This is a genomic window from Microbulbifer marinus, from assembly GCF_900107725.1.
Taxonomy (GTDB): domain Bacteria; phylum Pseudomonadota; class Gammaproteobacteria; order Pseudomonadales; family Cellvibrionaceae; genus Microbulbifer; species Microbulbifer marinus.
Window position 1 is genome coordinate 1,711,636 of record NZ_FNQO01000001.1, and the last position, 57,671, is coordinate 1,769,306.

The following is a 57,671-nucleotide window of genomic DNA, read 5'->3' on the forward strand; positions in this document are numbered from 1 at the left end:
TCGGCGGCAACACCAGCGGCAGCGTGATCAGTACTTCGACACCGTGGCGCCAGCGGCTCTGCCAGTGGCTCAGTTTCCACGCCAGCGGCACGCCGATAACAAGCAGCAACAGCGTCGTCACGGCGGCGAGACGCAGTGTCAGCCACAGGGCCTCGAGGTCGGCCGCGCCGATATTCACGCTTCCTCCCCGGCCGCGCGGCCGTAACCGAGTTTCACCAGCCGTGCGCGCACGGTGGCGGACAGCAGATAATCAGCCAATGCCTGTGCCTTGTCCGGGTCGCTGCTCCGCCGCAGTACCACCAGTTGGTGCTCGATCGGTTGATAGAGATCCTGCGGCAGCAACCAGTAATTGTTCCGTCCGGCCGCCACCATCTGGCTCGCGGCGACAAAGCCGAGCTGCCCGTGGCCGGCGTCCAGCATCAGGTAGGCCTGGCCGGCGTTGTGCGCGCGCGCCAATTGCGCCCGCTTGCCATCCCACAGCCTCATGTTCTGCAGCACCTGCCGGGCGGCGACACCAAACGGCGCCACTTTCGGATCGGCGATCACAATGGTGTCCGGCCAGCGCCGCAAAATCTCTTCGGGTTTGCCAGTGGCCTCGGGCAGCCACAACGCCAGCAGCCCGAGCGCGTAGGTGCGGCGGCTGTCCGGCACTATCTTGTTTTGGCGTTCCAGCAGTTCCGGCCGCTCGCGATCGGCCGACAAAAACAGGTCAAACGGCGCGCCGTGCAGTGCCTGCTGGTACAGCACGCCGGAACTGCCGCTGGTGACCTGCACCTCACAACCGGCCGCAGCCTCGAACTCCGGCAGCAGCGCCTCCAGTGCGGGGCGGAAGCTCGCCGCCGCCGCGACACGCAACTGGCAGTCGGCGGCCTGTGCCCAAGGTACAAACGCGAGGCAGGCCAGCAGCAGAGCGCGGGTCAGGCCCACTTTTCCAGCTCCCGCCGGTCGCTGTCCCTGGCGGCCACCCAGCTATCGCCGGCCTCGCCGGATTCCAGTTTCCAGAAGGGCGCCTCCGTCTTGAGGCGATCCATGATGTACTGGCAGGCTGCGAACGCCGCCTGGCGGTGGGGGCTGGTCACCCCCACGAACACGATATCTTCCTCGACCGCCATGGCGCCGACGCGGTGCAGCAGGCGCACCCGGCCCAGCTCCCAGCGCGCGCGCGCATCATCGACAATGCGCTGCAGGCTTTTTTCGGTCATGCCCGGATAGTGTTCCAGCGCCAGGCCGCTGACGCCGGCGCCGGCATTGAAGTCGCGCACCGAGCCGACAAACATGGCGCTGGCACCGTCGCTACGGTTGCCCGCGCGCAGTGCCGCAAACTCATCGGCCACCGCAAAGGGTGCCGTGCGCACTTCAATAAAATCCATCGCTCCTCAACCTCCGGTGACCGGCGGAAAGAAGGCGACTTCATCGCCATCGCCAATCTGGGTGGTTGCCGCGGCCATCTCCTGGTTGACCGCCGCCTGAATATCCGCGGCCTGCAGCGCCGGCTGCCAGTCGGGAAACAGCTCACCGAGACGGTGGCGCAGCTCGGCCACGCTGCCGGAGAAACCTTCCAGCCGGTGCTCGGCCGTGCCCAGGCGGGCGCGCAGGCTGGCAAAAAACAGAACCTTAACCATGAGTCACCTCTTCGGGGCGCCAGTGCCCCCGCTTGCCACCGGATTTTTCCAGCAATCGGGTGGGGCCGATTACCATTGCCGGATCCACCGCCTTGCACATGTCATAAATGGTCAGCGCGGCCACCGCCGCGGCAGTCAGCGCCTCCATTTCCACGCCGGTGCGTCCGGCCAGGCGACAGTAACTGCTTACCTGCACCGTGTTGTCTTCGGCCAGCAGCTCAAATTCCACTTCCACTTTGGTCAGCGCCAGCGGGTGGCACAGCGGAATCAGGTCGGAAGTTTTCTTCGCCGCCTGGATTCCGGCGATACGCGCCACCGCCAGCGCATCGCCCTTCTTGTTGCTGCCGGCCACCAGCAGCTCGAAAGCTTCGGCGCTCATGCGCACGGCGCTTTCGGCGCGGGCACTGCGTTCGCTCACGGATTTGTCCGTGACGTCCACCATGTTCGCTTCGCCGCGCTCGTTGAGATGGGTCAACCGGCTCATCACATCACCCCCGGGATTCGCACGCCGGCTGCGCCGGACGGATATGCGGTATGAAATTGCAGGGGCGGTGGCGCGCATCCAGCTGCTCCAGCAGGATGCCTTCCCAGGCGGTGCGACAGGCGCCGGTGGAACCGGGCATGCAGCAGATCAGGGTGTGATTGGCCAGCCCGGCGAGCGCGCGCGACTGCACGGTAGAGCTGCCGATATCGTTGAAGGAAATCTGCCGGAACAGTTCGCCGAACCCCTCCACGGTTTTGTCGAACAGCGGCTGCAGCGCCTCCGGGGTGGAGTCGCGATCGGTAAATCCGGTACCGCCGGTTACCAGCACAGCCTGGATACTTTCGTCGGCGATCCACTGCGACACCGCCGCCCGCATCAGGTAGATGTCATCAGGCACGATGCGCTTGTCGGCCAGCTTGTGCCCGGCGGACTGCAGCGCTTCGGCCAGGTACTGGCCGGACGTGTCGTTCTTTTCGGTACGGGTGTCGGATACCGTCAACACCGCGATATTGAGAGGCTCGAAAGTTTTTGCTGCGTGTCCAGCCATATTGCGTTCGTCCGTTCAGTCTGATTCAGGAAAAAGTTGTTGCGGGTAGTTCGCCGCGTATTCGGCGGGGGTATTGATATTGCTGAAGCTCTGCGCGCGAGCGGGCATCGCCAGCTGGCACGCGCCGGCATGGCGCAGCAGTGCGCCGATGGAATTGGCGCCACGCCCTTCCACCGCGGCGCGCAGGAATTTGCGCACGGCGTTTGTCAGTGGCAGCCACAGCGGGAAATAGAAATCGCCGAAATAACAGGCGCGACCGCTGCGCTCACCCTCTGCCAGCAGCAGCGCCAGCAGCTCGCCGCGCAGCAGCGGCATGTCCACCGGCATCACCAGCAGCGCGTCGGCCTCGACCGCGCGCGCCACACCGAACAGGCCGCCGAGAGGCCCCATGTCGGGAATCGGATCGGGGATACCGCCGGGGCGGTTGCCGCTCACCACCACTTGCGCCAGCGGCAGCTCGCGCATCAGACCAATGGCGTGTTCGAGAAACCGCTCGCCGCCGGGCAGCGGCAGCTGCGCCTTGTCGCGGCCCATGCGGCTGGAGCGGCCACCCGCCAGCACGACACCACAGCTTTGCAACTGCCGGGACACCGTTCAGCCCCCCAACATCGCCAGGTTGCGGGTGGCGCCGGTGAAGCCACTGGCCAGCTGATGACTGGCATTCTTGCCGCACACCGCCGCGCGGATCTGCTCCGCCAGCGCCTCGTGATCGCCGCCGGCGATGGCGTCGCGCAGGTCGATGCCCTGCTCCGCAAACAGGCACAGATGCAGCGCGCCCTGGGCAGACATGCGCAGGCGGTTACAGCTGGCACAGAAATCCTTGCTGTAGGGCATGATCAGGCCGATGCGACCGGCGTAGTCCGGGTGGGCGTATTCTTTCGCCGGCCCCGCATCTCGGGAACGCACTACCTGCTCCCAGCCGCTGCGCAACAGCAGATTCTCGATATCGCTGCCGGCCACATGGTTGCTGGCAAAGAAGTCGCGATTGTCACCGGTGCGCATCAGCTCGATAAAGCGCAGGCTCACCGGCGTGACCTTGATCCAGTCGAGGAAATGATTGAACTCGGCGAGGTTGTGCTCACGCAGCAGCACCGCGTTGACCTTGGTGGGAATATCCAGTTCCAGCGCGCGGTCGATACCGCGCAGGATTTTCTCCAGCTTGTCGTGGCCGGTGATCGCCTGGAATTGCTGCGGATCGAGGCTGTCGATGCTGACATTGAGTTGATCGAGCCCGGCACGATGCCAGGCGTCGATTTCGCTGGGAAGTTTGTAACCGTTGGTAGTGATGGCAACACGGCGGATGCCGTCGGCCTGCTTGGCGGCCTCGATCAGCTGCACCAAATCCTTGCGCAGCGAGGGCTCACCACCGGTAAGACGCACCTTTTCGGTGCCAAGGGAAGCGAAGGCGCGTACGACCGTATCCACCTCGGCAACGCTGAGCGGATTCTCCCGCGCAATCGACTCGCCGCACTGATAGCCGTCCGGCAGGCAGTAATTGCAGCGGAAGTTGCAGATGTCGGTAACGGACAGGCGCAGGTAATAGAACCTGCGCCCAAAACTGTCTTGTAACATTAAACGCCTTTCCAAAGTCGGGAGGCCGGCCGATTTCTCGGGCGACCCTGGTGGCGGGAAAACCTATTCCGGCCACGGTTCCCGCGCCATACGCAGCGCGCTTAGGCTTGGGAACTCGGTGTTTAAACTCTCAGCAGTGTAACAGTGGGGGAGAATTTTGCTTGGGGCAAAGGTGGTACTCCCCCGGGTTAAGTGCGCGGATCCGCCACTACTCAGAATTTGGCGGTCAGCTGCAGCCATACCTTGTCAGTATCGACGCCGTGCTCGTCGGCGCTGTAGGCAGCGTATTTCACCAGCGCGGACACAGTGTCGGTGATCGGGCGGCCGTAGCTGAGATCCCACTCGTCACCCCAGTTGGCAGAGCCCTCCGCGGCGGCAAACTTGTGATAGGTCACCCCCAGGTTGCCACCGAGCACCTTGGCAGAGGCTCCCAGATAGGCGTCCTCGACACCCTCGGCCGGAGTCGCCAGGAACTGGTCGGCGAACCCCTGGAACTTGTGCAGGGTGGCCAGCGGAGTGGCGAAACCGACACCGTTGTCGCTGCCCAGCACTTCATAACCCAGCTTGGTGTTGACCGGGCCCAGCGCTCCGGACACCTCGGCCAGGTAGTAGGGCGCGCTGTAATTCAGCGTGCTGTCGCCGCTCTCGCCCTGCTGGGCGTAGCTCAGGCGCGCCTTGACCGGGCCAAAGTTGCCGGTATAAGCGAGTCCGAGGGTACGGCTGGAGGCATCTACCGCCTGCACCAGATCAAGGTCAAGCAAGAACAGGGCCAGATCGTGCCCCTTGGCCAGCGGATAGCTCGCATTGAACAACTGGATATCGCCCCTCAGGTCGCCCTTGGCGCTGTCCTCACCGAAGATGCGATTGACGTTGTAGACGTAGCTGTAATCGAGGCGCAGGGATTCGGCACCGCCGTACTGGAAGCGATAGCCGTCGTAGGTCTGCTCGTTCTGGCGCCAGCCGACGCCGCCAACGAAACGCTGGTCATCCAGATTGATACGCTGGCGCCCGGCGGTGGCGGTGTAATCGCCGGCAGAGTATTTCAGGTAAGCCTGATTGACTTCGGTACCCACCGGATCGGCGACCACAGGGTAGGCGCCGTTGCCATTGACGGTGGAGTTGTAATCGTCGTCGCCGATGGCGGTGACGTTGTCCATTTCGATCCCGGCGGTGAAGCCGCGATAAGTGCCGCTGTCCCAAGTCAGGCGGCTCTTCAGCGTGGAAGCATTGGCATCTTCATCAAGATTCGCCTGATCGACGTTTTCCAGCCGGTAACGCAGGCTGACCCCGGCCTTGCCGTTCTGCAGTGCATCGATCAACGTCGGCGCACTGTTGTCATCGGCGGCCTGTGCCTGCAGCGCCACTGCGCTGACAGCCCCCAGCAGTGTCGCACCAACAAGATTGGGAAGTTTACGGGTGTTCATTCGCTTTTCCTCGGCGACTGTTATGAAGTTGTTGTGCGCAACTTACACCGCTTCCCCGTTCACAAAAATTACCCAAATGGCGTACTGCACTGGTACCACTACCACCCGCCGTCGCGCCGCAATAATCCCATATTGGTAGCGCGGGCCGGCCCTAGTCGTCGAGCAAAAAGTTGTGCTGCCGGGCAAACATCACTCTCTGCTGGACTCGCTCGCGCTGTACGGTCAGGTACATCACCAGCATGCACGCCGCCAGCACGCCATACAGCAACATGAAGGCCGCACTGTGGATACCCACAATGTCCTGGGCCATACCGAACAAGACGGGCAAACTGAAGCCGCCGAGCGCGCCGATCGTGGCGACGGCGCCGCCGACGCTGCCCATATGCTGCGGGTATTTGTCGTAAACGATCTTGTACACCGAAGCGCGGCCGAAGCCCTGGGCGATACCGATGACCAGGATCAGCAGCGTGAACAGCTCTATGCCCACCTCGATATTGAGATGCACATCCCTGTCCACGCCGTGGATGGTCATGCTGGTGGGCGGGTAACTGAGGAAGAACAGGCACACCAGGCAGGTCCAGAAGACACTCCAGTTGACCGCGCGGGCGCCGTAACGGTCTGCAAACCAGCCACCCAGCGCGCGCACGCTGCTGGATACCGCCACGAACAGCAGTGTCAGGGCCATCGCCTTCTGGGTGGAAACGCCGTAGACATCGAGGTAGTACTGCGGCAGCCACAACAGCAGCGCGAGGAAACTACCGAACACGAAATAGTAATAGAGCCCGAAGCGCCACACGCGCAGCTCGGCCAGCGGGCGCAGGTGAAAGTCGAGTTCCGTGCGGCGCCGGCTGCGCATGTAGCGCGTTTCCTCCGGTGCCCACAGGGCAAACAGTATCGCCATCGCAAACAGGCCGGCGCCGTAGAGCGGGCCTATCATGTCCTGCCCGAGCCAGCTTTCAATCGCCGGCGCCAGCGCCAGCGTAATCGCCGCACCGGCGTTGCCGGCACCGAAGATGCCCATCGCCGTGCCCTGCTGGCGCCCCTCGAACCAGGGGCTGATATAGCGGATGCCGGCCACGAACGAAGTACCGGAAATACCCAACCACAACCCCGCCAGCAAATAGCCGCTGTAACTGCGGATGTGCGGCAGCAACACCAGTATCGGCACCACCAGTAACATCTGCAGCACAATCAGTTTTTTCGCGGAAAATCTTTCTACCAGCAATCCCAACGGGAATCGCAGCAGGGCGCCACTCAGCATCGGTGCCGCCAGCAGCACGCCGAACTCGGTGGCCGAAAGCCGCAGCTGGTCACCGATGGAAACCCCCAGTACCGCGTACAGGGTCCAGACGGAGAAGTTGGCCGCGAACATCGCAGTTGCGGCCATCAACGCGCGGCTGGCGAGTTTATCAGTGTATTGCATCATGTATTCCTGTTTGCCCGACCCTCTATTGTACGCAGCCGCCGCTGCTGCCGGCGATGCACCGCATTGCCTACCCCCAATAAATTCACTGCGTGAGTTGCCAAACACGCTCTACCACCTCCGAGGTAGAACGTGCTCGCGCACCCCAACAAATACGTGATTTCACCATTCGCAGACGGCTAACCAGACGGAGTAGATACGCGGTAGAGGCAACAATTTTTGACCGCGACTACCACTATTGTCCGCTTTTCTATCAGTAGGGCCCTTTTAACATGTGCTGCAACCAACATTGTTACGCAACCACTCAGTTCAGAGGATTTGCCATGAGCACACAAAGCGGCCTCAATCTTTTCAATTGGGGTGATCCGAAAATAAAAACGCTGCACGTCACCTGGTTCGCCTTCTTCCTGACTTTCGTGGTCTGGTTCAGCCACGCACCACTGATGGTATTTATCAAGGAAGCCTTCGATCTCAGCAGCCAGCAGGTCAAGGCGCTGCTGATTCTCAACGTGGCACTGACGATACCGGCCCGGATCATCATCGGCATGATGGTGGACAAGTTCGGACCGCGCTCGGTGTACAGTGCGTTATTGATCATCTCCTCGGGGATCTGTATCGGCTTCGCCACCGCCGACAGCTATGAATCGCTGGCACTGTTCCGCTTCCTGCTCGGCTTCGTCGGCGCCGGCTTCGTGATCGGCATCCGCATGGTCGGCGAGTGGTTCCCGGCCAAGCAGGTCGGTCTCGCCGAGGGCATCTACGGTGGCTGGGGCAACTTCGGCTCCGCAGCCGGCGCCATGACCCTGCCCACCATCGCACTGATGTTCGGCGGCGAGGACGGCTGGCGTTACGCGCTGGGCATCACTGGTGTCATCGCCGGCCTCTACGGTCTGTTCTACTACCGTGTCGCGCGCAACACTCCGAAAGGCTCCACCTACTTCAAGCCGAAGAAGACCGGCGGCCTGGAAGTCACCAGCAAGAAGGATCTGTACTTCTACCTGCTGATGAATATTCCGATGTACCTGGCACTGGCGGCACTGGCTTACAAACTGTCTCCGGCCGGCGTGCAGCTGCTGACCTGGGACACCACCTACCTGATGTGGGGACTGCTGGTGCTGCTGTTCGCGGTGCAGACCCGCCAGATCTGGCACGTCAACAAGGAACACCTTGAACAGGGCGTACCGGAGCTGGAGAAATACAACTTCAAGCAGGTGGCCATCCTCGACCTGGCCTACTTCGTCACCTTCGGTTCCGAGCTGGCGGTGGTCTCCATGCTGCCACTGTTCTTCCTCGAGACCTTCGATGGACTGAGCGCGGTACAGGCTGGCCTGCTGGCTTCCGGCTTCGCCTTCATGAACCTGGTTTCACGCCCCACCGGCGGCCACTTCAGCGACAAGATGGGACGCCGCCGCAGCCTGATGTTCCTGATCGGCGGCCTGGCAGTCGGTTACCTGGTGCTGAGCCAGATCACCAGTGGCTGGTGGATCTCCGCGGCGGTTCTCGCCACCATGGCCTGCTCCTTCTTCGTGCAGGCGGGTGAAGGCGCGGTGTTCGCAGTGGTACCGCTGGTCAAGCGCCGCATGACCGGCCAGATCGCCGGTATGGCCGGAGCCTACGGCAACGTGGGTGCGGTGACCTACCTGACTGCGCTGTCCTTTGTCGACTACAGCACCTTCTTCCTGATCATCGCCGGTTCCGCCGCAGTGGTATTCTTCGCCTGCGCCTTCCTCGATGAACCCAAGGGCCAGATCGCGGAAGTGCTGCCCGACGGTACTGTGCAGCTGATCAGCGTGGAATAGCGCCCAAGAATGCACAGGGCAGAAAAACAACGAGCACATCAAATCTGGCGGCCCTCACGGGCCGCCTCAGTTTGTTAATAAACCACACTTTACGCTTCTGGCGAGGTCAGTGGCGGCAAAGCACCAGGACGGGTATTTCGAAACGCTGTAAATACGTCCCTGTACACTCCGTCGACGACGGTCCGGCCGCTGCAAGCATTCGCGGCGCCTTCGGCCCTTTCGCCGACGGTTCGAAACACCCGCCCTGGCACCTTGCCTTCAACTCTGGCTGTTCCCAGCTGCACACAAAAGCGGATACCCTTGGAAACTGATTCAACACCGGTGGCCGACACCATGCACAGTGAGACTGCGACAGCCACAGACCGCTCCCAGCAGCTCGAACTGCGGGCGGGTAGCTGCAGCCGCGCGGGAATCAAGCCACAGAACGAGGACGCGGCCGTTTTCCACTGGCCCGCAGATCCGCACCTGCAGGAATATCTCGGCGCGGTCGCCGCGGTTGCCGACGGGGTCAGCTCGGCGGAAGCCGGCGCGCTCGCCAGCAGCACGGCCACCGAGCAGTTTGTCAGCGACTACTACCGCGCGCCGGACACCTGGTCCGCCGCACGCGCCGGGCAGAAGGTGCTGGCGTCGATCAACAGTAAGCTGTACCGCAAGAGCCACGAATTTGCGCAGGAAGAAAAAGGCTACCTGTGTACCTTTTCCGCGCTGGTGTTCAAATCCCGCACCGGACATTTTTTCCATGTCGGCGACAGCCGCATTCAGCTGCTGCGCGACGACAAACTGGAATGCCTGACCCGCGATCACACCGTCACCCTCGGCCACCGCCGGCGCATACTGGCCCGCGCACTGGGGATGGATACCGGGCTGCAGGTGGATTACGGCCGTGTGGACCTGGAGCTGGGCGACCAGTTCCTGCTGACCAGCGACGGCGTGCACGATTTCGTGCCGAAGGTGACCACGATGGAAGTGCTGCGGCGCGACGACCTCGACGCACAGCAAAAGGCCGAGACGCTGGTGCGCTACGCCGAGGAAAACGGCAGCGACGACAACCTGACCGCGGTCGTGGTGGAAGTGGCCGCACTGCCCGCCACCACCCTCGATGAATACAGCCACCAGCTCACGCGCCTGCCGTTCCCGCCGCCGCTGGAGCCGGGCATGGTGCTGGACGGCTACGCGGTGGAGCGCGAGCTGTTTTCGTCCCAGCGCAGCCAGCTGTACCTGGTACGCGATACCGAGACCGGCGAAACGCTGGTGATGAAAACCCCCTCCGTCAATTACGAAGACGATATTCACTACATCGACCGCTTCGTGCAGGAGGAGTGGATCGGCCTGCGTATCCAGAGCGATCGCGTGGTGCGCATTTGCCGGCAGAACCGCCAGCGCACGGCTCTTTACTACCTGATGGAATACGTCGAGGGCTGCACGCTGGAATCCTGGATCGCGCGCAACCGCTTTCCGAAACCCGCCGAAGCGTTCCGTATCGTGCGCGAGATCGCCGACGGACTGACGGCGTTTCACGAACAGGAAACCATTCACCAGGACCTGAAGCCGGCCAACATCATGCTCGATAGTGCCGGCCATGTGAAAATCATCGACTTCGGCTCTGTCTATGTCGCCGGCTCGGCCGAAGTATTCCGGCCACTGCAGCACCCGGGGGCACTGGGCACGGCCTCCTACTCGGATCCCCACTATATCCTCGGCCACAACACCGGCATCCAGGGCGATATCTATGCGCTGGCCACCATCGCCTACGAAATCTTTACCGGCGAACTGCCCTACGGTGAAGAGATCAATGAATGCCGGTCGCGCGCCGACTACGAACAGCTGAGCTACCGCGCCGCCAGCCAGTTCAACCCGGTGATCCCGATCTGGTTTGACCGCACCCTGGAAAGGGGCTGCGCGATCGACCTCGGCAGGCGCTACCACACCATTGCCGAATTCATCACCGACCTCGGCAACCCCAACCCCGAATACCTGCGCGATGACCCGTCGGAGTACAAGAGCCAGAACGCCTCGCTGTTCTGGAAAATCCTCTCCGGCCTGTGGATCGTCACGCTGCTGGCGGTTATTGCGCTGTTCTCCGCCGGAAGCTGATCTGGATCAATACCGCGCAACAGGTTAGGGTTAGGCTAAAGAAAAAACGGCTGTGTAAAAGGACGACCGCGTGAAAAACATTCTCGTAATTCTCGACAAGCCCAAGCACGAACAGATCGCGCTGCAGCGCGCAGTGGAGCTGGCCAAGGCAGCAAGCGGGCGCCTGCACCTGGTCAGTTTCGCCTACGATCCGCGGGCCACCCTGCCCGGCGTACACGAGACACCGGAAGAGGTGGTGAAGGCGATGGTCAGCGCGCGCGAACCCTGGCTCGAGGAGCTGTGCAAGCAGCACCAGCTTCCCGCGGACACAGTGACCGAGGCCGTGTGGCACTACAGCATCGCCAACTGGACGATCGAGACGCTGGCAAAGGATTCCTTCGATCTGGTGATCAAGACGGCGCAGAAACAGTTCGGCCACGGCGGCTACGGCTCCATCGACTGGCAGCTGATCGAGCGCTCGCCGGTGCCGCTGTGGCTGGCCGTTGCCACGCCGTGGGTCAAGCGCGAGCGCCTCGTGGCGGCACTGGATCCGACCGCGGACAGCCTGCTGCACAAAGAACTCAACCAGCGGGTGCTCGCCGTCGGCAATCGGCTGGCGCAGTTGCTGAACGCCCGGCTGGAAGCCGTTGCCTGCCTGCCCGGCGCCGGCGTACTGGAGGAGCTGGGGCTGACGCCCAGGCACGACAACACAGAGGAACAGCAGCGCGCGCTGCGCGAATACCTGGACAGCGCGATTCGTGACAGCGATGCCAACTGCAGTGAAGTGCACCTGGTTTCCGGCAAGCCGGCACGCGAAGTCAATCGGGTCGTCGACCGCAACAAGGCACGGCTGATGCTGGTCGGGCGCGGCGTGCGCAAGGGCGCCACCGGTCTGCTACTCGGCAACACCGCCGAGCGGATTCTATCCAAGTCCAATTCCGATGTGCTGATCGTGCCCTGAGCGGCTTTCCCTCCACTTCCCTATAGCTCCGGGCGGCGCCACCGCGCCCGGAGCTCCAAAGCTTCCGAAGCTATAGCACCGCCGTATTCCCTCCCGAGATCCCGCGCCGAAAAACTCCCCACCCTGCCCTTCGACACTGGCAATCCCGCGATTAAAAACACTGGCCGGTAGCGATGGTGGCTATCGCATAAACAGCCGCGCAAATTGCCGCACGCGGCAGGCAGCGCAGAGGTGGTAGTCGGCCCCTCGGGCTCGCCAGCCACTCCGTAACCAGCCTGTCGTCACAATACTCATGCCGACGAATTAAACGTCAGGTCAATGCCTATTCGGGGGTAAAGGCGGCGACTCTTTGTGGGTAGAGACCGCGCTGCGGCCGCCGTCCATCAGGGTTGCTCGAGCACCGCCACAACTATATGTTGTGCCGAGAATTACAAATCGCACCATATATAGTTATTCAGATGGATTTCGCCGGCAGCCGCTAGCGTCGCGCCGGCAGATGCATCAGCCAGGAGGCCCCATGTCCGATTCTTCCCCGACCGACGCCCTGACCGACGCCCCAAGCGCTTCCCCTGCCGCCCCCGGCCAGTCCCAGGTTCCGGTGAGCGCCGTCACCGATCTGCTGGTACGCAAACGCGACGGCCGCACAGTGGCTTTCGACCGCAACCGCATCCACAGCGCCATCCTGCGTGCGGGACGCGCCACCGAAGCTTTCGGTGAACAGGAGGCGGAGCTGCTCACCGCCCAGGTGAGCAAGGTCATCGATCACCGCTACGACGGCAGTGTGCCGCTGGATATCGAAGAGATTCAGAACATCGTCGAGCAGGTACTGATCAGCAATAACCACCTGGACACGGCGCGCGGCTATATCGCCTACCGCAGCCGTCACCAGCAGTTGCGCCAGGACCGCCACACGCTGGTGGATGTCACCGCGTCCATCGACGAGTACCTGCAGCGCGAAGACTGGCGCGTGGCCGCCAACGCCAACCAGGGCTACTCGCTCGGCGGACTGATCCTGAACAGTGCCGGCAAGATGATCGCCAACTACTGGCTCAACCACGTCTACTCCCCGGAAATCGGTGCCGCCCACCGCGAAGGCGACCTGCATATTCACGACCTCGACATGCTGTCCGGCTACTGCGCCGGCTGGTCGCTGCGCACGCTGCTGCAGGAGGGCCTGAACGGCATACCGGGCAAGGTCGAGTCGGCGCCGCCCGCGCACCTGTCCAGCGCCATCGGCCAGATCGTGAATTTCCTAGGCACGCTGCAGAACGAGTGGGCCGGTGCGCAGGCCTTCAGCTCCTTCGATACCTACATGGCACCGTTCATCCGCAAGGACGGGCTCGGCTACCGCGAGGTGCGCCAGTGTATCCAGGAGCTGATCTTCAACCTCAATGTGCCGTCGCGCTGGGGCACGCAGACGCCGTTTACCAACCTCACCTTTGACTGGGTGTGCCCGGAGGATCTGCGCGAACAGGTACCGGTGATCGCCGGCGAGGAAATGCCATTTACCTACGGCGAACTGCAGCAGGAAATGGACCTGATCAACCGCGCCTATATCGAGGTGATGACCGAAGGGGATGCGCGCGGCCGCGTGTTTACCTTCCCGATCCCCACCTACAACATCACCACGGACTTCCCCTGGCACAGCGAGAATGCGGAACGCCTGTTCGCGATGACCGCCCGCTACGGCCTGCCCTATTTCCAGAACTTCATCAATTCGGACATGAGCCCCAACATGGTCCGCTCCATGTGCTGCCGCCTGCAGCTGGACCTGCGCGAACTGCTCAAGCGCGGCAATGGCCTGTTCGGTTCCGCCGAACAGACCGGCTCCCTGGGTGTGGTGACCGTGAACTGTGCGCGCCTCGGCTACCTGCACCGCGGCGACGAAGCCGCGCTGATGGCGAGCCTCGACCGCCTGCTGGAACTCGCGCGCGACTCCCTCGAGGTGAAGCGCAAGGTCATCCAGCGGCACATGGATACCGGGCTCTTCCCGTATACCAAACGCTACCTGGGCACGCTGCGCAATCACTTCTCGACGATCGGCGTCAACGGCATCAACGAGATGATCCGCAACTTTACCGACGGCCGGGAAGATATCACCAGCGAAAGCGGCCACCAGATGGCCGAGCGGCTGCTGCAGCACATCCGCGCGCGCATGACCGAGTTCCAGGAAGAGACCGGCCACCTGTATAACCTCGAAGCCACACCGGCCGAAGGCACCACCTACCGCTTCGCCCGCGAGGACCGCAAGCGCTTCCCGGACATCCTGCAGGCCGGCAGCGACGAAGCGCCCTACTACACCAACTCCTCGCAGCTGCCGGTCGGCTTTACCGACGACCCGTTCGAGGCGCTGTCGCGGCAGGAATCGCTGCAATCCCTGTATACCGGCGGCACGGTGCTGCACCTGTACCTGGGCGAACAGCTGCCCGACGCGGATTCCTGCCGCCAGCTGGTGCACCGCGCGCTGGAAAACTTCCGCCTGCCGTACATCACCGTTACCCCGACCTTTTCCATCTGCCCGACGCACGGCTACCTGAGCGGGGAACACCAATTCTGCCCGCGTTGTGACGAGGAATTGATCGCGCGCAAGCGCGCTTGCGGGGAAAAGAACACAATGGAAAACCACCAACAGGAGAACTGCCATGCAAACTGAAACCGCAGTATTGAAGGACGAGGAACGCACCCCCTGCGAAGTCTGGAGCCGCGTGATGGGCTACCACCGCCCGGTGACCTTCTGGAACCCCGGCAAGCAATCGGAGCACCGCGATCGACGCTTCTTTGTCGCCGAGGAATCCGCCGCAAACCAGCGCTAACCCGGCTGCGGCGCCGCCCACCCGCGGCGGCGCCGCCACAACCCGTGCAACACCCGATAAACCATGGATAAAACACTGCGCGTAGGCGGCTTCACCCCTTTTACCGCCATCGACTTTCCCGGCGCCCTGTCGGCGGTCGTGTTCTGCCAGGGCTGCCCCTGGCGCTGTCGCTACTGCCACAACGGCGGGCTGCTGCCGGCACAGGCCGACTCAAAATACGACTGGCAGCAGCTGCTGCAGCACCTGCAGACACGCCGCGGGCTGCTGGACGCGGTGGTGTTCTCCGGCGGCGAGCCCACCGCGCAGGGTGCGCTGGAAGGCGCAGTCCAAGATGTGAAGGCAATGGGCTTCAAAGTCGGCCTGCACACCGCCGGCATGTATCCGCGGCGGCTCGCCCGGCTGCTGCCGAAGCTGGATTGGGTCGGGCTGGATATCAAGGCACTGCCGGAAAACTACGATGCCATCACCCGCGTACCCGGCAGCGGCACCGCACCCTGGCAGAGCGCCGCAATACTGGCCGAGGCCGGCATACCCCTGCAGGTACGCCTCACCCGCCATCCGCAGCTCACCAGCGACGGCGAGCTGGCCGAGATACGCGAGAGACTGACCGCGCTCGGTATCCCCGAACTCACGGTGCAGCGGTGCAATACGCAAAATGCACTGGACCCCGGGCTGCTGTAACCCCCCCCCCCCCCCCCCCCCCCCCCCCCCCCCCCCCCCCCCCCCCCCCCCCCCCCCCCCCCCCCCCCCCCCCCCCCCCCCCCCCCCCCCCCGCCGCACCCTCCGATTGCCCACGTGTATGTCCATCCCGGGCCTGCCATAGGCTATACAGCATTGTGTTATAAAGACGCATCTTTTGAATAGACTGTTAAGTTTCCGCAAGAGTTTGAGAATGGAAGACGACACATATATCGAATGGAGAAATCTGATTGGGGCATTTATGGTTCGCTTTGCTGAGGTCGAGTTTGAAATAGCTAGAGCCCTTATTGATTTCAGCCCCCAAAATTACGACGATCTTAAATATTTAGAATTTAGTAAAAGAGTCAATAAACTACGCAATTACATTTCCAGCACTAAACTTTCCAATTCAGAAAAAAGCGAACTACGCAAAATTCTGGATGATCTGATAGAACTTGCTGATGTTAGAAATACAATAGCCCACAACCCAATAAGAATTTCGTTAGAATCTATTTTTTCAAGTACTTCATGGGATGAAATACGCTCCCTTAGAAATCAGGAAAGCGTGGTTACGCTAGACGTTCTTTCGAACAAGCTATCAAAGCTAACAGCAACAGAGGAAAGGCTTCACGAATTAATTGGCAATGCCACATTTTCGCTATAAAAACTTAACAAAGCCATTAACTTCGCGCCTTACGGCGCCGGACAGGCTACGCTGCACTCTGGCTGCCGGTTATGGAAAATTTATGTGGCAAAAGGAGATCACCGTTGAAAGTCATACTCCTACCTGGCATGGATGGTACGGGACTACTGTTTGAGCCCCTCATCAAACACTTCCCTCAAAATATTGAGTTTGAAGTTGTATCTCTCAATGAAACTCCGGGGACTGATCCTCGGGAACAGGCAATTGAGATTTCAAAGAAGATTGTTGACCCCAGAGTAATCCTGGTAGCCGAGTCTTATTCAGGGCGTATTGCGCATGAGCTTTTTAATATTCTTGGCAAAAAAATTGCAAAAATAATTTTTCTCGCTAGCTTTATTTCTCGACCAAGCAAAATTTCTAAGCTAACAGGTTTACTGCCGGAATTCTTATTAAACCCTAGCGTAGTGCCAGATTGGGCTCTGAATACAATCTGTTTCGCGGGGCACGGACGTCGTGAGCAAATTAGTTTAGTGCGTAGAGCAATTGGGCTAGTAGATCCTACTGTTTTGAAGGCACGTCTGCATCAACTTTCCAATCTGGAAGTTCCACAAAACACCCAGAATGTCCAAGCAGTTTACATTCGGCCAACAAATGACCATTTAGTGAGCTCCGAAGCTGTAAAAATATTGGCAAAAACGTATGATCAATTACAAATAGAGACGGTGGCCGGCGGCCATTTTATAGCGCAAGCCAAACCTGATGAATGCGCGAGAGTCATACTAAGTGCCATCACCACATAACAATCACAGGTAGTTTACGCTGCGTGCGCTATGCTGGGGGACATATTTATGAGTAAAAAAGAAGAAGTTAAAGTTCTTGAAGCTGTATTAAAGAAGTTTACAAATACTCAAAAACCCATGATCCAAAAATGGTGGTTTCAAATTGCATTGTGGATTATTTTTTCGTCTTTTATCGCCATGGGTATCGCGCTTCACAAAAACAATTCTATACCTGACTTTGTGTATATGATTTGGATCATGATATTGGGGGCAGCTGTAGGCATCGCTGCAATGCTCAAGGTGTCAGCTAGACAGTGGCCAATGTTGCTTCCACATATTTCAAAAAAGAGTATAGAGTCACGGCTCGATGAACTAAACACATAACAATCGCCTGTTGTCGCCCTTTCGACGTCGGCACGGCCTTTCCGCTGTTCCATATCTCCAGTTCACCCAAAACAGGGCGTTAAGATATTAAGGAAAAGCCTTCACTGACGAGCTGCAGTAAATGCTTCCCATCAGACTTGCTCTCGGCGCTCTTACATCAGGCCGGCGCACCAGTGCCACTGCGGGCGATCAGTTCGAGGCCGGGGCGACCGCACCAGTAGCCGTCGACACCGGGCGGCAACAATTCCGTATCCAGATCGTCGCGGCGGGCGCAGTCAAAGGCGTCAATAATCTGCTCCATCTGCTGCCACTGTGGCGACAGGCGCAGGATATCGATGCCGAGCTCACACAGCTGCTTGTAGTGGCGCAGCAGGTTGGTGGGCTCCCCGGACAGCGTCTGGATACCGTTGATCACGAACAGCTCCTCGCCTTCCTGGGATGCCAGCGGCAGGCCATCGGGGTATTCCATACAGCGGTAATCGCAGTTGTCCTTGTCGAGCCCGAGGTGGCGGGCGGTGAAGCAGCGCGCCGAATAGGCCAGCGGCATATGGCCGTAGGCAAACACTTCGACTTCGGGCCTGCTGTCGCAGGCGTTCAGCACCTCTCCCAGTTGCCGCGCACTCATTTCCACCGGCACCGTCCAGCGCGTCATACCCAACGACATCAGGTGTGCCAGCGTGTGCTGGTTGTAGATATTGACCGCCGGACCGCAGGCAAACGGCAGGCCGGCCTCCGCCAGCAGCTGTACCGCCGACAGATCGTTGGCCTCGACCAACAGCTGGCCGTTGTCACAGATCTTCCGCACCCAGTTGAAGTCGGCATTCGACTCCAGCAGCGTCAGCGTCGACAGCACTATCTGCTTGTCGGAAACCTCCGCCAGTTGCTGTGCCAGTTCCAGCCAGTCGGCGGCGCGCAGCTGGTGGCGCTTGCCGCACACCACTTCACCCAGATAGACGATATCCAGCGGCGTGGACAGCATTTGTTCGTAGAATTGATTGATGTCGGTGCGTTGCCAATAGTACTGCGCCGGTCCCAGAGCGAGCTGCATCTTGTGTCCTCTACTGCCAGGGGCGATCGTAAGCGCCCAGAGTGGTTTGCTTGCCTTCGGAGTTCTTCGATAGTGTGTCGCGCCAGCTGTCCTTCACCGAGAAATCCGCACCGCGCTGCAACACCTCGTCGATCGCCTCGCGCCAGGTGCGCACTATTTGCGCGACATAGGCGGGGCTGCGCTGCCGGCCTTCCAGCTTGATCGCCTGGATACCGGCCGCCTTGAGTTCGGGCAGCAACGCCATACTGTTCAGGCTGGTCGGCTCTTCGAGCGCGTGCTGGCGCTTGCCGTCCACGATAAAGCGGCCCTTGCACAGAGTCGGGTAGCCGGCGTTTTCGTTCTCGGCGAAGCGATCGATCAGCACGCCGTTCAGCCGCGTCTCCAGGCCGCCCGCCGCGTTGCGCCATTCCACCGTCTTGGCCGGCGAACAGACGCCGTTCTGGTTGGGGGACTCGCCGGTGACATAGGAGCTCAGGTGACAGCGCCCCTCGGCCATGATGCACAGGCTGCCGAAACCGAACACCTCCAGCTCCACCTTGCTCGCGGCCGCCAGTTGCTGTACCTGCTTCAGTGACAGCACCCGTGGCAGTACCGCGCGGCGGATACCGAATTGCTGGCGATAGAATTCCAGCGCCGGCGCGCTGGTGGCAGAGGCCTGCACCGACAGGTGCAGGGCCAGTTCAGGATGCCTCTCCCGCGCGTAACCCATCAGGCCGATATCCGCCAGGATCACGGCGTCCGCGTTGAGACCCGCCGCGCGGTCCACCGCCGCCTGCCAGCGCGCAAAGCTGTCTGGCTTGGCATAGGTATTGATGGCGACAAACAGCTTCCTGCCGCGGTTGCGTATCCGCTCCAGCGCGCGCAGCGCATTCTTGTCATTGAAGTTGAGGCCGCCGAAGTTGCGCGCATTGGTTTCATCGTTAAAGCCGATATAGACCGCGTCCGCACCGTTATCGACGGCGGCCTCCAGTGCCGGGAGGCTTCCGGCCGGGCATACAAGTTCCATAGTTATTCCGTATCAGTTGGCAACCACTGCCGCCAGCTCGGCGGCGATCAGTTCCAGCCCGCGCTGGGCCCATTGCGGTATGCGACTGCGATCGAGCGCATCCAGGCGGTTCTTCACCGTCAGGCCGATTTCCGTCTGCCCGCCGAGAGATAACCGGCGCTGGAAGAACAACGTGTCCGGATCTTCGCGGCCGCTGGCAATGGCGAGAAAGTCGGCGCTATTGGCGGAGATGGTCGAGTCCGCCGGCACGCCCGCGGGCGCGCGTACGAACTGGTCGCCGCGCTTGCTGACGCGAAGCCGGATACCCAGGTCCGTTACGGTGACTTCCAGTATCTGCTCGTCGAGAAAGTCGAACAGCCCGTCTTCCAGCTCTTCTGACAGCTGTGTATTCAGCAGCTTGATGAATGCGACTTCGCCCGGCCACTTGGGCAACAGCGGCAGGATTTTGCAGCCGAACCGGTAACCGATACGCGAGATTGATTTACTGACCGCTAGCATTTCCCCTCCATGCTCGTCGGTTGAATGATGGCGGCGCGGCTCCGCCCCTCCACATGGCGGAGAGAAACGGAGCACGCCGAATGATCATGCGCGAGAACGGTATTTCCGCTCTTCGTCAAAAGCAGCTTTTTGTCAGCAGATTATTTTTGTAGCAATTGCTCCATTCGCTCAGACTGCACCGCTAACAGGAAATATTTGGAAAACCGGCGTCAGACGACCGCGCCGGCGGACGGCCGGTTCACCGCGATACCAGCGCCGCCACCCGCGGCACGATCACCGTATTCCAGATCCGCGCCACTTCGTCCGCCGAGGTATCTGCATGCATTACCTTGCGCACGCCCTCACGGGACAGGTCCACGTGCAAATCCGGCTCTACGCCGTGGCGCCGCAGGCAGTTGCGGGCGCAGTGCAGCGGGCAGCCGTCCAGCACGATTTTGCGGCGCTCGGATTTGGCGATCCTCACCAGGGCCTCCACATCGCCGCCCACTCCGGCGACACAGGACATTTCCGCCAGCTCTTTGCGATCGAGTCGCACCGCCAGCGTATTGGCCAGCTGCGCGGTGCTGGAACATCCGGAGCAGGCATAGACCAGCGGCAATTGCCGGTAATTCTTATTAGTCATCCGCGACTTTCCTTTGTTTGCCGTTACCGGATAGTTTTGGCCGGCGCTCAGCGGGTCAGTTGGTGAGTAATGGCCCTTCGGATCGGTGAAAAATTGTTGCTCACCCGCAGCACCGCCTTGCGCAGTAATTTGGCCGGCCAGCGCTCGTCGGTGAACAGGCCGACAACGCGGTTGGTGCCCTGATAAATCGGCAGTGATTCCAGCCGGTGAATAAACTGATACTTTGCCAGTGCCCTGCCCTGCGCATTGCTCTTGCGCAGGCTGGCGGGGCGCTGCAACTGACGCGCCAGCGAGTCCGCGCTGGCCAGCCCCAGATTGAACCCGTGTGCGGTCACCGGGTGCATGCCCACTGCCGCATCGCCGATCAGCGCCATCCGCTCGGTGTAGAAATTTTTCGCATAGACCGCCACCAGCGGGTAACTGAAGCGCTTGCCGACACTGGCAACGGAGCCCGGCGCGTCGCCGCTTTCCCGCGCCACGTGGCCGGCGAAATCTTCGTCGGACAGCGCCATCATTTCGCCACCCTTGCTGGAGGGCACAGTCACCACCGCCGACGACAGGTGTGTGTCCGCCAGCGGCAACAGCGCCAGCGTGGAACCGTAGCGGAAGCACTCGCGGGCAATATTTCCATGCGGTTTTTCAGTGCGCACGCGCCCGACGACGGCGACGCGGCCGAAGTCGCGCATGTCCGCGCCGATACCGGCCATTCTGCGCGTGTCGGAAAAGCGGCTGTCCGCTGCCACCACCAGCGCAGCTTCGAGCTGCTCGCCGCTGTCGTACTGCAGCGCGCGACTGTCATCGCCGAGCGTGGTAGCGACGACGGTAGTGCGGTCGATAAAGCGGACATTCTGCTGCGCACACACTGCGGCGTAGAGGGCGCGACGGATAGCCGCGTTCGGCACTATATAGCCGAGTGGACCGCGGCCGCGGTCGTCGAACTGTAGACAATAGGGGGAGCGACCGTTCACTACCTGCGCCGATGCCAGCTCACTGACTTCGTCGGCCTGCAGCCGCTGCCAGACACCGAGGCTCTTCAGCAGGCGTACCGATTTGTGCGTCAGGGCGATCTCGCGCCCGTCATCCTGCGGAGCCGCCAGGTCCTCGCGGGACTGTCGATCAATCAGTGCGATCTGGTAGCCGCGATTGGCGAGAAAGGCGGCAAAGGCGAGCCCGGCCGGGCCCGCGCCGATAACGGCAATATCGGTGTGCAAAATGTCCTGCTCCTCAGGCAACCTTGATCGGCGATGGCTCCTGCGCTTGCGAGTCCTCGTAGACGTGATAGATGGACGGCACGCCGCTGCGATCATCGGTGCGCACCCCCAGGTTGCGAATCAACCCGTCGCCGATATCGTAAATCCAGCCGTGCAGGCTGAGTTTTTGCCCGCGATCCCAGGCGTGCTGCACGGTCTTCGTCTTGGCCAGGTTCTGCACCTGCTCGATGACATTCAGTTCGCACAGGCGCACCAAGCGATCCCGATCATTCATTGCATCGAGATCGGCGGCATTTTTTGCGTACACTTCCTTGATATTGCGCAACCAGTTGTCCACCAGGCCGCACTCGTCGTGGCCCATGGCCGCGCGCACGCCGCCACAGCCGTAGTGACCGCAGACGACCACGTGTTCCACACCCAGTACATCGACGGCGTACTGCAGCACCGACAGGCAGTTCAGATCGGTGTGGACGACCAGGTTGGCGATATTGCGGTGCACGAACAGTTCGCCCGGCGCCATGCCGACGATCTGGTTGGCGGGCACGCGCGAATCGGAGCAGCCGATCCACAGGTATTTCGGTGCCTGCTGTTCGGCCAGGCGAGCAAAAAAGTCCGGATCGTCCCGCAAGCAGGCCGAGGCCCACTCGCGGTTGTTGAGAAAAACGCGATCAATTTCCGCCATCTTCCGCTACCCGTTCCACATCGAGCATATCGATACCACTGATATCCGCCGCGCAAACCAGCTCGGTCAGAAACACATCGATCATCTGCCGGCGCAGCTTCTCCTGCAGGTAGTCACCGATTTTTTCCTCGACATAGGAAAACTCCAGCGGCCGCCCCGGCTCCAGCTGTTCGACATAGATCAGGTGCCAGCCGTATTTGGTCAGCACCGGCTTTTCCGCCAGGCCAGTGCCACCGGCGAACACCACTTCCTCGAACGGCGCCACGGTATCGCCGGGGCCGACCTGGCCGAGGCTGCCGTCGGCGTCGCGGGAGGAGCAGTCCGAGTGCTGGCGGGCCAGTTGCGCGAACTGCAGCAGCGGATCCGGCGCGTTGCGGACTTGTTCCAGCAGTGCCTCGGCAACTTTCTGCTGGCGCTCGTGGGCCCCTTCGTCATCGGGCTTCACCGCCAGCAGGATATGGCGCACCTCGGCCAGCGGCTGCGAGGTGAACTTTTGCCGGTTCGCGGCAAAGTAGTCGTAGCGCTGTTCGCGGGTCGGCTTGAGCTGCGGCACTTCCCGCTCGAGCAGCTGGTCGATCGCGCGGTCGAAGTCCTCGCCGCCCATATCGGTATCGCTGTCGCACAGGCCACACTCGGTGGCGCGCTCGCGCAGCAGGTCGGCCAGCACCAGCGACCGCGCCGCTGCGTAGATGGCCTCCCGCGGCGTGGCCGCGGGGTGATATTGCATCTCGGCGTAGATCTCCTGATCCGGAATGCGCCGGCCGTTTACCAGCACCGGCCCCAGGAACAGCTGATCGCTTGCATCGCTAGCCAACAGTGCGCTCATGACAACCTCCCGGCCTTACAGGCTGCTTGTGGATTTGGCCCGTACGACCTGGTAGTTGCGGCGGAAGTACTGCACCGGCACGCTCCATACGTGTACCAGGCGGCTGAACGGGAACACCACGAACAGGGTCAGGCCCAGGAACACGTGCAGCTTGTAGATCACGTGCACACCGCTGATCGCCGCCGCCGCTTCGGATCCATTCAAGGTGACGATGGACTGCGCCCAGGTCATCAGCTTCAGCATTTCCTCACCGTCCATATGGCCGGCAGATACGAAGATGCTCAGCAGGCCGAGGATCAGCTGCACATACAGCATCAGCAGGATGGTGATGTCCATACGTGAGGAGGTGGCGCGCACACGCGGGTTGGTCAGGCGGCGGTGCAGCAGAATCGTCATGCCGATAAAGCAGACCACCCCAAACAGTCCCCCGGCCCCCATCGCCAATGCCTGTTTGGTTGACGCCTCGACGCCCAGCATGTGCCACACCGCCTTCGGTGTCAGCAGGCCGACAAAGTGGCCCGCGAGAATCGCCAGCACACCGATGTGGAACAGGTAACTGCCCACACGCAGCTTTTTCTTTTCCAGCAGCTGGCTGGAACCGGTGCGCCAGGTGTACTGGTCGCGGTCGTAACGGATCAGACTGCCCACCAGAAAAACCGTGAGCGCGATAAACGGATAGATTCCGAAGAAAAGTGTATTGACGTAATTCATCATTAACTCCTAAGCGTCACCGGTTTATCCGGCAGTGCGGTTGCCCGCATCGACCCACGTGATGGACTTGTCGTCCCTGAATTGCGCCGCGCTGGGGCGCTGCACACTCTGTTCACAGGCGCTGCCCTGGGCGGCGGAGAAGCTGACTGCCTCCTCTTCCCAGATCTTGTCCAGCGCCTCCGGCGTATCGTCGCGCTCCTCCTTGGCTACCTGTTCCGCGAGACCGTCGCGGTCGACCTCGACACCGGCGAAATCCACCAGCGCATCGACCAGTTCCGCGTACACGGACTCCTTGTCGCGCAGGCGTGCGGCCAGCAGGGCGAGAACGTGCGAGATCTCTTCCAGCCATTCGCGCGCGCCCTCTTCCTGGGTCGCGCAGAACTCAAGATACGTGGGCAGGTAGTCCGGCAATTCGCGCTCGGCGAGTTCTAGGCCGGCACTGCGGTACTGCTTGAGCAGCTCCACCATGGCCTGACCGCGATCGCGGGACTCGCCGTAGATATGCTCGAAGATATGCAGCGACACCGCGCGGCCGCGCTCGAACAGGCCGTCGTACTCGCTCTGCCAGTCGAGCAGATCGCGGCACTCGTAGTGCGCGACAAAACACAGCAGTTTGTCGCGCATCGCCGGCGTCAGATCCTTGGACTCCGCAATAAAGTACGTGAGCTCCGGCAGATGCTCGGCGAGAGCATCGTCCGGATAGTCCAGCAGGCGGGAAATCAGCTGAAGGGTTTTCATGACCTGCTCCTGTTAGTCGACAATCTTCGCCGGGATGACCTGGCGAACTGTCTGCTTCTTGCCGCCAAAGATATTGACGGAGTCGTTGCCGGTGCTGCAGCCATTGCCGAAGCTGAAACCGCAGGAGGACTTCATGTCGTAGGCATTTTCCGCGTAGGCCTTGTGGCTGGACGGCACCACGAAACGGTCTTCGTAGTTGGCGAGCGCCATGTAGCGGTACATGTCTTCTACCTGCTGCACGGTCAGGCCGGCCTCTTCCAGCAGCTCGCGATCCTGCACACCGTCGACGTGGATACCGCGCATGTAGGCGCGCATCACGATCATGCGTTCCAGCGCGCGTGCCACCGGTGCCTCGTCGCCCGCGGTCAGCAGGTTGGCGAGGTACTTCAGCGGAATGCGCAGCGTGGACAGGTCCGGGATCTCGGCATTCATGCCGACGGTCACGGTCTCCACGTGGCCTTCCTGTACCGCGTTCTGGATCGGTGACAGCGGCGGCACATACCAGACCATCGGCAGCGTGCGGTACTCCGGGTGCAGCGGCAGTGCCACTTTCCAGTCGATCGCCATCTTGTACACCGGGGACTGCTGCGCGGCGTCGATCCACGCCTGCGGAATGCCTTCCGCGCGCGCGGCTTCCTGCACCTTCGGATCACTCGGATCGAGGAAGATGTCGCACTGCGCCTGGTACAGGTCTTTGTCGTTCTCTACCGAGGCCGCTTCTTCGATGCGGTCCGCGTCGTACAGCAGCACGCCCAGGTAGCGGATGCGGCCGACACAGGTCTCGGAGCAGATGGTCGGCTGCCCGGACTCGATGCGCGGATAGCAGAAGATACACTTCTCGGACTTACCGGTTTTCCAGTTGTAGTAGATCTTCTTGTAGGGGCAGCCGGACACACACATACGCCAGCCGCGGCACTTGTCCTGGTCGATCAGTACGATGCCGTCTTCCTCGCGCTTGTAGATAGCGCCGCTCGGGCAGGACGCCACACAAGCCGGGTTGAGGCAGTGCTCGCACAGGCGCGGCAGGTACATCATGAAGGTGTTTTCGAACTCACCGTAGATGTCCGCCTGGACTTCGTCGAAGTTCTTGTCCTTCCTGCGCTTTTCGAATTCGGTACCGAGGATTTCCTCCCAGTTGGGGCCCCAGTCAATCTTCTCCATGCGCTGGCCGCTGATCAGAGAGCGCGGCCGGGCTACCGGCTGGTGCTTCTGCTCAGGCGCCTTGTGCAGGTTCTGGTAGTCGAAATCGAACGGCTCGTAGTAGTCGTCGATTTCCGGCATGTCCGGGTTGCCGAAGATATTCGCCAGCACGCGGCGCTTGCCACCCTGGCGCGGCTCCAGCTTGCCGTTCTTCTTGCGGATCCAGCCGCCGTTGTACTTGTCCTGGTTCTCCCACTCCTTCGGGTAGCCGATACCGGGCTTGGTCTCGACGTTGTTAAACCAGGCGTATTCGACCCCCTCGCGGGAGGTCCAGACGTTCTTACAGGTGACGGAACAGGTATGGCAGCCGATGCACTTGTCGAGGTTCAGCACCATGCCGATTTGCGCTCTTACTTTCATTGCACTGCCTCCTCTGCGGCATCTACCACTTTGACATCTTCTCCGTCGAGCCAGTCGACCTTGTTCATCTTTCTCACAATTACAAACTCGTCGCGGTTACAACCAACGGTGCCGTAGTAGTTGAAGCCGTAGGACTGCTGCGCGTAACCACCGATCATGTGGGTGGGTTTCATCACCGCACGGGTCACGGAGTTGTGGATACCACCGCGGGTGCCGGTGGTTTCGGCTCCGGGGGTGTTCACGATGCGCTCCTGGGCGTGGTACATCATCGCCATGCCGTCGGGCACCCGCTGCGACACCACCGCGCGGGCGGCGATGGCACCGTTGACGTTGAAGATTTCGATCCAGTCGTTGTCCTCGACGCCGGCCAGCTTCGCGTCTGTCTCACTCATCCACACGATGGGGCCACCGCGGGACAGGGTCAGCATCAGCAGGTTGTCGGAGTAGGTGCTGTGGATGCCCCACTTCTGGTGCGGGGTGATCCAGTTCAACAGGATTTCCTTGTTGCCGTTGGACTTCTTGTTCAGCACCGGCTCGACGGTTTTCAGGTTGATCGGCGGCTTGTACACACACATGGTCTCGCCAAAATCGCGCATCCACTCGTGATCCTGGTAGAACTGCTGGCGGCCGGTGATGGTGCGCCAGGGGATGTGCTCGTGGACGTTGGTGTAGCCGGCGTTGTAACTCACGTGCTCGTCTTCCAGTCCAGACCAGGTGGGCGAAGAAATGATCTTGCGCGGCTGGGCAACGATGTCGTTGAAGCGGATTTTTTCCTCTTCCTTCGGCTTCGCCAGGTGCGTGTGGTCGCGGCCGGTGATCTGGCCGAGCGCTTCCCAGGCCTTCACCGCCACCTGACCGTTGGTCTCCGGCGCCAGCGACAGGATCATCTCCGCGGCATCCACCGCCGTTTCGATCTTGGCGCGGCCGTTGCGCTCGGAGTCCTCGCTGTAGGTGCGGTTCAGTTTCTTCAGGAAGTCCACTTCCGCATCGGTGTTCCAGCTGATGCCCTTGCCGCCGTTGCCGAGTTTTTCCAGCAGCGGACCGATGGAGGTGAAGCGGTTGTAGGTGTTCGGGTAGTCCCGCTCCACCACGATCATGCTCGGCGCGGTCACGCCCGGTACCAGGTCGCACTCGCCTTTCCACCAGGACTTCACGCCGAACGGCTGTGCGATCTCGGTGGGCGTGTCGTGGTGGATCGGCAGGGTCACCAGATCCTTTTCCACACCCAGGTGGCCGTTAGTCAGGTCGGAGAACTTCTTGGCGATGCCCTTGAAGATTTCCCAGTCGCTGCGCGCCTCCCAGGCCGGATCCACCGCCTTGGTCAGCGGGTGAATAAACGGATGCATATCCGAGGTATTCATGTCGTCCTTCTCGTACCAGGTGGCGGTCGGCAGGACGATGTCCGAGTAGAGACAGGTGGTGGACATGCGGAAGTCCAGGGTCACCAGCAGGTCGACCTTGCCCTCGCTCGGCTCTTCGCGCCAGGTCACGTCTTCCGGCTTCTTGCCACCGGACTCACCCAGGTCCTTACCCATCAGGCCGTGCTTGGTGCCCAGCAGGTGGCGCAGCATGTACTCGTGGCCCTTACCGGAGGAACCCAGCAGGTTGGAGCGCCAGATAAACATGTTGCGCGGGAAGTTCTGCGGGTTGTCCGGATCCTGGTTGGCAAACTTCAGCTCGCCGCTCTTCAGCCGCTGCACCGCATACTCCTGCGGAGTCAAACCGGCGGCTTCGGCGTCCTTGGTCAGCTGCAGCGGGTTCATACCCAGCTGCGGCGCGGACGGCAGCCAGCCCATGCGCTCGGCGCGGCTGTTGAAGTCGATGATGGATCCGGTCCACTTGGCCTTGTCGGCCAGCGGCGAGATCACCTCGGACATCTCCAGCTTCTCGTAGCGCCACTGGCTGGAGTGGTTGTAGAAGAAGGAGGTGCCATTCATATGACGCGGCGGACGCTGCCAGTCGAGCGCGAACGCCAGCGGGGTCCAGCCGGTCTGCGGGCGCAGTTTCTCCTGGCCCACATAGTGCGCCCAGCCACCGCCACTCTGGCCGATACAGCCGCACATCATCAGCATGTTGATGAGGCCGCGGTAGTTCATATCCATGTGGTACCAGTGGTTCAGCGCCGCGCCGACGATGACCATGGAGCGGCCACGGGTCTTGTCGGCGGTGGTGGCGAATTCGCGCGCAACGCGGATCACGTCCTCGCGCTTCACGCCGGTGACCTTCTCCTGCCAGGCCGGGGTGTAGGGTTTGTCCTCGTCGTAGCTGTGGGCACAGTTCGGATCTTCGAGGCCGTGCTCGACACCGTAGTTGGCCAGGGTCAGGTCGAAGACGCTGGCGACCAGGATGGTGTTGCCGTCGGCGCCGCTGACCTTCTTGACCGGCACCTTGTATTCGATCACGTCTTCATGATCGGTGTGCTGGAAGTAATCGTATTCGTGCGCCTGACCGCCGAAGTACGGGAAGGCCACACTGGCGATCTCGTCGGCACAGTCCTTCAGGCTCAGCTTCAGTTTCAGCTCGGAACCATCGGCGCCGTCGCGCGGCTCGATGTTCCACTTGCCCTGCTCGCCCCAGCGGTAGCCGACGGAGCCGGTCGGGGACACCAGGCGTCCATCTTCGTTGATGGCGATGGTCTTCCACTCGGGGTTGTTTTCCTGACCGAGGTTGTCCACCAGGTCGGACGCGCGCAGGAAGCGATCCTGCACCAGGCGGCCATCCTTCTCCTGCAGGGTGACCAGCATCGGCATGTCGGTGGTGTTGCGCACATACTCGGTGAAGTAGGCGCTGGGCTTGTCTACGTGGAATTCCTTCAGGATCACGTGGCCGAAAGCCATCGCCAGTGCGGCGTCGGTGCCCTGGCGCGGCGCCAGCCAGGTGTCGCCAAACTTGGAGCACTCCGAGTAGTCGGAGGTAATGACACAGGTCTTGGCGCCCTTGTAGCGCACCTCGCTGAGGAAGTGGGCATCCGGGGTACGGGTCTGCGGAACGTTGGAGCCCCAAACGATCAGGTAGTTGGAGTTGTACCAGTCGGCCGATTCCGGCACGTCGGTCTGCTCGCCCCAGATCTGCGGTGAGGAGGGCGGCAGGTCGCAGTACCAGTCGTAGAAGCTCAGGCAGTTACCGCCGATCAATGACAGGTAACGCGCACCGGCGGCGTAGGAGACCATGGACATGGCCGGGATCGGCGAGAAACCGGAAACGCGGTCGGGGCCATAGGTCTTGGCGGTATAGACGTTGGAGGCGGCGATCAGTTCGTTGACTTCGTTCCAGTCGATGCGCACGAAGCCGCCCATGCCGCGGCATTCCTTGTAGGACTTCGCCTTGGCCGAGTCCTCGACAATGCTGGCCCAGGCCTCGACCGGATCGGCGTGCTTCTGCTTGGCCTCACGCCACAGCTTCACCAGGCGCTTGCGGATCTTCGGGTACTTGAGGCGGTTGGCGGAGTACATGTACCAGGAGTAGCTGGCGCCACGGGGGCAGCCGCGCGGCTCGTGGTTGGGCAGGTCCGGGCGGGTGCGGGGATAGTCGGTCTGCTGGGTTTCCCAGGTGACCAGACCGTCTTTTACATAGATCTTCCAGCTGCACGAACCGGTGCAGTTAACCCCATGGGTGGAACGGACGATCTTGTCGAATTGCCAGCGGCGACGATAACCGTCTTCCCAACTGCGGTCATCGTAGGTTTTTTCGCCGTGGCCATCGGCGAACGACTCCTTGTGCTTTTTGAAGTACTTCAAGCGGTCCAGAAAGTGGCTCATACATTACTCCGAGACAGACATGCCGGTGCGTGATTTGTAGGTGGGATGCAATATAAAAGTTGCCTCGGAGGAATACACCGGGGGGTAAAACGGCCAAAATGGACCCCCTACTCCTTTGGGGGTAGGGCAAAAAAACCGCTACCGCCCCGCGGCGCAGTAATGGCCGGGGCAGCGGGCATTTCTGCCCCCGCAGGAGGGCGGGCATCGCCCAGTTGGTTTTTTGGGGGTACTACCAAATACAATGCCACCAGGCATAATGTGCACGTATCAGCAAAGACACTTCCTATGGCCAAGGTTTTTCACCGCATCCGACAGTCCATCGTGTTCCGCATCGGCGTGTTGCTGCTGCTCACCGCCTTTGTCGCGATCAGCTCGATGGTGGCGTCCTACGTTATCTCCGACGCGGCCCAGCACGACGCCGAGGCGATCAACGTGTCCGGTTTCGTGCGCGCCATGAGCTATAAGCTGGCCTCCACTGCGCAGAGTGGTGACTATATGGCCACGCAGGAGCTGGCGGATGCCCTGAACAAGCGGCTGAAGAAGATCTCGACCATTTCGAATTTCCCCGAGTCCGATTCCTCGCCAGCCGCGCGGGATTTCCAGGCGGTGGAGCAGGACTGGCAGCAACATATGCGCCCGTTGCTGGAAGCGGTCGCCGCCGGCGAGCGCGATATCAGCAGTGCGGAGCTGCTGGCCACCACCGACGCCTTTGTGAACAAGGTGGACAGGCTGGTACTCGACTACCAGCGTATCGCGGAAGACAAGGTCGAGTTTCTGCGCATCGTGCAGTTGGGCTCGCTGTTCGCCACCATCACCCTGGTCTATTTTTCGATGTTCACCCTGTCGCGGTCGGTCGAGCAGCCGCTGCGGGAACTGATCGCCAGCTGCCGGGAGATCGCCCGCGGTAATTTCCGCCCACGACTCGCCCCCCTGGACAGCGAGGACGAGCTGGGCATGCTCACGCAAACCATCAAGGGCATGAGCGAAGTGATTGACCAGACCCACCGCGAACTGGAAGACCGGGTCAAGGAAAAAACCAAGCAGCTGCAACAGAGCCACGAGGTACTCGATTTCCAGTACCGCCTGGCGCGGCGCATCAGCGAAGGGCCACTGAACGGCCACGAGATAGAGCGCTGGCTGGAAGAATTCAGCGAGCTGACCGATCTTCCCGACCTGGACCTGTGCCTGATGACACCCGAGGGCGAAACCCCCTACGAGCACCTGATCTACGGCGAAGGCAACCGCAGCTGCGAGGAGAGAGAGTGCTTTAGCTGCTCGCGTTCCTGCGGTCCGGCGGCGGGTATCGAACAGCGCCTGTACCGCTTCCCGCTCGAGGCGGACAAGCGCAACTACGGCGTGCTGGTGTGCAGCATGCCCAGCCATCAACTGTTGCATCGCGAGCAGCAACAACGCCTCAGCGCGTTCGCCGATGCGATCACCACCGCAATCACCCTGAAGGAACGCGGCGAGCACGAGCGCCGCGTGGCGCTGATGGACGAGCGCGGCATCATCGCCCGCGAGCTGCACGATTCCCTGGCCCAGTCGCTGTCCTACCTGAAAATTCAGGTGGCGCGCCTCGGCCGCTGCACCAAGAACGAAAGTATCGATCGCGAACAGGTCACTGAGATCACCGAGGAGCTGAAGCAGGGGCTGAACAGTTCCTACCGGCAGCTGCGCGAACTGCTCACCACCTTCCGCCTGCAGGTGGCCGAAGGCGGCCTGCGCGATATCCTGCAGCGCTCCGTCGAGCAGTACCGCGAGCAGCACCCGGAAATCAACATCGATTTCAACTACGAGCTGGAGGAAATCCCCCTCACCCCGAACGAGGAGATTCACCTGCTGCAACTGGTGCGCGAGGCTTCGCAGAATGCGGTCTATCACTCCTGGGGGGATCGCGTCAGCATCAATCTGGTGCCGGGCGCGGGACAGCGGGTCCTCGCCAGTATTCGCGATAACGGCAAGGGCATCAGCGATTCGCCGGAGAAGAGAAACCACTTCGGCATGTCGATCATGCAGGAACGCGCCAGTAACCTGCGCGGTGAACTGGATATTCACCGGTGCGATACCGGTGGCACCGAGGTGGCATTTTCGTTCCTGCCGGAATACGCCCGCGCCCGCCAGGTGGAGAGCAGAGACGCTACCGACGTGTTCCATTCCGACCGTGGAGCCAAATAACAACGCACTGACAGCACACCGCTAAGGAAGAAACATCGATGGACTACGGCCAACTGAAACTGCTGCACGTGACACTCGCGCTACTGTCATTCAGCGGCTTCACCCTGCGCAGTGTCGGCCTGATGGCCGGCGCCACCTGGGCCGCGGGCCGGCCGGCAAAAATACTGCCGCACCTGATCGATACCGCACTGCTCGCCAGTGCCCTGTGGCTGCTCGCCAAGCTCGACTGGGTACTGCTGTCACAACCGTGGCTGATCGCCAAACTGGTCGGCCTGCTCGGCTATATCCTCTGCGGCATGCTGGCGCTGCGCTTCGCCCGCAACAACCGCCAGCGCCTGCTGGCGTCCCTGGGCGCTGCTGCCTGCTTCGCCTATATTCTTGCCGCCGCGGTGACCAAGAGCGCGTTGCCGTTTCTGTGACGGCGCGTTCTGCGATGTCTACCCATTAATAGCCGGGCGAGCGCCTTGCGACGCGGATAAAATAGGCTACCCGCAGCAGTAACGACTTCGATCGACACCGGCGTGAAACCCGATACCACCACCGCGATGCGCGGACTGATTGCCGAGGTCCGCACCACAATGCCATTCAGCCTGCCGGCCGCCGAACTGTGCGCCGGCCCCTGTCGCGGCTGCCCGAAAAAACTGTTGGAATATCTCGACCAGGAACTGGAGGAGTGGGAGGCACGCCTCGACGGCGGCGAAAAGCCGACCCTCGGCGATGTTTCGAAGTTTGCCAGGACCTGCCACCGCATTTACAAATCGCTGGCGGCCAACCGACTGGTGGAGCCCCTCTAACCTACCGACGCAGCGGCGCCACGCGGGAAGCGCGAACGCGCTCCCCGGCCGCCGTATTCAGTCGATATAGCGCATCAGCATGCTGTAGCCGACATCCTCGGCCGGCAGCTCCAGCGGCAGGCGCAGGCGCACCACGTGGCCGGAGCCGGGCGCCGCCTCGAGCGGCTCGCCGCGCTCGTTTTCCAACACCTCGAGGCGGAAGCGCTGGTTGCCGGCGGGCGTGACCAGTTCCAACTGGTCGCCGCGCTCGAAGCGGTTCTTCACATCCACCGTCATCCAGCCGCCCTCCAGCGCCAGCGCCTCGCCGACAAACTGCTGGTTGGGATTGCTGGACACGCCCTTTTCATAGTTCTGGAATTCGCTGGGCACATGGCGGCGATAGAAGCCCTCGGTATAACCGCGGTTGGCCAGGTGCTCGAGACTCGACATCAGTTCGAAGTCAAACTCGCGCCCGGCCAGCGCATCGTCGATCGCGCGGCGGTAGACCTGGGCGGTGCGCGCCACGTAGTAGTGCGACTTGGTGCGCCCCTCGATCTTCAGCGAGTGGATGCCCATCTGCACCAGGCGCTGCACATGCTGCACCGCGCGCAGATCCTTGGAGTTCATGATGTAGGTGCCGTGCTCGTCCTCGTAGACCGGGATCAGCTCGCCGGGGCGGTTTTTCTCCTGCAGCAGCATCGGCGCGGGATTGTCGCTGGTCGGATCGACTTCGCGCCCGGCAACGAGATCGCCGGTCTCGGTCTCCCGCGCCGGGTGGGCGTTGTATTCCCAGCGGCAGGCATTGGTGCAGGCACCCTGGTTGGAATCGCGGTGATTGATATAGCCGGACAGCAGGCAGCGCCCGGAATAGGCCATGCACAGCGCACCGTGGACGAAGACTTCCAGCTCCATCTCCGGACAGCGCATGCGGATCTCCTCGATTTCGTCGAGGGACAGCTCCCGCGACAGGATGACCCGCTCCAGCCCCTGCTGCTGCCAGAACTTTACCGTCGCCCAGTTGACCGCGTTGGCCTGCACCGACAGGTGCACCGGCATCTCCGGCCAGCGTTCGCGCACCAGCATAATCAGGCCGGGGTCGGACATGATCAGCGCGTCCGGCTGCATCGCGATCACCGGCTCCATGTCGCGCAGGTAGCTGCGCAGCTTGTCGTTGTGCGGCGCCACGTTGCTGGCGACGTAGACTTTCTTGCCGAGCTGATGGGCCTCGTCGACCGCCGCGGCGAGGTTTTCGATGCGGTTGAACTCGTTGTTGCGCACGCGCAGGCTGTAGCGCGGCTGGCCAACGTAGACGGCATCGGCGCCGTAGGCGAACGCAAAGCGCATGCTTTTCAGGGTGCCGGCCGGGGAAAGGAGTTCAGTCATGGTTTACCTCTACAACATCGCCTGCGCAGCCGGTAGCGGCTGCGGGCTGCAATTTTAATCCCGCGCCACTCAGACACGCCAGTGTCCGTCCTGCAGCTCCTGCAACAGGATCTCACGCAGGTAATCGCAGTACTTTTCCAGATAGGTCTGGCCGCCGCTGCTGGCCATGACCCATGGGTTCATGATCGTGTGGCGCAGCACGAACATACCCTCGACCTGTTGCTGCGGATCGCTGACCGTGCTGCAGAAGGCTTCCGCATCCAGGCCCAGCTTGTCGGCCAGCCGCTGTGCCGCGTCATCGTCCAGGTTGCGGCGGAATACCGAGGTAAAGGAGCCGACGAACTCCTTCGCCTGAATCGGCTTGTCCGGCTCCACTTTCAGGTGATCGAACACCCTGCGGGTAAATGCGTTCTGCCGCACCGGATTGCGGTTGCCGTGCGGGTTGACACCGATACAGATCAGGTTGGTGTCCGGCTCGAACGGCAGGATCAGACTGACCTGATCCTTGAGTTCTTCGGCCAGTTCCAGCAGGTGATCATGCAGATATTCGGACGCCTGTATCGTGTGCCCCATCAGTCGGCCGAAATGCTCTGCGTCCAGTGGCAAGACCCGGTGGGCAACGTAAGCCGCCGCCGCATTGGCGCCGGGCTTGGAGCCCTCGAGTACATACTGGCCGATATTGCGCAGATCGAATTCGGACTCGTCGCTGTCCTCGTCGAATACATAGGCTGCCTTCTGCGTCAGCAGCTCGGCGACATCGCGATTGCGGCAGACGAAGCCGCCAGTGCCATAGGGCAGATAGCCCATCTTGTGCGGATCGATGGTGATCGAGTCCACTTCGCTGAGCGCAGTGAAGCTGCGATACACCGACTCAGACGGGAAGTAGCGGAAGTGCTTGCCCACCTGCTCCCGCGGCACCACACCACCCTGCTCGTTGCGGAAGATGGCTGCCAGGTATCCACCCCAGGCCGCATCGATGTGAATGCAGAAATCGGTACCCTGAGCGCGCCAGCGCTCGCGCACCGCCACTATCTCGTCGACCGGGTCGATGGTGCCGAATTCGGTGGTGCCGAGGACACCGATTACCGCCAGCACCGGGCGCTGCTCCGCATGCAGCTCCGCCAGCTGCTGCTCCAGTGCCGCCACATCCATACGCATGCGCGCATTCATCGGTACCTTGAGCAGGCGCTGGCTGCCGAAGCCGAGAATCTTGACCGCTTTGCTCCACGAGTAGTGGGCACTCGCCGGCGCCAGAATGACCGGTGGCTTAAGGTCCGTGTGCTGGAAAAACTCCACCGGGCCGAGTGTCTCGATGCGGTAGCGGTCGACGGTATCCAGCAGCTGACGCCGCGCGCGGCCATCGGCCATCTGCGCCAGGGCTTCACGGCGCAGCTCGAGCTGGCGGTCGATCGGCAGGTTGAACAGCTGCCAGTCGCTCGCCGCGGCGATATCAACACCGAACTCGTCGACCGGCACAGACAGCTCCAGCTCGCGGCAGGCGCGGGCCAGGGCGATGCCGAAAAATTTTACCGCGCGGAAATTCCACAGGCTCTCGTAGTTGGCGCTGCTGCCGCCGCTGGTCAGGTGTCCCCAGGCACAGGGCGATTGCGACTCATCGGTATTGAAGCCGAACATGCGCGCAAACTGACGGCCCACTTCCAGCTCCATGTCGATGGTCACGGTGGCCGCATCCACCGATACATTGTTGGGGTTGTAGAGTGTCGCCACCTGCTGGGCGATCAGCGCCGGCATCAGTGTCTCGGAGACCATGTGGCCGACATAGCGCGGATTGAAAAAGGGCACGGACTTTTTCAGCCGCGCGGTGAGCTGATGCAACTCGAACTGCATGCGCGCGATGGCATCGCGGTATTTCGGCTGGTTCTGCATCTGCGGCGTAATCGGGGGCGTGTCCTCCGGGTGGAAGTTGCGGCGCCAGAATACGTGGTCGCGCATAAACTCGACCACGAATTTTTCCAGCACATCGTTGTTCTCACCATAGGCGCCGAGAAAATACGGACTGAGAAATTCACCGGTTTTTTTCATTGTTCACTCCTAACCCGCCTGACCGTCGGCGCGCGGCGCCATCAGCATCGGTGCGTAGTAATACAAATACAATCCATAGCCGAGCAGCCAGCCACACACTGCCGCCAGCAGGCCGTTAGCGGCCGGGGCCCAGAAGATCCGCGCCAGTGCCGCCAGCACCAGCGCGGCAAAGGCCAGCGGCATCAGGCGCGGACATTTCAGTGTGCGGCCGGTGTGGCCGAGTGTGACGCGGCTGATCATCGCCAGGATCATGCCGCCGATTCCGCCAACGGCAAACGCGTGTAGTGCACCGCCCTCGAGCCCGGGGGCGATACCGGTCCAGGCGAGAAATGCCATCAGGAAGCCCAGCACGATGAACCAGTAGCTCAGGTGCAGCGACCACAGCAGCGGTTCGCGCCAGATCAGCGACGGACGCCAGCGCCAGCAGCGCGCCAGCTGCAGCAGCCCCAGTGCCAATGCCAGCCACCCCCACAAGGGTTTCGGCAAATTCAGGCCGACCGTGAGCAGCAGCGCCAGCACACTGATGTGGCTGCCGATTTCCAATGCAGCAATCTTGTCGCGCTGCGGCAGCTGAAAGCGCCGCGCAGTAAAAAAGGGAATCACCCTGCCGCCGAACACCGTGATCAGACCGGTAACCAGCAACAGTGTCACCAGACCCGCGCTGCGCTGCCACCCGGGTAGCAGCCAGTGGGCGGCGGCCAGTGCCGCGAACGCGATCAGCGCGGGAATCACAAACAGGTTGCGCCACTGGCGCACGGCGAGAATACGGCGGCCGGTAAGGGCGGCCGCAACCAAGAAGAAGCCGCTTTCCAGCACCACCGGCAGCCACAGCGGCACACTGGCGAACGCATAGCCGAGCCGCGCCGCCAGCCACAGCGCGCTCAGGGCAATCAGCGAGCGGCCGGTCGGCGCGCGCAGGCCGGTCCAGGTCTGCATGGCAGTGGTGATGAAGCCCACCACCACGGCACCGGCGAAACCGAACAGCATTTCGTGCGCATGCCAGGTGACACCGCCGCGCAATCCCGGCAGCGAAATACCGCGCAACTGCGCGAGCCATAGGCACAGCGCGATACAGCTCCATATGGCGGCACCGAGGAACATCGGCCGAAACGGCATCCGCCACAGGGGCAAGAGCGATTGTTCGCGCTCTCGGTCCATGATTTGCAACAAAACTCGACTCCATAAATTTCGCGGTGGCGACAGCAGATCGCACAACCCGCAGCGACGCTAGAGACGCCAGCAATTAGCCTGCGTCAAGGTTGCCGCCATCCTCGCTGGACGGCAGCTTAAAATACACAAATGCGCGAAAGTCCGCAGCGGTCTTTCGCGCTATAAAAAAAGGGGGAGTCAAGACTCCCCCAAGCAACAACACACGAGTGAAGTTCGGGTTACGGGTTGTAGAATTCCCCGTTCTTGCGCAGGTAGTACCAGTAGTTAACCACCAGGCACACCGCGTAGAAGATGGCGAAGCCGGCCAGGGCATACTCAGGCGTAGTCGCCTTGATCTGCTCACCGAACACCTTCGGAATATAGAAGGCGCCGTAAGCCGCCACCGCGGACGTCCAACCCAGTACCGGGCCCGCCTGCTCTTTCGGGAACACCATGGCGATGGTGCGGAAAGTCGAACCATTGCCGATACCGGTGGCCGCAAACAGTGTCAGGAACAGCAGGAAGAAGGGTACGAAGTAGTCTTCCGGTGAAGCCGACGCATATGCCGCCTTCATGTAGTAAGCCACACCCAGGGCGCTGGCCACCATGATCACCGCGCAGACCTGAGTCACCAGCGCACCACCAATGCGGTCCGCAATCCAACCACCGACCGGGCGGATCAGCGCGCCGATAAACGGTCCCATCCAGGCGTACATCAGCGCACTGGGGCCATTCGGGTTGATGGTATCGTGGGTCATGACGCCGTCGACCATCACGTGGCTATAGCCGAAGATCACCTTGATGGCCAGCGGGAAAGCCGCGGCGAAACCGATGAAGCTACCGAAGGTCATGGTGTAGATCACACTCATCACCCAGGTGTGCTTGTTGTTGAAAATACGGTACTGGCGATTGAGGCTGTTGCGAATATCGCCCGGCAACATCTTCAGGCCGTACACGGTACCGAAAATCACCAGCACCAGTACGATTTCCTTCGGTATCCCCCAGCCGGAGCCGTTGGCGCTTTCCGGCAGTATCAGCCACAGACCGATCAGAGCATTAATCAGGCCGATGCCGAGCATTAGGCTCATCTTGCCGAAGGTGCTGAGCGGGCTGCCAATATCCGGGGACACCTCATCGGTGCGGATATTGTTCATGCCAAACCAGGTCGCCAGTGCGAGCGGCACCAGCAGCAGCAGCCAGACAAAACCGGCATTCTGAATCCAGGATTCGGAACCGGCCGGCACCTTGCCGATCAGCGAGCCGGAAGAGTTCACCAGGATCATCGGATCGCCGCCCATAGCGCCGAAGGCACCGAAGGTCATGAACAGCGGCACGATGATCTGCATGGTGGTAACGCCGAAATTACCGAGGCCAGCATTCAGGCCCAGCGCCAGCCCCTGCTTCTCTTTGGGGAAGAAAAAGCTGATATTGGACATGGACGAGGCGAAGTTACCGCCGCCGAAACCACTGAGCAGCGCCAGCAGCTGGAACACCCACAGCGGCGTGTTCTTGTCCTGCAGTGCGATACCAGTGCCGAGTGCCGGTAAGAGCAACAGCGCGGTGGTAAACATGATGGTGTTGCGCCCACCGCACAGGCGAATAAAGAAACTGCTGGGAATCCGCAGCGTGGCGCCGGTCAGGCCGGCGATGGCCATCAGCGTAAAGAGTTCGGATTTGGCAATCGGGAATCCCAGGTTGAGCATCTGCACGGTGATGATGCCCCAGTAAAGCCAGACGGCGAAACCCGCCAGCAGGCTGGGAATTGAAATCCACAGATTGCGGTTAGCTATTTTTTTACCCCGGGATTGCCAGAACTGGCTATTCTCCGGGGACCATTCGTAGATATCAGACACAGTCTTGGCTCCTGGTCGGGTAGTAGTTGTTCTCCATTGCCACTATGGACACCACCTGACCAGCGCTCAATTACCATCAATAAGTACCCCCTTTTTTCCGCCCGCCGTTTTGGCGCCTTTCCAACGGCCCCAAAAACCGCCCACACAGCCGTAATCGCCGTGCGCCCGGGGCGCCCGCTGGCGCGCGATTACCTCCTAAGGGGTAGGCGGCGCTGCCAGCGTGTCGCCTGTGCTAGCATATTGGCCACTGACCAGACCCAGAAAGCAACTTCAACGCAGGAGCGATCATGTCCAGTCCCGCAAGAGTCATGATGGTTGACGACCATCCCCTGTTTCGCAAAGGGCTGATGCAACTATTCAGTCTGGAGCCGGGCCTGGAGCTGGTGGCGGAGGCCAGTAGCGGCGAGGAAGCGGTGCAGCTGGCCGAGGAATGCGATCCCGATATCATCCTGCTCGACCTTAACATGCGCGGCATGGACGGCCTGGATACATTGCGCGCAATGCGCGCCGCCGGCGTGACCGCGCGCATCGTGATGCTGACGGTGTCCGACAACAATGCGGACGTGGTGGCCTGTATCCGCGCCGGTGCCGACGGTTATCTGCTGAAGGACATGGATCCCGAGGACATCCTCGAGCAGGTTCTGGCGGCGACCCACGGCAAGATGGCCATCAGTCAGCGCCTGACCGAAATTCTCGCCTCGGCACTGCGCAAACCCGACAAAACCGGTGCCGATACGCTCTCCACGCTGACGAGCCGCGAGTACCAGATATTGCAGCTGATTGCCGACGGGCTCAGTAACAAACTGATTGCCCGCGAACTCGACATCAGCGATGCCACCGTGAAGGTGCACGTGAAGCACCTGCTGAAAAAACTCGGCATGCGGTCCCGGGTGGAGGCCGCTGTGTGGATGGTCAATCAAAAGCGGTCAGAATCTACCTGACCCCCCGGAGTACCCCATGAGTGACTGCTGTTCCCAGCCCGGTCTGATGCCTGTCGAAGCGGCCCGGGCTGCCCTGCTCGAAGACCTGTCGCCGGTCGCGGGCACCGAATCGATCCCGCTGGCTCAGGCCACCGGCCGCGTGCTGGCCGAATCGGTCGCCTCCACTGTCTGCCTGCCGCCGTGCGACAACTCCGCGATGGACGGCTACGCGCTGCGTTTTGCCGACCTGGAGAGCGACAAACCGCTCGAACTGATCGGCTATTCGTTTGCCGGCAAGCCGTTCGAAGGTATCGTCAATCCCGGCACCTGCGTGCGTATCATGACCGGCGCCGCCGTGCCCGATGGCGCTGATACAGTAGTGATGCAGGAACAGGTTACGGCACAGGGCGAGTCCATTTTCCTCACCGGCAAGGTGCGCGCGGGCGACCATATCCGCCGCCGCGGCGAGGACGTGGCCGAGGGCGAGACACTGCTGGACAGCGGTGCGCGGATTTCGGTGGCCCATATCGCCCTGCTGGCCGCGGCCGGCATCGGCGAGGTGACCGTGCGCCGGCGGCCGCTAATCGCCCTCTTCTCCACCGGCGACGAACTGCGCCAGCCCGGCGAACCACTGGGCAAGGGTGATATCTACGACAGCAACCGCGTGGCGCTGCTGGCCGCGCTGGCGGAACTGGATCTCGCAGTTCTCGACCTGGGCATTCTGCCGGACGACAAAAACGTAATCCGGGACAACCTGGCTCGTGCCGCCCGCGAAGCCGACGCGATTATCACGTCCGGCGGCGTATCGGTGGGCGAAGCCGACTACACGCGGGAAGTGCTGGAAGAGATGGGGGAAATCGGTTTCTGGAAAGTCGCGATGAAACCCGGCAAGCCGTTCGCCTACGGACGCCTGCAGGGCACGCCGTTCTTCGGTCTGCCCGGCAATCCGGTTTCGGCACTGATCACTTTCCAGCAATTGGCGGTGCCGGCGCTGACCGTCATGAAAGGCAGCGCCTGGGCGGCTCCGGTAACGCTGCAGGCCAAGCTACAGAAACCGGTGAAGAAAAAACCCGGCCGTACCGACTTCCAGCGCGGCATCTATCTGCGCGACGAATCCGGCGGCCTGCGGGTCGAGCCGGTTGGCGCCCAGGGCAGCCACATCCTCTCCGGCCTCGCCGACGCCAACTGCCTGATCGTACTGTCGCGCGACAGCGGCAATGCCGACGCGGGCGATATCGTCGACATCGAGCCGCTGGCGACTCCGCTGGGTCTCTAGTCTTTTCTGAGTTTTCCGGATTTATTAACCCGGCGATAAATATTGCCGGGTTAATAATGGTTGATGGGGTGCCTTCGCCCCACCAACCTGATACCACCCTCAGGTGGTCGATAGCTCGCCCGCTTAGTTGAGTTCTTCTGCGAAATGCGGCAGTCCGTAACCGAAGGATCACAGCGAATTGCTCTCCTATTTTTCTTCCATGTCCTCCCACTCATCCAGGCGTCTGCGGCAATGAAGTGCTGGACGCTGCCGTGGTTATCAGCAGGATGGCCTGTATTGATGTCACGCTGATTGCCTTTCTGAGATGAGACCAGATGCCGCCCTTGACGCGCTTGCGCAGAGAGACAGGCAAATGGTGCACCTTGCGATCCAGCGCCACTTCCTGGGCCCACAAAAAAGATACAAAAAGGGCACTGCGGTTCACGATTGAACCCGAAAGTTTTTCCAGCAAATTTGTCACCTTTTCTATTCCGTTGCGTCTATTAGAGTAAGAACCGCGAAAAAATCATAGACGGGAGGAATTCAGCGTGACCGATTCGGCAGCCGACCCACGGGAGCCACTAACCGATTTAAGCGATGCTGATTTGGTTGAGCGGGCTCGCCGGGGGGACGGGCCGGCCTTCGAACTCATCGTACGCCGCCACAATCAGGCACTGTTTCGTGCGGCCAGGGCGGTGCTAGACGATGAGGACCAGGCCCAAGAAGCAGTGCAAGAGGCCTACCTGAACGCCTTTACGCACCTGGATTCCTATCAGGGGCGCGCGTCACTCAAAACGTGGCTGATCCGCATCGCCGTCAACCAGGCTATCAGCATCAAGCGCCGCCAGCGCCCGGTGGTATCGCTGGACGAGAAGATCGCTGTTCTTCAAAGCAAGCAATCCGAGGAGGACGGCATGGCATCATTTATCGCCGACCAACATACCCCGGAAACGGCAGCCGACCGCCAGGAAATGCAACACCTTCTGGAACTCGCTATCCGGCGCCTCCCGGAAATCTACCGCAGTGTCTTCATGCTTCGGGCAGTGGAAGGCCTGTCGGTGGCCGACAGCGCATTCTGCCTCGATATCAACGAGGCGCTGGTCAAAAAACGCCTGTCGCGAGCGCGCGATCTGCTCCGCCAGGATCTGGCACAGCGGATGGAAGCCCGGGCGTCCGATGCCTTTGAATTCGCCGGCAAGCGCTGCGACGCCGTCACTGCTCATGTAATGGCTGAACTGGCTCGCCAGGGAATGACTCAGCCGGTTTGACCCGGCACTTATCCACGACACTGTTGAAGAAACTGAAAAAGGAGAGAATCCATGAAAGCCACAACCATTGTTTTTGCCGCCGGCCTGGTTGCGTTTTCCGCCAGCCCCGCACTGGTGATTGCCGCCGACCAGGGGCCAGCCGCTAAACGAGCACAAGTTGCGATGAATATGTTTGGCGGCCCCTCCTATCATGGCGAGCCGGCGCTGGCGGTAACCGCCGCATTGGTCAAAGCCGGTGGCGGCGCCGACAACTTCAGCTTTGCCAACGCCCTGGTGGCCATGCTCGGGGAAGACACCGTGATTGCTGAGGTATCCAAGCTTACCAAGCAATACGGTGAAGATGAGGTGAACACCTTCATAAGTGGGATGGACATAGCCATCGCCTACAGCCTTAAGCGTGCCACTGAAGCCGGTATCAGTCTGCCCGAGCCGGCCGATCTCTCGGGCGCTGCACTAGCGAAGACTCTAGTAAAGGCTGGCGTCACTGCGGATGGCACTTTCTGGAGTGGTTACCTCTTCGACAAGGCAATTTCTCACCAGCTGCACAACCAGGTGATGGCGGATATCAATGCCGATGTCGGCTATCAGGCCGACAAGACCACCCATAAGATTCTCAATCAAGCCATGTACGACGTGGCGCAGGCGTTGGGAATGAGTGATGTAAAGCTGGCTGAACAGCACTGACATGACACTGCGGCTGCCTTGTCGCCCTGCGGCAGTGCAGCCCCTGATAACCTACAAACATAGAGGAGACCGCATGTTGGTTTTTGCTTTGAGTAGCTTCGGCCTGGCGGCCATTGGGGGACTGGTTCTTGCCAGCCATATCTTGCGCGGCAGATTGGCTCCCTGGTTCCTGTCGCTGGGGCATGCCCTGCTGGGTGCGATCGGCCTCGTCACCCTGATTCTCCTACTGTTGGGTGGAGATAATAGCGGCCAGCGCCTGATTGCCGCCTTTGCCCTGCTGTTGGCGGCAGCCCTCGGCGGCTTCTTTCTAGCCTCCTTCCACCTGCGCAGCAAACTGGCACCCAAGGCTGTGGTGATACTGCATGCCGGCCTTGCGGTAATCGGTTTTCTGATCCTTCTGAGCCTGGTGCTCTGACATGGGTCACCGCCTGCATCCCGCGCTGGTGCATTTTCCGGTCGCCTGCTGGTCGCTGGCCGTGGTGGCGGACTTCGCTGGGTTCTGGTTCGGCGAACCCGCCTGGCGCTGGTCGAGCGGGCTTCTCGCAGTGGGTTGTGGCACGGCCATTGTAGCCATGCTCGCGGGCATACTCGAACTGGCATATGTGCCCGAAGGCCCCGCGATGCGGATTGCTTACTGGCACATGGGGGCGATGCTCTGCGCCTGCGCCCTATTCTGCACCCGCCTGCTGCTGCGACTGGAGGATTTGCGCGCGCTGGAGCCGAACACCGTGTCCCTGCTTCTGGATGCCGGCGGTTTCCTCTGCCTGACTGTCGGTGGCTGGCTCGGTGGCAAGCTGGTTTATCACCACGGCGTCTGGCGCTCCGACAGCCATTGACCCGGTAACCCAAGCGGTTGACGGGTCATTGCGACAGAGGGACGTGCCCCCACCGACCCAAATCAACACGAGCCCGCGGAATACCCACAGATCCGAATATCTGCGCCGGCATTGCCGGGTTAAAAACCTGCGTGCACACCACCCCGACAAACCATTGCTTGAGGAATCAACACGTGCTGCTCGAATCTGTATTCCAGGAACCTACCACAGCGCCGGAAGTGGGCGTGTCCGACCGCATCCGCCATCGCCTGATCGAGGCGGGGCAGCGCTTCCACGCCAACGACAACATCGCCGCCTTTATCCATGACGGCGAACTGGATGAATTGCGCACAGAGGTTGAACAGAAGCTTCAAGGCTTGCTGCATGCGCTGGTAATTGACACCCACAGCGACCACAACGTCGCCGATACCGCGAAGCGGGTCGCCAAAATGTTCGTGCACGAGGTGTTTCGCGGCCGCTATGAAAAGGCGCCGGCGGCTACGACATTTCCGAACGTTTCCCAGCTCAACGAACTGATGATCGTCGGACCGGTTACGGTGCGCAGCGCCTGTTCGCATCATTTGTGCCCAATCCTGGGCAAGGTGTGGATTGGCGTGCTGCCCAATGCGTCGTCCGACCTGATCGGCTTGTCCAAGTACGCACGCCTGGCCGAATGGGTGATGAACCGGCCGCAGATTCAGGAAGAGGCCGTGGTCATGCTGGCTGACGAACTGGAGCACCGCCTTCAACCAGATGGCCTGGCGATCGTCATGGAGGCCAGCCACTTCTGCATGCACTGGCGTGGGGTCAAAGACAATGACGCGTTGATGCATAACTCTGTCATGCGTGGAGCGTTCTTGAAAAACGCGACGCTACGGCTCGAATTTCTGAATTTGCTTGGAAACCGTCGTTGACTGTCCGGGTTTATTTCATCGGCCGAATCCATCCGGTGGGTATAGCCTCCGCGTAACAGCAGGAGACTTATCGCGCCCGAGTATGCTATTCGACTGCCCGCCCACGGATCAAACAGATTATCGAGGGCTTGGCCGACCCGATATTCTACGGCTCGAGCCCATCAGCTATTGTCTGGGCAGACTAACGGATTAACACAATCTCAGCTGACGTGTGCGCCGCATGAAGTCTCCATGCAACGATGCCGAACAAGCTCCTCGAAGGGCTGTGCCACCAAAACTGGCCGTGGAGAACATTCTAAAATCGTGGCCGGGACCCAATTGGCCGGGGCGGTAGGCGTAGCCCATCACCGTCTCAGTGAACTCGCCCCGTAAGCTCTTGCTGTCGGGATAAGCTAATTTCCCGATATAGATCTTTCAGAGATTGGCATGAGTGTAACCAGCCTTGCCTTAAGGCTTAGTTCAGCGACACCTGGCCGCAAGCAAAAAGTTGCTCGGCACAGAGTTGGCGCACGAAATCTTCGAGCATAAAAAAACGGAAAAGGCCGATCAGTAAATTACCGATCGGCCTTTTGAAATGTGGTAGCGGGGGCAGGATTTGAACTTAAGACCTTCGCCCGGCTATGCCGGCCAGAGGTAGAAAGGGAGCCCGGATCGTCGGGCATCGACCTCAAAACTACCGACGGAAGAATTTGGTAGCGGGGGCAGGATTTCAACCTACGACCTTCGCCCGGCTATGCCGGCCAGAGGCAGAGAGGGAGCCCGGATCGTCGGGCGTCTACCTCCAAACCACTGGCGGAAGAATTTGGTAGCGGGGGCAGGATTTGAACCTACGACCTTCGGGTTATGAGCCCGACGAGCTACCAGGCTGCTCCACCCCGCATCAACTCTGCACAATTGAATCCTGGTAAAGTTTCAACTGCCGGTGCTGAGCACCGAAGAGGCTGCGCATTCTAGTGATAGCCTCCCCGGAAGTCCAGACGCCGATGGGAAATGGTTGAAATTAATTTCAACTCCAGGCCAATTTCCTGTTGTTATCCACAATGCGTGAACGCCGGCCGGTGAAAAATAATCGCCAACCGGCCGCGATTTCCGTATCGCGGCACGGATCAATCAGAGCTTGCCGACCATATTCAGGAACACGCCCTGGCTGTCGTAATCCAGTTGCGTCAGGTCATCAGAGAAGTCGGTGAAGTTGTAGCCCACGCCCACCTTCAGGTGTTTGCCGATATGCCGGTACAGCCCCACCAGCGCCCCGCTTCTGCGGTCCTGGGCATCGGGCAAATCGAGCATGCGGCCTTCGACCAGCAGATCCCAGCGATTGACGAAGTGCCAGTCGGCGCGCAGCACATACAGGTTGGCGCGGCTGTCAAAAAATTCCGGATCCTGGCGATCCAGACTCAGCTGGCCGAGGCGATACGCATACTTGGCACCGAGGGTCCAGCGGCGGCTGATATCGTAGCTGGTGTCGACCGAGAAGATATGGCTCTTCTGGATAAATTCCACCGCCGTGTTTTCCACCGTGACCTGATCGCGCGTCGGCACATTGTAGAAGTAGGTGTACTTCAGCAAGGTGTTCAGGCGATCGTTGCTGACCGGGCGGTAGGCATAACCCATGACCGCTTCGGTGAATTTGCCATCGTAGAACTCACCCTGGGAGCTCTGGCTGTCGGAGTAATTGAGTTTGCCGACCAGGCGCCAATCCGGATTCATCTGGTAGCTGAGAGTATTTTTCATCAGCCAGGTATCGCGCTCGGACTCTGTCACGGTATCTGCATCCACCGGCGTTTCCATCGCATCGGTGCGGTATTCCACCGCTGACGCGAGACGGATGTCGCCGTCGCTGAAGCCCATGTTGAAGCCCACCGCGCGGCGATCCGTCTGCGCTCCGGTGCGAGGGTCTTCCAACGTGCCCGCCTCGACACTGGTGCCGTAGCTCCAGCGATCGTTCGGCGTCAGATCCATACCCAGTGCGTGGGTCAGGCCGGTGGAAATATCCCCGTGGCTGTACTGTTCCTCGCCGTAGATGCTCAGGCTGTCGGAGTAACGGCTGCGGAAGCCGCTGCTCATATTGCCTTTGCGCGCGCGGATGCCGGTATCGGTACGCTCGTTGTCGAGGGAGTAATTCAGATACAGGTTGGTTCTGTCGGTAATCAGGTAGTCGGTACCCAGGCGCGCGGCAGTGCCGGTATCGCCACCGGACAGTTCGCTGTCCAGCGTCAGTCGCTCGCTCACGCGGTAGGCGCCGCCGAAGCCCGCGCGATTGTTCTCGTCGCGAGTGCCGGTCACTTCCACCGTGCCCTGCACGAAACCGAATGCACTCCAGTCTTCGCCGGAGTCGTAGGAAGCCTGCACGGCCATATCGGTCCGGTCGCCCTGGGTCTGGGTGGCCGGCACCACCGGCGAGAAATCCTCGCGGCTGTCGGTGCGGGCGCCGGTGCTCAGGCGCCAGTTATCGTTGAGACGGTAACCGACCATCAGGTCCACGGCACTGGTCTGCAGGCCGAGTTCCTGCTCCTTGCTGTCCGCCTTCAGGCCGACATCAAAGCGTTCGCCGATCGGCACATTGACACTGGCCCCGTATTGGGTGGTTTCGCCGGTGACAAACTGCCCCGGCGCGGAGAAGCCGGCTTCGCGCTGCTGGTGGTAGAAGGTACCCGATCCGCGCGCGCCCTCGAAGAAGTCGTTGAGCTGCAGGCTACCCTCGATTTTAGCAGCGCCCGCCTTGGCTTCCGGGTCCAGTGGCTGTTGCTGCTGATTGAATGTGAAGCCGCCGTCGTAGGAGTTGACGCTGTCCAGGTTGCCGCCCTGGCTGTCCGCCATTTCTATCTTCACCCAGCTGCCGGCGCTCTTGCGCAGCGTCAGGTCGACGCCCTGCAGGGAGGTCTCGTTGTCTTCCTCGTCCTGCTGGGTGCCACTGATGCCGAGCTTGACGTAATCGCCGAGCCAGTAATGGGCGCGGCCGCCGACGGCAAGCGTATCCATTTCCTCGAAGCCCGGCGTGTACTCGTAGCGCGCCACCAGGTACTGCGGGTTGCCGTTATAGGAACCGTCCTGAATCAGCAGGTTGTCGTTGGCCAGTGCCGACAGCGGTTTGTTCAGCAGCACGCGCCCCTGGATATAATCGATATCGTAATCGATCGCCGGGGTCAGGTTTTTTACCCCCAGTACCAGGCCGGAGTCCTTGTCCCGCACTTCGACGCGCAGGCGCTCGGAGCCGCCCAGCAGATCCTGGTGGCGGAGGAAATACAGCGAGCCGCCGGTACCGCGGAACTCGTCGCGGCCACCGATGGTACCGGGCTCGGCACCGAAGGCATCGACCTGGAAGCGCTTCTCGCCGAAGCTGGTCATGGCATCACTTTCGAAGTGGCCGTTGGCACCGTAGAGGGCGCGATCGATATGCGCCAGCTCGTTATCGGTGTAGGCCGCCTTGAAGTTGCCCCATAGGCCGTAGTCATCGTACTTGGACACTTTCACGTAAAACTTGCCGGAGGTCGGCGCGTCCTCGACCACGGTGGAGTCGTCGCCGAAGGTCGGGTAATAGAGATCGCTGTCCAGGCGACGGAAGAGCGCGTCCGGGGATTTTTCCAGGAAGTTGGAGAAAATCTCGTCCACCGGCCCCTCTTCGGTATCCGCGCTGGCGGACAGGCGCCAGCCGTCACCGAAACCGCCGCTGGTGTAGAAGGCCAGGCGACCGTCGTAACTGACGGAGTTGTCGTAGTGGGTTTCGTCGCCGGTGACCAGCGCCGCGGGGCCGTTGGTCTTGTCGTAACCGATGGTCAGGTCGGCGATACCGACCGTGAACCAGTCGTTGCTGGCAAATTGCAGGTCGCGCAGGAACAGATCGCCGTTACCTTCGCCATCGAGTACCGCAACTTCCACCGTGTGCATGCCGCGGTCGAATATCTGCTCGGCGACAAACTGGCCCTGCTCATTCACCGGCACCGGATTGCCGGCCAGCCATACGGTGTGGTTCGCCGGAATATCTGCGCCGTTCACCAGCACGGTATTGCCGTCCAGCGGAATATTGCGGCGCGCGAGGCGGTTCTCGCCGTAGCCCACCAGCAGCTCTGTATCTGCATCGCCCCGTTCAGCCGGCGCGTCGATACTGTCCACCAGCCACAGTGACTGTGGGCGCGTCTCATCGTAACGGCCCTTGTCATCGTAGGCGCGCAACAGGTACTGCAGTTTTTTCAGCGGTGCCTGGAATTCCTCGAATTCCGCCTGCCACTCGCCCTCACCATTTTCATCCAGCTCCACCACGGCCAGCGGCGCGTCGCGCAGAGACTGATCTTCCTCGAACAGGCGCACTTCGGTGCGCTCGATAAAGGACGGATAGTTACTGTAGCTCTTGAACTGCACGCGACTGTCGGCGATTTCTGTTTCCGGGTCGTCCGCGTAGCGGATGGTGCTCGGCCAGGCGGTGACATTCAGGCGCGGCTGCATTTTCTTGTTGTCGAAGCGGAACTGGATATTGGCGTTTTCCAGGGCCACGTCGGTACAGCGCTGCAGGTCGGCGGAGTTTTTGTACGGATCGTACTCCGGGCTGCCGTCCACGGTGATGCGCATCAGGTTCAGCGCATAGGGATTGTTGGCCTGCGCCTCGCGGTTGATGCGCTCGATTTCCAGTCGGTCCTGTTCCGCCAGCACGGCCAGCTCATCGTAGAGCACCTGCACTTCCACGCGGGCACCGTCCAGCTGGATAAAGCCGGTGGCCACCACGTCATCGGACTGTACGTAACCACGCCCCTCGAACTCCACCTGCTCGTCGGAGAGCTGCAGTTCACGCTGCGCCTGCTCCATGGCCCGGCGCGCGCGCGCACTGGACAGACCGACGTCATCGCCGTAGACCATCGCCTCGCGGCGCTCCATGCGCTCGTTGTCGCTGTAGCCGATAAAGCTCAGGCGCACATTGGCCTTGCCGGCAACCTCCGCCATCGCATTGCGCATCTGCATCAGCTGCGCCTGGGAAATCAGCGGATCACCGTTATCAAAGCGAATCGGCGGAATCGGGCCGCTCGGAGATTCGTGCGCAATGGTAATGGTCTCAGCACCGGCCGCCTCCGGACAGGCCTGCACGCCGTCACCGGCGGTTTCCAGCGGGTCGTCGTACCAGAATTCCACTTCCACGCGGCGGTTCAGCGCGCGGCCCTTGGGCGTGTCGTTGGCGGCCAGCGGCTGGGTCGCCCCCTTGCCGCTGCTGGTCACCATGTAATCCGGCAGGCCCAATGAATCACGCACCGCCAGCGCGACTCTTCTGGCCTCGGCACGGGACAGTGCCATATGGTCGCTGTACAACTCGGCAGGACCTTCCGGCAGTGGCAGCGCATCGGTGTGGCCGACGAAATGAATCACCAGATTGTTCTTGTCGGCCAGATTCGCGCGCACTTCGCGGATACGGCGTACGAAGGCCTCGGGCAGGTCCACCTGCCCCGGCTGCCAGCGCAGCGGCGTGACCAGGTTCTTCAGGCGCGCACGCTGTTCGCTGCCGGCGGTGTAGTGCAGGCGACAAACGGTTTCCTGGCGGCACACCTTGACCCGGTTCAGCGCCAGCGCCTCGGCGCGGGCGCGCTCGGCCATGGCCTCGGCGTCCAGCGCGTCGTAGCTGAGCAGTACCTGCACGCGGCGGTTCAGTTCGCGCCCGGCGGTGGTGATATTGTCCGCAACAGGCTCGGCATCGCCGCGCCCCTCGAACGACACCATGTCTTCCGGCAGCTCCAGCGCCAGCTGGAAAAACTCCGCCACCAGCTGGGCACGGGCGCGGGTGAATTCTTCTTTATCGGCAAGCCCTGCCAGCTGCTCTTCGCTCAGCGGATCGCTGTCGGTGTGGCCGATAAAGCGCAGCTTCAGGTTGGGCTGCTCGCCCAGTTCGGCCAGTTTTCCCTTCAGTGCCTCGACGGATGCGGAATCGATTTCATCATCCAGCGACTGGAACAGCAGTGGCTCGATGAAGTCTTCCTCGACCACCGGTTCCGCGGGTTCGACAAACTGCGTCGCGTCCTGCACCCACTGGCGGCGTGGCTGGCCGAGCAGCATCGTCTCGGTGTTATTGCCGATCGGTTTTTCTGCGTAAACGGCCTCCGGCTGCGCCTCTTCTACTTGGGGCGAAAGACCGGGGATTTTCTGCCACACCTGCCACCAGGGCGCCTTGTCTGGCTGAACCTGTTCGGCCTCCTGGGCAACTGACGGCACCGCCAGAAACATGGCCAGCGCCGCGGCGTAGTAGCAATCGCGGCCATTAGCCGCTGCCACAGCGATGGACAGTCCGCTTTTTTTCATGTTGTTTTTATCAGAGGACATTACTCCAATCCTCCCTTGCTCGGCGGCGCGCCGCGCCGCCAGAAGACTTCTGTTTCAATGGTCAGTTCGTAGTCGCCGTAGTTGCGTGCCCACTCTTCGGTAATCTGCGCCTTGATGGTTTCCAGGCGCTGCTCTACCAGGTCGGGATCCTCGTTCTCGGCCAGGTAGGATAGTCGCAGGACAGACGGTGCTTCCTGCAGTTTTTCCAGCAGCAGTTCCGTGCGCGAGTGCCACTGCGGACGCAATTCGGTGGTCTGCGGCTCGAATACCGCCTCGGCCATATCCAGGCGCACGACGCGGTGCAGGCTAGAGCCGAAGTTCACCTTGATCATCTTGCCTCGCGTCGCGCGTACTATCCGCGGGTTCTCCGAGGTCAGACGGTAACCGCTGGGCAGGCTGCGGTCGTCGAGCTTCAGCACAAAATTGGAACCGCGATCCCGATCCGGCACCACCGCACAGGTAATGTGGAAGCGACCGTAAGCATCGGTGGTGGCATTGAGGCCGGTGGCAGTAACCACCCGCGCACCCGGCACACCGCCTTCACCCGGATCCTGGTAGCCGTTCATGTTTTTATCGTCGTAGACCTTGCCGATCACGTCGGTACAGTCGAAGGTCGGGTCGGGTATGACGCGCACCGTCGCGGATGCCTCTCCGGAGACAACTTGGCCCGAAAGGTCGTTGAACAACCGCGCCCGGTTGATGTACTCATCCTCGCCGACACCGGAACCGACCACCAGCAACAGTTTCACGGTGCGTGTCTGGTCTGGATCAACACGTAAGTTAGTCCAGATCAACTGCAATCCTTCGATCTGCGGCTCAACCGCCATGCCGTCAACCTGCGCCGAACCCGCCACATACTTGAAGCCCGCCGGGAAGAAATCCACCAGACGCAGATCAGTCAGCGGTACCGGCAGGGTATTGGTGAAGGTGATGGTATAGGGCACCAGCTGACTGCGAGTTACGTTGAGCATGGCAGCGGTCTTGGTAATCGACAGAGCACCATCCAACTGCGGATCAACAGCAATGTGATTGTTGAACAGCTGACTTTCACCCGGAATACGGTTGTCATCCAGCGTCAGGCGCAGGTAGTAATCGGTCGCTGGACTCTGCGCATCTATATCGAGCGACGGTGACGTCGGTGACGCCTGTGCCTCACAGTGCTCAGTAGTGGCCGGCACCGCGTCACCGCCGGTGCCCAGACACGCTGCCACATCGAAGCCTGCGGTATCGGCATTGGTTTGCGGCGGAATTATCGCAGACTCACCTGCGACATAATTATCTCCCGGCAACTCCACCTGAATGAGGTAATCACTGCCGGCCGGGCAACCGGCCCCGGAAAAGTTGATGTCAAATTTGTAGAAACCGCTCGCCTGGGTCACCTGCCCCTGCTGTTTCGGATCATCGAAGCAGCTATCGGGCAATGCGACACCACTGGAAGCACGTAGCATGGTGAGGGTGGCACCGGCTACAGGTCCACGTACCACGGAGTCATAAACCACACCGTTGGGTGTCAAGGGCAGGTTCAGATCCTGCAGGTTCGCACCGGAAGCCACATAAATTTCTGTAATTTGCTGCGGGCCATTGGTGAACTCCGAATCCGCATTGCCCAGTGAGGCCGTGTTTACTCCCGCACCCGGCGCAACGTATCTCAGCTCATAGCTGGCGCCGCCGGTAATATTGGTGAGCAGGCCGTCGAACTGGAAGTAACCGTTCTCGTCGCTCTGCACGGTCTCGACCAGATTGCCGTTGAAGTAGAGTTCTACGGTCCAGTTCTGCAGCAACTGCTCGTCGGCATCCGACTGCGCGTTGAAGTTCACATCCTGCCAGAGGTAACCGGCGAGACTTGCGACACCCGGCGTTCCCCCAACGTCGATGGAGACACTGGCCAGCTCGCTCGAAGGCGGATCATTCCATTCCACCATTGCCGTGTTCACCACGGTGGTGCCGATCGCAAGATCCGCACCCAGCTTGGCCTGGAAGCGCAGCGTGGCACTGCCTTGCGGCTGCAGCTCACCGTAGACCGAGGAATAGTTGGCGGTGATCACAGAGCCATTGACGGACACACCATCCACCCGGCCATTCAGTCTGGCCGAGTCGGCGACGTAAGTAAGCACTCCATCACCGGCGACCAGAAGATCATCGGAGAGAATCACGTTGCTGGCGGGTACCGCGCCAATATTGGTCACGGTGACCAGATATTCCAGCGTGGCACCGGCCTCGGCGGTACCGCCGATTACGGTTACAGCCTTGCTGATGGACAGCTGCTGGGCATCACCGACAACCACATCAGTGGACTGGGCGCCATTGGTAGGATTGCCATCGGCATCAGTCAGGACTAAAGGCAACCCTGTGCTCGCCACACTACCCTGGTTACTGATCACAGTACCGGTCGCAGTACCGGCGTCCACTGTTACATCAAACACAATGGTCGCAGTGCGTGCGGAGCTGATTACACCTTCGAGTGCGCCCGGCAATGGCGGAGTCAGGTCCTCGGAGGAAATTGGCAATCCTGTGGCGACACGAGCTTCCCCGCCCCCGTTGTCACCGACCGCAATGCCATTAAGTGTTGTGGAACCGGACACATAGGTGGTGTTGGCCGGGATCAGGTCAGTTAGCTCTACCTCGGTAGCGTCCACACCACCGATATTGTTAACGGTGATGGTATAGCGCAGCGTATCACCCGGATCGACAATGCCCTGGCTCAGGTTGTCCTCGTGGATTGCAACAACCTTCTGAACCACCAGCGCCGGAACATCTCCCACTATGTCAATTGTGGGATCTCCCGGCGTGTCGGTTGTGGGATCATCAGAAAGCACTTCGCCATGAGGGCCGCTACCCGCTCCCTCACCAGTTACATAGCCCTGGTTGGAAATCAGCGTTCCCTCGGCAACGTCGTTAATAGTGACATCGAAGGTGATCACCGCCTCGGTATTTGCGGCGTCCGACGGATCAGCCAACATTACACCCTCACCAGCCCCTGGCGAGTTGATTGTCAGGCCTGCTGAAAGTGGTGAGCCCCCATCAACATCCGCTACGCTGGCCCCGTTCACGGTTGTTGAGTTAGCTACATAAGTGGTGTTGGCCGGCACCTGATCGCGCAGCATCGTCTCAGCAGTATTTTCGTTGCCGCTATTTTGCACCCGGATCGTGTAACGCAGCGTATCACCGGCGAGTAGCAAGTCCGCATCCCCACTGATGTCTGCGGAAGTCTTCTCGACAGTTAAAAGCGGCGAGGAACTGATCAGCGTCTCGGTCGGATCTTCAGTACCGGATATTGTTGGGTCATCACTCGAGCCGAAAACAACTCCACTCAGGCTCAGTTCCGCCTGGTTGAATACAATAGTGTTGCTGGTAATTACCGGAGCGAGTGTGGCTTCGAAGACAATGGTTAGGCTATCGCCGGCCTGCCCCGCAGGAGAGATATCCAGGTTACTGACCTGGAGGAGACCGGTGCCATTAGCCCCACCACTGCCGACTACGTTCACCGTGGCATCTGCAGGGACCTGGGTTTGCGAGTTATCAATCGCAATGGACCCGGCTTCGAACAATGCGATACCGTTTAGTCGGTCGAGTTCATCAGTCAAGGTGAAGTCATTCTGTGGCAAGTCACTGACGTTCGCGATTTCAATGGTATAGCGCAGGCGATCACCGGGACTGGCGTTAGCGCCCGACTCACCGGTGGTCACATTAAAGACGCTCTTGCGCGTTTCGAGAATCGCCGCTTCCGCAATGAATTCATGGCTATCCTGATAATCAACGACACCAGGGGTACCGTCTGTGAGCTGGCGCTGGTAAGCAACCCGCTGAGAGTTTGACGCGTCTCCGCTAAACCACTCGGTAGCGCCAGCCACATTAACCAGCGTGCTGCCGTTTAGGTTGTCCTCGTCCAGCTCCACCTGGTAACTCAGGATCAGGCGATCACCAGGTGCCAGCTCATCATCGGTCTGCAGAGTCGCCGTAAATTCACAGACAGGTTCGCCGGGGACGAAATTCACTGCAAAATCGCTGGCGGTTAAACTGATCGTCGAGCTGTCCGCTTTCTCGATCACCGCCGTCTGGATCAGCGGTTGGACGGTACACAGACCACCCGGAGTCGGATTGGGCAGCAAGTCAGTCAAGGTCACATTCCATGCGCTGGACTCACCAATGTTCTCTGCCACAAGGGTGAAACTGTCAGGGCTGCCAACACGCATAGATGCCGGACCAGTTTTTTCGACAACGAGCTCTGGATGAACGATGGTTACCGGATTGGCGTCGTCCCCCCGGGTGGCATCGTCTCCCTGCCGCTCAACGCCGTTGTCATAGTCGTACCAGGCACGGTTGACGAAAGGCGCTGTGCGATAGCGGTTGTTTTGTGTATTCAGCACCTCAACGGTAACGAGCACTTCAACCTGCTCACCAGCCGGCACGTTCAAGCCACCGTCTTTGTACAACACCAAGTTATCGCTCGTACCGCTGTTGTTTAGCGGTTGACCGGCCTCGGTTGCTGAGACAAAACGGAGGTCAACGCCGGTCGCCGACAGATCATCCATGATCCGCACGTCCTGCAATGCCGTCTCGATCGGTACGTCGGGGATGGTAATCGTGTAAGTCAGGGATTCACCGATGGCAACGGTGTTCTGGGTTGTGGCTTTTCGCAGAGCACCGGGCATGGGCGTGACCAGAGCAAAGGTCGCCACCTCGGTTGGACCGTAATCTTCGCGCCAGTCTGCAATACTATTGACCGGTACATCACCGTTATCGAAAGAGTAATAGCGTGTTACCTGGGCACTATTGGTCAGTGTCAGGCCCGCTCCGAGATCCGCATCGCCAGTAACCTCGTAAACCACGCGTAAGGTATCGCCCGGAGCGATCACGGCATTGCTCACTGGATCGAAATCCCAGCTGACAATACCCGTGGCCGCATCATAGGTCGGGGTTATCGTGACGCTGGTGCCCGAGTTCACCAGAGTGGCACTGACTGTCGTCACCCCTCCCTGTCGCAGACCCACCGGCAAAATATCCACCAGCACGGTGTCATAGGCGGGTGCCGTGCCGCTGTTAGTGATATCAACCGTGTAGGTAGCCGTCTCACCTGCTCGGATACTCGTGTCGCCATCAATGCCAGTCACCGCGGACTTAGTCACCGCCAACAGGGGCTGCAGTGCCGCGATATCGGCAGTGTCCACTAACTGCACGGGCGATCCCGCATTGGCGAAATCCAAGGTGGCGCGGTTAGTCAGTGTCTGGGTTGTCGGTATTTGATTCAGGGCATCGCCATTGAGTACCCGCGCCCGGTAGACAATGGTCAGGAAATCGTTTGCCGGGTCGCCGTCAATGGGGTTGTCCACCGTGCTCAGCGTCCAGGTGATGGTGCGCTGGTCGGCGCTGACAACTGGCGTCGGTAGTACCGGAGGTGCTGCGCCAAAGTAGTCTGCGCTCACCATCTCTACAAATGCCATACCTGCGGGCAGGGTATCGGTGAGCACCAGGTCGTTGTGAGTCCCTTCCCCCAGGGCAAGTTGCAGTTCGTACTCGACTGTGTCGCCCACGCGCACATTGCCGTCGTCATTCCAGCTGTCGCTCAGGTACGCCTTGGTCAGGCCTACGTTATAGTCGACGTTAATAGTGCTGGAGGCCGTGGTGAAGTAATTGTTCAGGGCATCCGGATCCGGGGCGTCACTGCCAGTACGCTCCTGAATTGCCGGCCCGTCCAGAGAAGTCCAGTCGGCCACGACATTGTTGACGAGATCGCTCCCGTCAATGCTGTTCACCAGCACGCGATAGGTCAGCGTCAGAGTTTGGCCCACCGGAATGTCGAGACTGTCGTCACCGTTGTTGTCACGTCCCCAGGTGAGCGCATTACCGGCCTGTGCCGGGGAGGGATTAAAGCCCGGATCTGTGCCATTAATGGTCAGCGTGGGCGTAAAGCTGGAGTCAAGCGCCAGACCTGTGGGCAGCAGATCTTCCAGATTGATATCGAAAGCAGTGGAACTGCCGTTATTCGTCAGAGTGACGGTGTATTGCAGCGTATCGCCGCCCTGTGCCGGATCTGTGGTGTTTTTGCCGGAGGTGACATTCGCCACGTTCTTGGTAGCTACCAACAGCGGTTCGACAATGGACATGCCCGAAGTGGAGCCCTCCGTGCCGGTGCCATCCGACTGGCTGCCGCCCTGGGTACGGCTGAAGGTGTAGCGAGCCGCGTTAGTGAAAGGCGTAGCGGTGTCCTGGTTGACGGGATCATTTTTCACCCGCACCTGAAGCGTCACCACCGCCTGCTGGTTGGCCGGAATATCCAGCC

General features: G+C 60.9%; 47 protein-coding genes, 1 tRNA gene and 1 riboswitch (2 of these 49 only partly in view). Of the genes, 19 read left to right on the forward strand and 29 right to left on the reverse strand.

What is annotated here, in order from left to right; translation table 11 throughout:
- From modB to BLW36_RS07415, 10 genes are all read right to left on the reverse strand, one after another.
- Positions 1-178, reverse strand: partial view of a molybdate ABC transporter permease subunit gene (modB, locus tag BLW36_RS07370; RefSeq protein ID WP_091386599.1) — the start only. 533 nt of this gene lie to the left of the window's left edge; only the first 178 of its 711 coding nucleotides appear in the window; the start codon lies at positions 176-178; the stop codon falls past the left edge of the window.
- Positions 175-927, reverse strand: coding sequence for a molybdate ABC transporter substrate-binding protein (gene modA, locus BLW36_RS07375; protein ID WP_170833151.1), 753 nt, complete (start codon positions 925-927; stop codon positions 175-177). The genes modB and modA overlap by 4 nt, the downstream gene beginning before the upstream one ends.
- Positions 918-1,370: a molybdopterin synthase catalytic subunit MoaE gene (moaE, locus tag BLW36_RS07380; RefSeq protein ID WP_091386602.1), complete on the reverse strand. Its 453-nt coding sequence runs from the start codon at positions 1,368-1,370 to the stop codon at positions 918-920. The genes modA and moaE overlap by 10 nt, the downstream gene beginning before the upstream one ends.
- A 6-nt stretch (positions 1,371-1,376) precedes the next feature.
- Positions 1,377-1,622 carry a MoaD/ThiS family protein gene (locus BLW36_RS07385; protein WP_091386604.1) on the reverse strand — a complete coding sequence of 82 codons (246 nt, stop codon included), beginning with the start codon at positions 1,620-1,622 and terminating at the stop codon, positions 1,377-1,379.
- Complete coding sequence (moaC, locus tag BLW36_RS07390; protein WP_091386606.1) at positions 1,615-2,106, reverse strand: cyclic pyranopterin monophosphate synthase MoaC; 492 nt, start codon at positions 2,104-2,106, stop codon at positions 1,615-1,617. Before moaC ends, BLW36_RS07385 begins: the two co-directional genes overlap by 8 nt.
- Before the next feature lie 4 nt (positions 2,107-2,110).
- Positions 2,111-2,653 carry a molybdenum cofactor biosynthesis protein B gene (gene moaB, locus BLW36_RS07395; protein WP_091386608.1) on the reverse strand — a complete coding sequence of 181 codons (543 nt, stop codon included), beginning with the start codon at positions 2,651-2,653 and terminating at the stop codon, positions 2,111-2,113.
- 15 nt (positions 2,654-2,668) lie between these two features.
- Positions 2,669-3,244 (reverse strand): molybdenum cofactor guanylyltransferase, encoded by a 576-nt coding sequence (gene mobA / locus BLW36_RS07400; protein WP_139304831.1) that lies wholly within the window; start codon positions 3,242-3,244, stop codon positions 2,669-2,671.
- A gap of 3 nt (positions 3,245-3,247) precedes the next feature.
- Complete coding sequence (moaA, locus tag BLW36_RS07405) at positions 3,248-4,225, reverse strand: GTP 3',8-cyclase MoaA (protein WP_091386612.1); 978 nt, start codon at positions 4,223-4,225, stop codon at positions 3,248-3,250.
- Positions 4,214-4,358, reverse strand: a riboswitch (molybdenum cofactor riboswitch). It overlaps the preceding gene by 12 nt.
- A 79-nt stretch (positions 4,359-4,437) precedes the next feature.
- Complete coding sequence (locus tag BLW36_RS07410) at positions 4,438-5,649, reverse strand: alginate export family protein (RefSeq protein ID WP_091386614.1); 1,212 nt, start codon at positions 5,647-5,649, stop codon at positions 4,438-4,440.
- 151 nt (positions 5,650-5,800) lie between these two features.
- Positions 5,801-7,072 (reverse strand): MFS transporter, encoded by a 1,272-nt coding sequence (locus BLW36_RS07415; protein ID WP_091386616.1) that lies wholly within the window; start codon positions 7,070-7,072, stop codon positions 5,801-5,803.
- Positions 7,073-7,395: 323 nt separating this feature from the next.
- On the opposite strand from BLW36_RS07415, the gene BLW36_RS07420 reads away from it, so the two are divergent.
- From BLW36_RS07420 to BLW36_RS07445, 9 genes are all read left to right on the forward strand, one after another.
- A complete protein-coding gene (locus BLW36_RS07420) occupies positions 7,396-8,871 on the forward strand; it encodes a NarK family nitrate/nitrite MFS transporter (protein WP_091386618.1) in 1,476 nt (491 codons plus the stop codon).
- A 300-nt stretch (positions 8,872-9,171) separates the two neighbouring features.
- Positions 9,172-10,965 carry a bifunctional protein-serine/threonine kinase/phosphatase gene (locus BLW36_RS07425; protein WP_244506160.1) on the forward strand — a complete coding sequence of 598 codons (1,794 nt, stop codon included), beginning with the start codon at positions 9,172-9,174 and terminating at the stop codon, positions 10,963-10,965.
- 70 nt (positions 10,966-11,035) lie between these two features.
- Positions 11,036-11,905, forward strand: a complete 870-nt coding sequence (locus BLW36_RS07430) for a universal stress protein (RefSeq protein WP_091386620.1) — start codon at positions 11,036-11,038, stop codon at positions 11,903-11,905.
- Between the two features lie 517 nt (positions 11,906-12,422).
- Positions 12,423-14,558, forward strand: coding sequence for a ribonucleoside triphosphate reductase (locus BLW36_RS07435; protein ID WP_091386622.1), 2,136 nt, complete (start codon positions 12,423-12,425; stop codon positions 14,556-14,558).
- Positions 14,548-14,718, forward strand: a complete 171-nt coding sequence (gene nrdD / locus BLW36_RS17600; RefSeq protein WP_139304832.1) for an anaerobic ribonucleoside-triphosphate reductase — start codon at positions 14,548-14,550, stop codon at positions 14,716-14,718. Before BLW36_RS07435 ends, nrdD begins: the two co-directional genes overlap by 11 nt.
- A 63-nt stretch (positions 14,719-14,781) precedes the next feature.
- The gene (locus BLW36_RS07440) at positions 14,782-15,399 is read left to right on the forward strand and encodes an anaerobic ribonucleoside-triphosphate reductase activating protein (RefSeq protein WP_091386624.1); all 618 of its coding nucleotides are present in this window, start codon (positions 14,782-14,784) and stop codon (positions 15,397-15,399) included.
- A gap of 211 nt (positions 15,400-15,610) precedes the next feature.
- Entirely contained in the window at positions 15,611-16,060 is a 450-nt protein-coding gene (locus BLW36_RS17115) for a hypothetical protein (protein ID WP_139304833.1), read from the forward strand.
- A 104-nt stretch (positions 16,061-16,164) separates the two neighbouring features.
- A complete protein-coding gene (locus BLW36_RS17120; RefSeq protein ID WP_139304834.1) occupies positions 16,165-16,839 on the forward strand; it encodes an alpha/beta fold hydrolase in 675 nt (224 codons plus the stop codon).
- Positions 16,840-16,887: 48 nt separating this feature from the next.
- A complete protein-coding gene (locus tag BLW36_RS07445) occupies positions 16,888-17,202 on the forward strand; it encodes a hypothetical protein (RefSeq protein WP_139304835.1) in 315 nt (104 codons plus the stop codon).
- A gap of 157 nt (positions 17,203-17,359) precedes the next feature.
- Here the strand turns inward: BLW36_RS07445 and BLW36_RS07450 are convergent, their stop codons facing one another.
- The 11 genes from BLW36_RS07450 to BLW36_RS07500 form a co-directional block, all read right to left on the reverse strand.
- Positions 17,360-18,250, reverse strand: coding sequence for a U32 family peptidase (locus BLW36_RS07450; protein ID WP_091386628.1), 891 nt, complete (start codon positions 18,248-18,250; stop codon positions 17,360-17,362).
- Between the two features lie 10 nt (positions 18,251-18,260).
- Positions 18,261-19,256, reverse strand: a complete 996-nt coding sequence (gene ubiU, locus BLW36_RS07455) for a ubiquinone anaerobic biosynthesis protein UbiU (RefSeq protein WP_091386630.1) — start codon at positions 19,254-19,256, stop codon at positions 18,261-18,263.
- Positions 19,257-19,268: 12 nt separating this feature from the next.
- Positions 19,269-19,754 carry a ubiquinone anaerobic biosynthesis accessory factor UbiT gene (gene ubiT / locus BLW36_RS07460; protein ID WP_091386631.1) on the reverse strand — a complete coding sequence of 162 codons (486 nt, stop codon included), beginning with the start codon at positions 19,752-19,754 and terminating at the stop codon, positions 19,269-19,271.
- A gap of 238 nt (positions 19,755-19,992) precedes the next feature.
- Complete coding sequence (locus BLW36_RS07465; RefSeq protein WP_091386633.1) at positions 19,993-20,376, reverse strand: putative zinc-binding protein; 384 nt, start codon at positions 20,374-20,376, stop codon at positions 19,993-19,995.
- Between the two features lie 47 nt (positions 20,377-20,423).
- Positions 20,424-21,587: a 5-demethoxyubiquinol-8 5-hydroxylase UbiM gene (gene ubiM / locus BLW36_RS07470; RefSeq protein ID WP_211567147.1), complete on the reverse strand. Its 1,164-nt coding sequence runs from the start codon at positions 21,585-21,587 to the stop codon at positions 20,424-20,426.
- A 13-nt stretch (positions 21,588-21,600) separates the two neighbouring features.
- Entirely contained in the window at positions 21,601-22,269 is a 669-nt protein-coding gene (gene can / locus BLW36_RS07475) for a carbonate dehydratase (protein ID WP_091386637.1), read from the reverse strand.
- The gene (locus tag BLW36_RS07480) at positions 22,256-23,095 is read right to left on the reverse strand and encodes a peptidylprolyl isomerase (RefSeq protein ID WP_091386639.1); all 840 of its coding nucleotides are present in this window, start codon (positions 23,093-23,095) and stop codon (positions 22,256-22,258) included. The genes can and BLW36_RS07480 overlap by 14 nt, the downstream gene beginning before the upstream one ends.
- Before the next feature lie 15 nt (positions 23,096-23,110).
- Positions 23,111-23,806: a respiratory nitrate reductase subunit gamma gene (gene narI, locus BLW36_RS07485; RefSeq protein WP_091386641.1), complete on the reverse strand. Its 696-nt coding sequence runs from the start codon at positions 23,804-23,806 to the stop codon at positions 23,111-23,113.
- A 24-nt stretch (positions 23,807-23,830) separates the two neighbouring features.
- Positions 23,831-24,544, reverse strand: coding sequence for a nitrate reductase molybdenum cofactor assembly chaperone (narJ, locus tag BLW36_RS07490; RefSeq protein WP_091386643.1), 714 nt, complete (start codon positions 24,542-24,544; stop codon positions 23,831-23,833).
- A gap of 12 nt (positions 24,545-24,556) precedes the next feature.
- Positions 24,557-26,104 (reverse strand): nitrate reductase subunit beta, encoded by a 1,548-nt coding sequence (narH, locus tag BLW36_RS07495; protein ID WP_091386645.1) that lies wholly within the window; start codon positions 26,102-26,104, stop codon positions 24,557-24,559.
- Positions 26,101-29,862 (reverse strand): nitrate reductase subunit alpha, encoded by a 3,762-nt coding sequence (locus tag BLW36_RS07500; protein WP_091386647.1) that lies wholly within the window; start codon positions 29,860-29,862, stop codon positions 26,101-26,103. Before BLW36_RS07500 ends, narH begins: the two co-directional genes overlap by 4 nt.
- Before the next feature lie 285 nt (positions 29,863-30,147).
- Between BLW36_RS07500 and BLW36_RS07505 the strand changes: the two genes are divergently transcribed.
- The 3 genes from BLW36_RS07505 (at position 30,148) to BLW36_RS07515 (ending at position 32,831) form a co-directional block, all read left to right on the forward strand.
- Positions 30,148-32,037 (forward strand): histidine kinase, encoded by a 1,890-nt coding sequence (locus BLW36_RS07505; RefSeq protein ID WP_170833152.1) that lies wholly within the window; start codon positions 30,148-30,150, stop codon positions 32,035-32,037.
- A 38-nt stretch (positions 32,038-32,075) separates the two neighbouring features.
- On the forward strand, positions 32,076-32,456 hold the full coding sequence (locus BLW36_RS07510; RefSeq protein WP_091386651.1) for a SirB2 family protein: 381 nt from the start codon (positions 32,076-32,078) through the stop codon (positions 32,454-32,456).
- Between the two features lie 102 nt (positions 32,457-32,558).
- Positions 32,559-32,831 carry a hypothetical protein gene (locus BLW36_RS07515; protein ID WP_091386653.1) on the forward strand — a complete coding sequence of 91 codons (273 nt, stop codon included), beginning with the start codon at positions 32,559-32,561 and terminating at the stop codon, positions 32,829-32,831.
- A 57-nt stretch (positions 32,832-32,888) separates the two neighbouring features.
- Here the strand turns inward: BLW36_RS07515 and trhP are convergent, their stop codons facing one another.
- The 4 genes from trhP to BLW36_RS07535 form a co-directional block, all read right to left on the reverse strand.
- On the reverse strand, positions 32,889-34,193 hold the full coding sequence (gene trhP, locus BLW36_RS07520; protein ID WP_091386654.1) for a prephenate-dependent tRNA uridine(34) hydroxylase TrhP: 1,305 nt from the start codon (positions 34,191-34,193) through the stop codon (positions 32,889-32,891).
- A 69-nt stretch (positions 34,194-34,262) separates the two neighbouring features.
- Positions 34,263-36,236 (reverse strand): pyridoxal phosphate-dependent decarboxylase family protein, encoded by a 1,974-nt coding sequence (locus BLW36_RS07525; RefSeq protein WP_091386656.1) that lies wholly within the window; start codon positions 36,234-36,236, stop codon positions 34,263-34,265.
- A gap of 9 nt (positions 36,237-36,245) precedes the next feature.
- Positions 36,246-37,406 carry an NnrS family protein gene (locus tag BLW36_RS07530; protein ID WP_139304836.1) on the reverse strand — a complete coding sequence of 387 codons (1,161 nt, stop codon included), beginning with the start codon at positions 37,404-37,406 and terminating at the stop codon, positions 36,246-36,248.
- 218 nt (positions 37,407-37,624) lie between these two features.
- Positions 37,625-39,238, reverse strand: a complete 1,614-nt coding sequence (locus tag BLW36_RS07535; RefSeq protein ID WP_091386659.1) for an MFS transporter — start codon at positions 39,236-39,238, stop codon at positions 37,625-37,627.
- 287 nt (positions 39,239-39,525) lie between these two features.
- On the opposite strand from BLW36_RS07535, the gene narL reads away from it, so the two are divergent.
- Together narL and moeA are read left to right on the forward strand one after the other, a co-directional pair.
- Positions 39,526-40,179 carry a two-component system response regulator NarL gene (gene narL / locus BLW36_RS07540; protein ID WP_091386661.1) on the forward strand — a complete coding sequence of 218 codons (654 nt, stop codon included), beginning with the start codon at positions 39,526-39,528 and terminating at the stop codon, positions 40,177-40,179.
- A gap of 16 nt (positions 40,180-40,195) precedes the next feature.
- Positions 40,196-41,434, forward strand: coding sequence for a molybdopterin molybdotransferase MoeA (moeA, locus tag BLW36_RS07545; RefSeq protein ID WP_091386664.1), 1,239 nt, complete (start codon positions 40,196-40,198; stop codon positions 41,432-41,434).
- Between the two features lie 211 nt (positions 41,435-41,645).
- Here the strand turns inward: moeA and BLW36_RS07550 are convergent, their stop codons facing one another.
- Positions 41,646-41,894: a hypothetical protein gene (locus BLW36_RS07550; protein WP_139304837.1), complete on the reverse strand. Its 249-nt coding sequence runs from the start codon at positions 41,892-41,894 to the stop codon at positions 41,646-41,648.
- A gap of 67 nt (positions 41,895-41,961) precedes the next feature.
- Here BLW36_RS07550 and BLW36_RS07555 point away from each other — a divergent pair, with 67 nt between their 5' ends.
- The 5 genes from BLW36_RS07555 to folE all read left to right on the forward strand — a co-directional run bounded on the left by BLW36_RS07555 (position 41,962) and on the right by folE (position 45,094).
- Positions 41,962-42,681, forward strand: a complete 720-nt coding sequence (locus BLW36_RS07555) for an RNA polymerase sigma factor (protein WP_091386669.1) — start codon at positions 41,962-41,964, stop codon at positions 42,679-42,681.
- A 51-nt stretch (positions 42,682-42,732) separates the two neighbouring features.
- Positions 42,733-43,365, forward strand: coding sequence for a hypothetical protein (locus BLW36_RS07560; RefSeq protein WP_091386671.1), 633 nt, complete (start codon positions 42,733-42,735; stop codon positions 43,363-43,365).
- A 73-nt stretch (positions 43,366-43,438) separates the two neighbouring features.
- Positions 43,439-43,780 (forward strand): hypothetical protein, encoded by a 342-nt coding sequence (locus tag BLW36_RS07565; RefSeq protein ID WP_073272987.1) that lies wholly within the window; start codon positions 43,439-43,441, stop codon positions 43,778-43,780.
- A 1-nt stretch (position 43,781) separates the two neighbouring features.
- The gene (locus BLW36_RS07570; protein ID WP_091386673.1) at positions 43,782-44,201 is read left to right on the forward strand and encodes a DUF2231 domain-containing protein; all 420 of its coding nucleotides are present in this window, start codon (positions 43,782-43,784) and stop codon (positions 44,199-44,201) included.
- A gap of 173 nt (positions 44,202-44,374) precedes the next feature.
- Entirely contained in the window at positions 44,375-45,094 is a 720-nt protein-coding gene (gene folE, locus BLW36_RS07575; RefSeq protein ID WP_244506161.1) for a GTP cyclohydrolase I, read from the forward strand.
- Positions 45,095-45,897: 803 nt separating this feature from the next.
- Here folE and BLW36_RS07580 read toward each other — a convergent pair.
- The 3 genes from BLW36_RS07580 to BLW36_RS07590 all read right to left on the reverse strand — a co-directional run.
- Positions 45,898-45,974, reverse strand: a tRNA-Met gene (locus BLW36_RS07580).
- A 230-nt stretch (positions 45,975-46,204) separates the two neighbouring features.
- Complete coding sequence (locus tag BLW36_RS07585) at positions 46,205-51,391, reverse strand: OmpA family protein (protein WP_091386675.1); 5,187 nt, start codon at positions 51,389-51,391, stop codon at positions 46,205-46,207.
- Positions 51,391-57,671, reverse strand: partial view of an isopeptide-forming domain-containing fimbrial protein gene (locus tag BLW36_RS07590; protein WP_170833153.1) — the 3' portion only. It continues 2,212 nt past the right edge of the window; 6,281 of the gene's 8,493 nt are visible here — the last part of the coding sequence; its start codon lies off the right edge, out of view; it ends in the stop codon at positions 51,391-51,393. Before BLW36_RS07590 ends, BLW36_RS07585 begins: the two co-directional genes overlap by 1 nt.

Coding starts and splice junctions, on each gene's coding strand:
- moaE (WP_091386602.1), bottom strand. CDS start 1,370: ATGGATTTTATTGAAGTGCGCACGGCACCCTTTGCGGTGGCCGATGAG.
- BLW36_RS07385 (WP_091386604.1), bottom strand. CDS start 1,622: ATGGTTAAGGTTCTGTTTTTTGCCAGCCTGCGCGCCCGCCTGGGCACG.
- moaC (WP_091386606.1), bottom strand. CDS start 2,106: ATGAGCCGGTTGACCCATCTCAACGAGCGCGGCGAAGCGAACATGGTG.
- moaB (WP_091386608.1), bottom strand. CDS start 2,653: ATGGCTGGACACGCAGCAAAAACTTTCGAGCCTCTCAATATCGCGGTG.
- moaA (WP_091386612.1), bottom strand. CDS start 4,225: ATGTTACAAGACAGTTTTGGGCGCAGGTTCTATTACCTGCGCCTGTCC.
- BLW36_RS07410 (WP_091386614.1), bottom strand. CDS start 5,649: ATGAACACCCGTAAACTTCCCAATCTTGTTGGTGCGACACTGCTGGGG.
- BLW36_RS07415 (WP_091386616.1), bottom strand. CDS start 7,072: ATGCAATACACTGATAAACTCGCCAGCCGCGCGTTGATGGCCGCAACT.
- BLW36_RS07420 (WP_091386618.1), top strand. CDS start 7,396: ATGAGCACACAAAGCGGCCTCAATCTTTTCAATTGGGGTGATCCGAAA.
- BLW36_RS07435 (WP_091386622.1), top strand. CDS start 12,423: ATGTCCGATTCTTCCCCGACCGACGCCCTGACCGACGCCCCAAGCGCT.
- nrdD (WP_139304832.1), top strand. CDS start 14,548: ATGCAAACTGAAACCGCAGTATTGAAGGACGAGGAACGCACCCCCTGC.
- BLW36_RS07440 (WP_091386624.1), top strand. CDS start 14,782: ATGGATAAAACACTGCGCGTAGGCGGCTTCACCCCTTTTACCGCCATC.
- BLW36_RS17115 (WP_139304833.1), top strand. CDS start 15,611: ATGGAAGACGACACATATATCGAATGGAGAAATCTGATTGGGGCATTT.
- BLW36_RS07445 (WP_139304835.1), top strand. CDS start 16,888: ATGAGTAAAAAAGAAGAAGTTAAAGTTCTTGAAGCTGTATTAAAGAAG.
- BLW36_RS07450 (WP_091386628.1), bottom strand. CDS start 18,250: ATGCAGCTCGCTCTGGGACCGGCGCAGTACTATTGGCAACGCACCGAC.
- ubiU (WP_091386630.1), bottom strand. CDS start 19,256: ATGGAACTTGTATGCCCGGCCGGAAGCCTCCCGGCACTGGAGGCCGCC.
- ubiT (WP_091386631.1), bottom strand. CDS start 19,754: ATGCTAGCGGTCAGTAAATCAATCTCGCGTATCGGTTACCGGTTCGGC.
- BLW36_RS07465 (WP_091386633.1), bottom strand. CDS start 20,376: ATGACTAATAAGAATTACCGGCAATTGCCGCTGGTCTATGCCTGCTCC.
- can (WP_091386637.1), bottom strand. CDS start 22,269: ATGGCGGAAATTGATCGCGTTTTTCTCAACAACCGCGAGTGGGCCTCG.
- BLW36_RS07480 (WP_091386639.1), bottom strand. CDS start 23,095: ATGAGCGCACTGTTGGCTAGCGATGCAAGCGATCAGCTGTTCCTGGGG.
- narI (WP_091386641.1), bottom strand. CDS start 23,806: ATGAATTACGTCAATACACTTTTCTTCGGAATCTATCCGTTTATCGCG.
- narJ (WP_091386643.1), bottom strand. CDS start 24,544: ATGAAAACCCTTCAGCTGATTTCCCGCCTGCTGGACTATCCGGACGAT.
- narH (WP_091386645.1), bottom strand. CDS start 26,104: ATGAAAGTAAGAGCGCAAATCGGCATGGTGCTGAACCTCGACAAGTGC.
- BLW36_RS07500 (WP_091386647.1), bottom strand. CDS start 29,862: ATGAGCCACTTTCTGGACCGCTTGAAGTACTTCAAAAAGCACAAGGAG.
- BLW36_RS07505 (WP_170833152.1), top strand. CDS start 30,148: ATGGCCAAGGTTTTTCACCGCATCCGACAGTCCATCGTGTTCCGCATC.
- BLW36_RS07510 (WP_091386651.1), top strand. CDS start 32,076: ATGGACTACGGCCAACTGAAACTGCTGCACGTGACACTCGCGCTACTG.
- trhP (WP_091386654.1), bottom strand. CDS start 34,193: ATGACTGAACTCCTTTCCCCGGCCGGCACCCTGAAAAGCATGCGCTTT.
- BLW36_RS07525 (WP_091386656.1), bottom strand. CDS start 36,236: ATGAAAAAAACCGGTGAATTTCTCAGTCCGTATTTTCTCGGCGCCTAT.
- narL (WP_091386661.1), top strand. CDS start 39,526: ATGTCCAGTCCCGCAAGAGTCATGATGGTTGACGACCATCCCCTGTTT.
- moeA (WP_091386664.1), top strand. CDS start 40,196: ATGAGTGACTGCTGTTCCCAGCCCGGTCTGATGCCTGTCGAAGCGGCC.
- BLW36_RS07560 (WP_091386671.1), top strand. CDS start 42,733: ATGAAAGCCACAACCATTGTTTTTGCCGCCGGCCTGGTTGCGTTTTCC.
- BLW36_RS07565 (WP_073272987.1), top strand. CDS start 43,439: ATGTTGGTTTTTGCTTTGAGTAGCTTCGGCCTGGCGGCCATTGGGGGA.
- BLW36_RS07570 (WP_091386673.1), top strand. CDS start 43,782: ATGGGTCACCGCCTGCATCCCGCGCTGGTGCATTTTCCGGTCGCCTGC.
- BLW36_RS07585 (WP_091386675.1), bottom strand. CDS start 51,391: ATGTCCTCTGATAAAAACAACATGAAAAAAAGCGGACTGTCCATCGCT.